This window comes from Cryobacterium sp. GrIS_2_6 (assembly GCF_035984545.1).
In the GTDB taxonomy this organism is placed as follows: Bacteria; Actinomycetota; Actinomycetes; order Actinomycetales; family Microbacteriaceae; genus Cryobacterium.
Genome location: NZ_JAXCHP010000001.1, coordinates 1,639,313 through 1,695,982, shown reverse-complemented (window position 1 = coordinate 1,695,982; position 56,670 = coordinate 1,639,313). Strand labels below are relative to the sequence as shown.

The following is a 56,670-nucleotide window of genomic DNA, read 5'->3' as shown; positions in this document are numbered from 1 at the left end:
CCCGCGGTCGCCCCGCAGGCAACCCGCACGGGATTTCGAACGAATTCCCTGCGAGCTGCTTACCGGCCGGATTCACCGACCGATAGTCGCATTCGTGACGGTCCAGGAACACAAGAGCATTGGCGTGCCCGCAGCGCCCGAGCGCTCGGTCGAGGTGTACGACTTCCGGCGTCCGACGACCCTTGCGCGCGAGCACTCGCGTGTCCTCGAACTCGCCTTCGAGACCTTCGCCCGCCAGTGGGGCACCCAGTTGACCGCGAAGGTTCGAGTGATGTCCCAGGTCACCTGCGAGCACGTCCTGATGCGTAGCTACGACGAATACGCGAGCTCGCTGCCGTCGTCGACCGCGATGGTGCTCTGCCCGGTCGGCAGCCTCGCGGCCAAGGCCGTCATCCAGTTCCCGACCGCGGCCGCCCTGTCCTGGGTAAGTCACATGCTCGGTGGCAGCGAAGTCCCTCCGCTTCCCGAGCGAACCTTCACCCAGATCGAACTCGCCCTCGTGCGTCGCCTGATGGAGGACGCCCTCGAGGACCTGCGTTACTCCCTCGGGACGCTCCTCGTCCTGCCGATCTCGTTCGGCGGCATCCAGTACAACTCGCAGTTCGCCCAGGCCGCGGCGACGAGCGATCTCGTCATCGTCGCGACGTTCTCGATGCGTGTCGGCGAGACGACCTCGACCGCCACCCTCGCGTTGCCCGCCGAGACCCTGCTTCCCCAACTCGGGGAGTCGATCCCGGTCATCACCGCCGAGGAACAGCAGGAGAAGCTGCACGCCCAGCTCGCCTGGGTGCCCGTCGACCTGTCCCTGCAGCTCAGCCCGATCCGGGTGCTTCCGAGCGTCATCCTCGGCCTCGCCGTCGGTGACCTGCTGCCCGTCCCGCACTCCAGGCACCGCCCGCTCGACCTCGTCGTCGACGGGCACACCCTGGCCAGGGCCGCCGTCGGATCCAACGGCTCCCGCCTGGCCTGCATCGTCACCGACACCGAGGAACTGTCCCCATGAGCCCTGCCACGACCGCCATCCGCAATCTCGTCGAGGCCCTGCTCACGGTCCTGCCAACGCCCACCCGCCTGGAGGCGACCCCGTGCGCCGGCGAATCCCTCGCCGGCCGCCTCGGCGCAGGAGTCGTCGCCTCCTTCGTCGGCGTCACGAGCGCCGACCTCGCGATCGTCCTCACCGACCCGCACTCCCTCGACGCCGCAGCGGGCAACGGGGCCTTCTCGAGCCTCGACGTGCTCCGCCCCGCCCTCGACAGTGCCGCAACGGTCCTCGGCATCGGCGTACTCGGCGCCTCCCGCCTCGAAGACGTCACGTCCCTGTTCGCGGATGCCGACACGAGCGTCTTCGAGCTCGCGAGCGAGGGCGTCGTGAGCGCCTGGTTCGCGATCCGCCTCCGCGAGAACGGCGCCATTTCCGGGATCCCGCGCACCGGAAACCGGTCCGTCGTCGGAAAGCTCGGCCGGATCAACAGCGTCGAAATGGCTCTGACCGTCGAGATCGGTCGCACCCGGATGTCCGTGCGCGACGTGCTCGCCCTCGAACCCGGCGCCGTGATCGAGCTCGACCGCTCCGCGGGAGCCCCCGCAGACATCCTGCTGAACGGCCGCCTGATCGCTCATGGCGAGATCGTCGTCGTCGACCAGGACTACGCCGTGCGGATCACCCAGATCCTCGATGTCGCCGAGAGCCTGAGTTAGGTGGACACCCTCCTCGTCGCCCTCCGCGTCGCGCTGTCCCTCGCTGTCGTCGTCGGACTCCTCTGGGTTTTGCAGCGCCGCATGCAGAAGGGCACCCGCCGTGGACCCAAGGCCAGCCTCGTGTCGGTCGTCGGCCGGCAGGGCCTCGGTCAGAAGGCATCCCTCGTCGTCGTCGATGTCGAGGGCCGGCGCTTCGTGCTCGGCGTGACAGAACAGTCGGTCACCGTGCTGCACGACGCGCTGAGCCCGGCGGAGAGCTTCGCCACCACGCTGCGCGCGGGGGACGCGGACACGACGACGAGACTTTCCGCAGGGATCGCCGCGACGACCTCCACGGGCGTCGCGGCCGCTGACGAGGCGCTTCCCGCGCCACTCACCTTCCGGCCCCGCCACGACCGGGGCATCCGCACCGCGGAGTCAGCCCTGCGCGCCGAGTCCGGACCGGGCTCGAGCTCCCGGCCGAACCGCCTGGCCGGATCGATCCTCTCGCCGGCGACGTGGCAGCAGACTGCCGCGGCACTCCGGCAGGGACGGTGAACACCTGCGCCCTGCGCCCCGGCCTGCCCGGGCTCCGTGCCCCGCGCGCCGATGCACTCCGCCCCGCCGACCGGGTGCGTTTCACCAGACTCCTCGTGATGGCGGCGCTCGTACTCGTCATCGTCCTCGCCGTCGTGCTGCTCGCCGCGAGCGCAGGCCACGCCGCGACGATCGCCCCGGTCGCTCCCGTCGACCCGGTGGCGCCGAGCACCCCGACGCCCGCGTCAGGCGCAGGCCTGAGCGTCGACATCAACGGTCCGGACGGTTCGCCGTCCTCGGCGATCGTGACCCTGATCGGCATCACCCTGCTCTCGGTCGCCCCGGCGCTCCTGCTGATGATGACGAGCTTCACCAAGATCTTCGTGGTGCTCGCGATGACCCGGAACGCCCTCGCGCTCCCGTCGATCCCGCCGAACCAGGTGCTCGCGGGCCTCGCCCTGTTCCTGTCGCTGTTCATCATGGCGCCCGTGCTCACCGACATCAACAACCACGCGCTGCAGCCCTACCTGAACGGCACGCTCTCGTTCGACGACGCGGTCACGATCGGCTCTGCGCCGTTGCGCACCTTCATGCTCGCCCACACCCGCGAAGAAGACCTCGCCCTGATGACCCGGGCCGCCGACCAGGCCAACCCGGTCAGCCGCGACGCGGTGTCCCTTCTCACCCTGATCCCGGCGTTCATGATCTCCGAGCTGCGCGCAGCCTTCATCATCGGCTTCGTCATCTTCATCCCGTTCCTCGTCATCGACATCGTCGTCTCCGCCGCCCTGATGTCGATGGGCATGATGATGCTGCCGCCGGTGATGATCTCGCTCCCGTTCAAGATCCTGCTGTTCGTGCTCGTCGACGGCTGGGGACTGATCATCACGACCCTCATCACCAGTTACCGGGGTGGCTGATGGACACCAACGCCATCCTCGACATCGGCATGCAGGCGATCATCGTCGCGGGCAAGCTCTCCGCGCCGATCCTGATCACCGCCCTCGTCGTCGGTTTCGCGATCTCCCTGCTGCAGTCCATCACACAGATCCAGGAGGTGACGCTCTCCTTCGTGCCCAAGGCGATCGCCGTCTGCATCGCCCTGCTCATCTGCGGGCACTGGATGATCTCCGAGATCGTCTCCTTCACGACCGCGCTCTTCGACAAGATCCCGACCCTCATCGGCGGCGGCTGATGAACATCACCCTCGACTTCACCTGGATCGAGGCCGTCATGCTCGCCGGGGTGCGCCTCATCGCCTTCCTCGTGATCGCCCCGCCGTTCTCCTACAACGCGTTCCCGCTCCGGATCAAGGGCATGCTCTCCCTCGGGCTTGCCCTCGCCGTTTCGCCCGTCGTGACCCCCGGTTACGTGTCCCCGGACACGGGTGGCTTCATCCTCGCGCTCCTGCTCGAAATCGTCGTCGGCGGCATGCTCGGCTTTCTCGTGCTGATCGTGTTCTCCGCCGTGCAGTCGGCCGGCAACCTGATCGACCAGTTCGGCGGCTTCCAGCTCGCCCAGGGCTTCGACCCGCAGGCGATGGTCAACGGAGCCATGTTCACCCGGCTCTACCAGATGACCGCCCTCGCGCTCCTCTTCGCGTCCGGCGGCTACCAGCTCATCATCGGCGGCCTGACCCGGAGCTTCACGGCCATCCCTATCGGCGGAGGTATGGACCTCGCCGCACCGGTCCAGGCCGCCACGAACGCCGTCGGCCAGCTGCTGCTCTCCGCCGTTCAGATCGCCGGACCGCTCATCGTCGTGCTCTTCCTCGCGGATGCCGGCCTCGGCCTGCTCACCCGGGTCGCGCCCGCGCTCAACGCCTTCGCCCTCGGCTTCCCGCTCAAGATCCTGATCACCCTCACCCTCGGCGCGAGCGCCTTCGTCGCGCTTCCGCGCATCGTGTCCGCCCTCACCGACACCGCTGTGACGACCATGCTCGGGGTGAAATAGATGTCGGACTCCGGCGAAAAGACCGAGCAGGCCACCGATAAGCGGATGAAGGAGGTCCGCGCCAAGGGCCAGCTCTCCAAGTCGCAGGACCTCACCGCGTGGATCGGAATCGGCGCCGCCGCCGCCCTCGCCCCCGTCACGATCAGCCTCGGGTCCCAGGCCGGCGCCAGCCAGCTCGACGGACTGCACGCGATCGTCGCGAATCCGAGCCCCGAACTCGCCGAGCAGCTGATGGGCGACGCGTTCTCCTCTCTCGCCGGCACCCTGACCCCGATGCTCGCGACCGTGTTCGCCGTCGTGCTCATCGGTGCCGCCGCCCAGGGCGGCGTCCACCTCAAGAAACTCGAGGGCAAGTACGACCAGTTCAACCTCGTCACCGGGCTCGGCCGCACCTTCGGCGGCCAGGCGGTCTGGCAGGGCGTCAAGGCACTACTGAAGACCGCGGCGGTCGGCGTCGTGCTGACCCTGGTGATCCAGGGGCTCGCCCCGATCCTGATGACCGCGGGCGGCCTTCCGGTCGCCGCCCTGATCGACGCGGCAGGGGGAGGCGCCGCCTCGCTCGTGCAGGCGGCCGTCGTGTCCGGCCTCGTGCTCGCCGCCGCCGACGTCTTCGTGGTGATGCGCCGCAACCGCAAACGCACCCGGATGACCAAAAAAGAGGTCACCGACGAGAACAAGAGCTCGGAAGGCGACCCACGGATCAAGTCGCAACGCCGCTCCCGGCAGCTCGCCATGAGCCGGAACCGGATGATCGCATCCGTCTCGACCGCCGACGTCGTGCTCGTCAACCCGACCCACTTCGCCGTCGCCCTCCGCTACGAGCCGGGTAAGTCGGCACCGAGGGTCGTCGCGACGGGGGCAGGCGTCATCGCGCTGCGCATCCGCGAGCAGGCGGCGACCGACGGCGTGCCGATCGTGCGCGACATCCCGCTCGCCCGTGCCCTGCACAGCGCCTGCAAGCTCGGTGACGAGATCCCGGTCGAGCTCTACAACGCCGTCGCCCGCGTGCTCGCCTTCGTGCTCGCGCTCAAGACCCGCGGCTCGGCGCGCGGCTCCGGGTACACGACCGGCTACGGCGAGGACGCCGGCGTGCACACCCTCACCCAGGCCGTCCACGCCGCGTCGCCCGTGTTCTCCGGGGCATCCGCTCCCGGTTCACCCTCCCGCTCCGCCTCCCGCTCCGCCGCTCACTCCACCGGAGGTTCCCGATGAAGACCACCCTCGCCAGGCTCGCCGTCCCGATCGGCGTCGTCGGCATCATCCTGCTCCTCGTCGTCCCGGTCCCCGCCGTGCTCCTCGACATGCTCATCATCGTCAACATCCTGCTCGGCCTCGTGGTGCTGCTCACGACCATGTTCGTCAAGAAGCCGCTCGACTTCTCGGTGTTCCCGTCCCTCCTCCTCGTGGCGACCCTGTTCCGGCTGGGCCTCAACGTCGCATCCACCCGCCTGGTGCTCGGCGACGGCTACGCCGGCCAGGTGATCGCCTCGTTCGGCCAGGTCGCCGTCGGCGGGTCGATCATCATCGGCGCCGTGATCTTCCTGATCCTCGTCGTGATCCAGTTCGTCGTCGTCACCAAGGGCGCCGAGCGGGTCGCCGAGGTCGGAGCCCGGTTCACCCTCGATGCCATGCCCGGCAAGCAGATGGCGATCGACGCCGACCTCAACGCCGGCCTGATCACCGACACCCAGGCCAGGGAACGCCGGGCGGAGGTCTCCGCGGAGGCCGACTTCTACGGCGCGATGGACGGCGCGTCGAAGTTCGTCAAGGGTGACGCGATCGCCGGGATCATCATCATCATCATCAACCTCGTCGGTGGCATCGGCATCGGGATGATCCAGCGCGGCATGTCGATCACCGACGCGATGAGCACGTACTCGCTCCTGACCATCGGCGACGGGCTCGTCACCCAGATCCCAGCCCTCCTGATGGCCGTGTCCACCGGCATGATCGTGACCAGGTCCAACGCCGAGTCCGACATCGGGGCGACCGCATCCGCGCAGCTCACCCAGTCCCGCAACGCGCTCATGATCGCCGGCGGCGCGGCCCTGCTGATGGCACTCATTCCCGGGATGCCGATCCTCCCGTTCGTGGTCGCCGGGGCGAGCCTGCTGCTCGTCTCCCAGCGGATCAAGGCGAGCGAAGCCCGCGAGCAGGCCAGGAAGGCGGCCGCCGTCGTGGCCGAACGGGCGCCGGTGCGCTCGGACACCCCGGAGGATCTGATCGAGTCGATGCGGGTGCACGCCCTCGAGATCCTGCTCGCCTCCGATCTCGTCGACCTCGTCTCCGGAGCCCAGGACGACCTGCTCGCCCGGGTACGGGCCCTCCGCCGCAAGATTGCGATCGACCTCGGCGTCGTCGTTCCACCGGTCCGCACCCGCGACAGCGTCGAACTGCCCTCCGCGACCTACGTCATCCGCATCGCCGGCGTCGAGGCCGGCCGCGGGCTCGCGCCGTCCGGCAAGGTGCTCGCCCTCGGTGACAACCTCGAGGGCCTGCCGGGCACCGCGACCGTCGAGCCGGTCTTCGGCCTCGCCGGCAAGTGGGTGCCGAGCGAGATGCGGCACAGCGCGGAGATGGCCGGCGCGACCGTCATCGACCGGGTGTCCGTGCTCGTGACCCACCTCTCCTCGATCGTCACCGGAAATGCGGCACGGCTGCTCACCCGGGAGGATGTGCGGGTGCTGACCGACGGCGTCAAGCAGGTCAACCCGGCGGCCGTCGACGACCTGATCCCCGGCATGCTGTCCCTCGCCGAGGTGCAGCGGGTGCTCCAGGGCCTCCTTATGGAGAAGATCCCGATCAACGACCTCTCCCGGATCTACGAGGCGCTCTCGCTCCGGGCGAAGGCATCGACCGACCCTGAGGGCCTGATCGAGGCCGCGAGGCAGGGCCTCGGCCCGGCTCTCGCCGCCCAATACCTCGACGAGGGCCTGCTCCGCGTGATCATGATCGAGCCCGGTCTCGAGCAGTCCCTGCTCGAGGGCATGCGCGCCTCAGAGCAGGGCACCCAGATCATGCTTGAACCCGCGCGGATCGACGCGATCCTGGGCTCGCTCAAGGCCTCGCTCGCCACCGTCGAGGCGAGCGGGCTGACCGCCGTGCTCGTCTGCGCCCCGGCCCTCCGCCCGGCGATCCACCGGCTCGTCTCCGCGCAGACCGGCGGGCTCCCCGTGCTGTCCTACCTCGAGGTCACCTCCGCGAACGTCGCCATCGAGACCGTGGGGGTGGTCCGTGGAACCGAAACGATTTCAGCTTGACGGTCCGACGCTTCCGGAACTGAAGGCACGCATCCTCGCCGAACACGGGGCGGATGCCCGCATAATCTCCGCCGAACGCGTCACGGTCGGCGGCATCCGCGGCTTCTTCGCCAGCCGCCACTACGAGGTCACGGTCGAAGTGCCCGAGCGGCGCCGCCGAGCCGCGCACGCCCAGCCGGTGCGGATGATGCCGCTCGAGCGCGACGAGCACGGTGACGGTGACGGTGACGGTGCCGTTGCCGGCGCCGGAAACGGCGACGCCCATCCCGGACGCGCCGCCCGGCTCGGGATCCTCGCCCTGCTCGAGGACGCCGACGGGGCCGACGATGCGGGAACCCTCGGGAGGCCGCGAGCCTCGGTCCAGACCCCGCTCCTGTCGACCGGGTCCGCCGGCTTCGCCCAGCTGATGGACGAACTCACCTTCACCGTCGCCGAGCCGGTTCCTGAGCGGGTGTCCGGGGCGCTGCCCGGGCCCGTGCGCGAGCCGGAGCCGTCGGGTTCCGCGACCGGTGCCGGATCGCCGCGGAACGCGGGGACACACGAACGGCCCGCGACTCTTTCGACCCGGGCCGGGCATCCGTGGCCAGGACGCGCGGGCACGGCGGCCGTGCCGCGACCCTTCACGCACCCCGGAGACCTCGTCGTGCTCGTCGGCGCGCCCGCGGAGACCTTGCGTGTCGCCGGGATGATGGCCGCAATGGACGGGGCCGCCGAGGTGCTCGTGGCCGGCTCCGTGGTGTCGGAGGGGGCCCGTCGCGTCGACGACCGGCGCTCTGCCCTCGCTGCGCGCGCCGGGGGAGTCGCCCGCGGGCGCACGTGTTTCCTCGCCTTCGGCATCGGCGAGACCCCGGGGGACCGCGAGTACCTCGGCGGTGACCTGCTCATGGTCGGCGCGGACCAGACCTGGGCCGTGGTGGATGCCGGCCGGAAGCCCTCGGACACGGCCGACTGGGTCGGGCGGGTCGCGGCGATCATTCCGATCGACGCGGTCGCCGTGGTCGGGTCGACGACGACGTCCTCCCCGGAAACCGTCGACGACCTCGGGATTCCGGTCGGCTGGGTCGACGGTGCCCCAGCAGCGTCCGCGACGCTCGGACCGCGCGCAGGCCGCCTCCCTGACACGCCCGATGCCCGCGCTAGGCTGGCATGATGCTGGTTCTCACGCGCAAACCGGGGGAGAAAATCCTCATCGGCGATGACATCGTCATCACCGTCCTCGATGTGCGCGGCGACAGCATCCGCATCGGCGTCGATGCCCCGCGCGGTGTCAGGATCCAGCGCGACGAGGTGCTCCGAGCCGTCATTGAGGCGAACCTGTCCGCGAGCAGGGGGGGGAGCCTTTCCGAGGACGAGGACGCCGAGGCGCAGCTCAAGGCCGCGCTCGGCCTGGTACGCCCGTCGGCCGCGCCCGCTGCCGCGCCCACCGCCCCGCCCGACGCCCTTCCTGACTGCTAAAGTACGAATCAGGTGATTCATCGGGCGAATTCGTCCGATCTGTCAGTTGCAGAAGGCACACCCGTCGAGAGGCGGGGTCGCAAAGGCACGGGACCCTCGGGTGAGCCGGTCTACCGAATGGACAGGACCGGCACCACGTGAGCACGCCAGAGTTGAAGACCATGCCTGCAACCGTCTCTCCCCGCCCGATTTCCGAGCGTCGAGCCGGCGGAGCCGAGGCTCCCGTGCACCCGGCGTTCTTGCGACGCCTCCGCCGTCTACCCCGTCGATTCGGTGTTCAGCTGGTCGCAGCGAGCCTGCTCGTCTCGGTGCCGCTGATGGTCTTACTGGCCGTGCTGCTCACCCAACAGTCCGCAACGAGCCTCGCCGCCGCCGCCCAGGATAAGGGCGTCACCGTTGCGCGCGCGATCACCCTGCAGCTGGAGAACTGGCTTGGAGAGCGCCGGACTGACCTGGCGGTGGTGGCGACGAGGGTCGCAGAGCCGTTCGACTCTCCCGAAACGGCCACCCAACTGGCCGGACTCGATAAGGCGTACGGTAGCTATACACTGCTCGAGATTGCCGATGTCTCCGGCAAGGTCCTGGCGACGAGCCGCCCCAATATCCAGATAGCACCCTCTGGACTCGTCTGGTTCCAGGCTGCGACGTCCGGCAAGACGGTGGTCACCTCGCTGGTCCGCGAGGGAAAGCAGATCGACTGGATCATGGCCCAGCCGATCACGGATGCCGACGGTCACGTCCGCGCCGTACTGATCGCGGATCTCGACCCGGCAGTGCTCGCCACACTTCTCAATCCCGAACTCAACGCCGGCGACGAAATCGTGGTGTCCGACTCGCAGGACAAGCTGATCTACGACACCGCGTCGCCGATGAAGGTCAGCGACGGGGTGTCCCTCCTCGAAGGTGGAGCGCTGTCGACGGTCGTCGACACGGCGGCGACTCGGGAAGCCTTGGACACCCACGTAGCCGGCACCGCCCGGTTCATCGACTATCGGGGCCATGACGTCTTCGGCGGTTTCGACGTGGTCAAGGACCTGAACTGGGTCCTCGTCGTAAAGGAGCAGGCCGGCACAGTGCTCGCCCCTGTGACTGACCAGACGCAACGCGCGACCCTCCTCGTCGTCCTCGGCGCCGTGCTCGCGGTGGTGGTCTCGACCGCGCTGGCGTGGAGCACGATTCGCTCGGTCCGGCAGCTCAGTGCGGTGGCGCACAAGGCGGCCGGCGGAGACCTCGCTGCGCGAGCCAGGCCCAGCGGTGCCGCCGAGCTCGTGACCCTCGCCGAATCCCTCAATGCCATGCTGGCCACCTCGCAGACGCTGATCTCCCAGCTGGGCTCTGCAGGGATCGAAGTGAATTCCGCGGCGACAGAGCTGTCGGCGTCGTCCGACGAACTGGCCGCGATCACGACCCAGCAGAGCGCTGCGGTCACCGAGGCGACAGCGACCACGGAGGAACTCGCGCGGTCGTCCGTCGCGATCGCGGACACCGTCGACGCGGTCGCCCGTCAGGCCGCCGAGACCAGGCACAACCTGGTGCAGGCCGAAACCGATATCAACCGTTCGAGCGAGCGCACGCTCGCCCTCGCCGAGCGGGTCAATGACATCGACGTGTTGCTCGTGCTCATCAACGACATCGCCGACCAGACCAACCTGCTCGCCCTCAACGCCGCGATAGAAGCGGCACGTGCGGGAGAGCACGGGCGCGGTTTTGCGGTCGTCGCCGACGAGGTCCGCCGGCTCGCGGAACGGTCCAAGGCGTCCGCAGGCGACATCGCGGCGATCGTGAAGGGCGTGCAGCGGGAGACGAACGCCACGGTCATGGCGATGGAGAAGGGCGCAAAGCAGATGCAGCTGGGCCTCGTGCAGCTCGAGGCTGTGACCGACGCCAACGAACAGGTCAGCCTCACCACCCAGCAGCAGCGCAGTGCGACAGCGCAGGTCGTCGAGACCATGGAGCAGCTCACCGACGCCAGCCGCCAGATCTCGATCACGGCACAGCAGATCGCCGGTTCTGCCGGAGACCTTGCCGATCTCGCACACAATCTCGAGACCGCGGGTGCCGGCACCGGCCGACCATGACCCGGATGCTCGCATGAACCAAATCCAGGCGTTGCTGCTCGCGGTCGGCTCCGATCTCTTTGCGGTGCCGATCGTCCGGGTCAGTCAGGTCGTCACCCCGCCGGACCTCACCAGACTGGTCACGGCGCCGCCTCACGTGCTCGGCCTCTTCAACCTGCGGGGGCAGATCGTCCCACTCCTCGACACCGCGAGGCTGCTGCAACTACCCGACGCGGGACCGCTGGCGTTCGCGGTCATCCTGCAGACCGGGCACGGCCCCGTCGGGCTTTCGGTGACGGCCCTCCCGCAGCGGGTCGCCCTCGGTACCGCCATCGGGCCGTCGGACCTTCCCGGCACTGCCGGCGTCTATCGTGTGGACAAGCGGGTGGCCGTGCTGCTCGATCCCGACGTGCTGCTGTCGGCCGCGAGAACCGGACGCGGCACCGAGATCGCCATCGCCGGCAGAATCGGCGGCTGAACGTGCTCGGCATCGAAGAGGTGCGGGAACTGTTCAATCAGGAGGCCGAGGTGCGGCTCGCGCATCTCGACCAGCTGCTGCTCCAGCTGGAACAGCACGGCGAAGACGAGACCCTGATCCGGTCCATCTTCCGCGAACTGCACACCCTCAAGGGATCCTCTGCCGTCGCGGGGCTCGACGCCGTGAGCCACCAGGCCCACGAGCTCGAGGACATCGTGGCGGGCCTGCGGGCCGGCACTCAGGCCGTCACCGCGGACATCATCGACGTGCTCCTTGTCGGAGTAGACCGTCTCGGCCGCGTCATCGCCGGAACCAGGGACGGTGATCACCCGGAACCGGGCGCAGGGGACCACGGCGAAACGGAGCCGCGTGAAACCGGGCCCGGCGATTCCCTTGTCGCGGTGGAGTCGGGCGTGGTCGTACCGGCGTCGGAACCCCCCGAGATCCCCGTACTGGAGACCGCGTGGGCCAGGGACTCCGGGGGCGCCGTCCTGGTGCCGATGGAACGTCTGGACGAACTGGTGCGGCTGATCGGGGAATCGGCCTCGGCGCACCTCCGGGTCGGCCGGATGCTGACCGAGAAATTCGGCGTCGACCCGACGCTGGCCACCGAATTCACCGACCTCTCACGTACCCTCAACGAACTGCAGAACCGTGCCATGCGCACCAGGATGATCGCCCTGGCCACCATCACCGACCGACTCCAGCGCGCCGTGCGCGACCTGGCGCGCGCGGCGGGCAAGACGATCAACTGGGAGGTGCGGGGCGCCGACACCGAACTCGACCGGAGCATGCTTGTGCAACTGTCCGACGTGCTGCTGCACCTCGTGAGGAACGCCGTCGACCATGGTATCGAGGACACCACGCAGCGGCTCGCCACGGGGAAGCCGGCGGACGGCAGCATCCGTTTGCACGCCATGCAACTCGGCTCCGAGGTCATCATCGCCGTCACCGACGACGGCGGCGGCATCGACACTGCACGGGTCCGGGAACAGGCGGAACGCGAGGGCATCGACACCCGGGGAATGAGCGAGGACGACGTCCTGCACCTGGTCTTCCACGCCGGACTGTCGACGACCAGGATCGTGACCGACCTCTCCGGGCGCGGCGTCGGCCTCGATGTCGTGCGCGCCAACGTCGAAGCGGCACACGGGCGCGTCGAGGTACGCTCGAGGCCCGGCCTCGGCACGGAATTCCGGGTCATCGTGCCGATCACGCTTGCGGTACTGCGGTGCCTTCTTGTCGAGTCCGGCGGCCAGCGGTTCGCCCTGCCGTTCCACCGGGTCGTGCTGTCCCAGGGTTTCGACCCGTCCGATGCCTCGAGTGTCGAGGGCCGGCCGGTGATCATGGTCGATGACCAGCCCGTCGCCGTGGCGACGCTCGCCGCGACTCTTGACCTGGCCGCCGTCGGGCCGGGCACCGGGCCGATCGTGGTCCTCGCCGACACGGCCCGCCGCTTCGGTTTCCAGGTCGACCGCCTCGTCGGACAGCGCGATGTCGTCGTCACGGGTCTGAGCGGTGCGGTGGCGCACCTTCCGGCGGTCGCGGGTGCGAGCGTCGAACCGGACGGTTCCGTGCTCATCGTGCTCGACCCGCCCGGCCTCATCCACCGTGCCCGCCAGAATGACAGGGGCCGGTCGCCGGAGCAGGGTGCCGACGCTGTCGCACCGTCTCGTCAGCGCATCCTCGTCGTGGACGACGCGCTCACCATCCGGGAGTTGCAGCGGAGCATCCTGGAACGGGCGGGGTTCGACGTCCGCGTCGCCGTCGACGGCACGGATGCCCTGGCCCGGCTCGCCGAGGAGGCCGCCGAGCTGATCCTCACCGACATCGAGATGCCCAACATGGACGGATTCGAACTGACGGAAGCGGTCCGCGCGGACCCCGCATTCACGAACATCCCCGTGCTCATCCTCAGCTCACGGTCGAGCGAGGCGGACAGGCAGCGGGGTCTCGATGCGGGCGCCGACGGGTTCATCCTGAAGAGCGGCTTTGACGAGGGCAGCCTGCTCACGGCCGTGAAGCGCCTGATCGGAGCCCGGATATGACGGTCGTGCGCGTACTCATCGTCGAGGATGCCCCGACCAACGGCGGTCCGCTGACCCGCGTGTTGCAACGTGACGGCGACATCGTCGTCTTCGGCCAGACCAGGACAGGGGCCGCGTCGATCGCACTCGTCACGCGGGACGCCCCAGACGTCATCATCCTCGGCCTGCACACCGATGACGGCACCGGACAGGAGTTCATCGAACAGGTCATGGCCCGTGTTCCGACGCCGATCCTGGTGCTCTCGTCCCGGCTCACGGACCGGCGCTCCCCGTCGGCGATTGAAGCCCTCGTCGCCGGAGCCCTCGAAACCCTGTCGGTCCCCACGGTCTGGACGACCGAGATCGAAGCCCGGCTTCGCCACACAGTCCGCCAGCTCAGCAAGGTCCAGACGATCAGGCACCCGCGCGGAGGACTGAATCGACGTCTGGGCGTCAAACCGGCCGGCCAGGGCGGGTCGACGCGGGTGGCGCACGGCCGGAACACGGTCGTCGCTCTCGCCGCGTCGACCGGGGGTCCTACGGCGCTGGCCACGGTGCTGGCCGGCCTCGGCGGTTTGGCTGCGCCGGTGCTGGTCGTGCAGCACCTGCATCCCGACTTCACGGGCGGCTTCGTCGATTGGATGGCCCGCGTGTCGGCGCTTCCGGTCGAGCTCGCGGTGAGTGGTCAGGTCGTCCGGCCCGGCCACGTCTATTTCGCGCCCGGCGGTGTGCACTTGCGGCTAACGGCCGGACTGCGGATGGAACTCGCGACGACCCCGGTGACGATCCACCAACCGTCCGCGGACGTCCTGTTCCGGTCCGTCGCCGAGCAGGCCGCATCAGCCGCGATCGGGGTCATCCTGACCGGTATGGGTGATGACGGTGCCAGGGGACTGCTTGAGATCCACCGCCAGAACGGCCACACCTTCGGGCAGGACCAGGAGAGTTGTGCTGTCTTCGGGATGCCGCAGGCAGCGTGGGACCTCGGGGCGTTGAGCGGTCTCGTGCCCCTCGGGCAGCTCGCGGCGACAATCGTGCGCACGGCGTCGGCGGTGACGGCGTGACCGAACGGGACCCGTCGGAGGACGTCATCAACCGCGTGGCCGAGCTGCTCAGGACAGCGGTGGGACTCCGACCGGAATCAACCCTGCGCGCCCGGTTGCGCCGCTCCATCCGCGACGAGATCGTCCTGCTCGAACTGGATTCGGACGGGTATCCCGAGGCCCTGGCCCACGACTCAGAACTCCGGCAGAGGCTTCTGAACCGCGTCACGGTTCAGGAAACGGGCTTCTTCCGCCATCCCGAGCAGTTCGACATGCTCGCCCGTGCGATTCTCCCGTCAGTGCCGTCGCCGGTGACGCTCTGGAGCGCAGGCTGCGCGAACGGGCAGGAGGCGTTCAGCCTCGCCATGGTCCTCGAAGAGAACGGCATCGAAGGATCGGTCGTCGCGACCGACGTCTCCACATCGGCCCTGCAGCGCACCCGGGCCGCTTCGTACAGCACCCGCGAAATCGCCGGGCTGAGCCCGGAACGCGTCGCGCGCCATCTCAGGCCCGTCGGCGCGGCCTGGGAAGTCGTCCCCGCGCTGCGTGCCCGGGTCAGCACCTTGCATCACAACCTCATCGAGCCACTGCCCGCCCGGATCCAGCCGGCCCGGATCGTGTTCTGTCGCAACGTGCTCATCTACTTCTCCCGCCAACACGCCCGAGACTTTTTGGACACCGTGGCCGAAGCGCTGCCCCTGGCCTGGCTCATCCTCGGCGCGACCGAGACGGTCCGGGGTGTCGGCGAACGCTACGAGACTCTTCGGATCGGGGACAGCTATGCCTACCGGTCGTTCCGTGTTCCCGATGCGACTCCAGCGGGAGCAGCGAAACGGATGCCGATGCGCACCCCGGCCTCCTCGGCCCCCCGTGCGCAACCGATCCCGGATCTCCTTCCCATACCTGTCCCCGTCGCCGCCGAAGACGGAGCGGACCTGGCTCCCATCATCGCCGGGCTCGTTCTCACCGGCCAGCGGGCCCTCGCGGAACATGACCAGGGCGGCGCCGTCGTCATCTTCCGCAAGTGGGCGTACCTCGCCCCCGACGACCCGATCGCGCACCTCCACCTCGGACTCGCATTCGAAGCGGCCGGCGACCGTACATCGGCACGGCGTGCCTTCGGCGCGGCCCGACGTGCCCTGCCGGACTCCTCGTCCGGCATGATCCCGCAGGGGCTGGAGGGGTACGCTCCGGCGGAACTCCGTAAGTTACTAGACAGCAGGCTGAGCGGCGCAACCCGGCGCGACGGCACCGAACATGATCGGACACGACGATGACGACCATGGTCTGCTTCCACACCGCAGGCACCGAATACTGCCTCCCGGTCGAGTCCACCCGCGGCGTGCGCACCGCCGCCGACCTGCGGGCAATCCCGGGCACGGCGAGCGACATCGCCGGGATCCTACCCGGCCAGCCGCCGCTCACCGTCATTTCCGTGCTCGGTGGCGCAGGCGACACCGGCGGTTACGTCCTCGTCGTCGAATCCGGTGACACCACGTTCGGGCTGCTCGTCGACGCCGTCGACGGGTTGCGACGGATCGCGGCCACCGACATCCGCCCGGCCTCCACCGGGCGAGGGCGTTCGTACGTCTCGGGAACGATCGACATGGACGGCCGGCTGATGCTGGTGGCCGACCCCGATGCATTGGCGGCGCGACTGTGATCGATCCCGGCGCCGAGCCACCGACCGTGCTGATCACCGACGACTCGCTCGTGATCCGCGCCGTGGTCCGTTCTTACCTCGAAGCGGAGGGCTACCGCGTCGTCGAGGCTGTCGACGGGTCCGCGGCGCTCGAATACTGCCAACAATCGCCGCCGGACGTGATTCTCCTCGACATCGAAATGCCCGGTCTCGACGGCTACGAGGTTCTCGCCGAACTCAAGGCCGACCCGCTGCTGCGCGACCTGCCGGTCGTCTTCCTGACCACACTCACGGACATGCAGGATGTGCTGCGCGGACTGCGCGGCGGGGCGCACGACTACCTCAAGAAACCGTTCGAGCCCGCCGAGCTCGTCGCCCGCGTGGCCGCGGCGGCACACGTCAAGAAGCTGCAGGACCAGCTCCGCCAGCGCAACGCTGAACTCGACCTGCTCAGCCGCACCGACGCGCTGACCGGACTGCACAATCGCAGGCACCTCGAAGAGGAACTTGCGCGGCTCCAGTCCGACGCCGTGCGACACGATGATCCTCTGTGCGTGCTCCTGCTCGACATCGACCATTTCAAGCGGGTCAACGATGGCCACGGGCACCCGGCCGGCGACGCCGTACTCTCCGGGTTCGCCGAACGTCTCCGCGGCGAGCTCCGCGAGGAAGACGTGGCGGGCCGGTGGGGCGGCGAGGAATTCCTCGTCGTCCTGCCGCGCACCGACCTGGACGGTGCCCTGATCGTCGCCAACCGGATCCGCATGGCCGTGGAAATCCGCCCGTTCCTGGTGGCGGGGGTCGAAATTCCCGTGACGGTCAGCGGAGGATGTGCCCTCGGACCGGTAGGCAACGTTGACGGCCTGATCCGCCTCGCCGACGAGGGCCTCTACGCCGCCAAGGAGGACGGCCGAAACCGGATCCAGGTCGCCGCGCTCAGCCGCCCTTGAATTACGGAAAAAACACCCTCGTCGCGACGACGAAGGTGCTTTCTCCGCAACTGGGCGGATGTTCCGAACGGGGGGTTTCGGAACTATCCGTCAGTCGGGTCCAGGGTGGTGCGGTCCAGGCGGGCGACACCGATCTTCGAATCGGCCATCCCGTAGAAGACGTACTGGCGGCCCTCGACCTCCTCGATCGCGGTCGGGAAGACCACGTTCGGCACGATGCCGCTGAGCTCGTCGGGCGTCTCCGCCTTCAGGAGCGGTTCGCTCGTGCGCTGCAGGACGATCGTCGGGTCGTCCGCGTCGAGGATCATGGCCCCCGCCGCATAGTTCACCTTCTGCTGCTGCGAGAATGCGCCGTCGATCACGCCGGTGACGCCGTGGTGCAGCAGCAGCCAGCCCTCCGGCACCCGCAACGGGGCGGGTCCGCCGCCGATCTTGAGTTCTTCGAACGCGAACTCCGGCCCGGCGAGGAAGCGGTGGCCGCTCCAGAACGAGAGCTTCGTCACGTCGGCGAGCACATCCGCGACCGGCACGTAACTGATCCAGATGCTCTGCCTGGTGTCGGTAACCCCGGCCGGCACCCGGATGCCTTCACCCGGCTTGACCTCGCCGAGGTCCCACATCGGCCGGTGCAGCACCGCGAAGGATTCCACGCCGTTCGGCCCCGTGACGGGCTCCGGGAAGAAGACGGTGTCCTTGTTGTGGAACAGGTTCAGGTCCATGTCCAGTGCTTCGTCGAAGGCGAAGAGCACCGGGCCGAGCCTGCGCCAGCTGCGGAGGTCGGCTGAGACCGCGAGTGCCGTGCGTGGACCGAGCGGGCCGTACGCGACATAGGTCATCACGTGCAGGCCGAGCCGCGGGACGAAGGTGACCCGCGGGTCTTCGACGCCGGCGTTGTGGGCGCCGCGTTCCCAGCCCTGGTCGGGCTCGAGGACGACGCCCTCGCGCTCGACGCCCGTCGGCACGCCGTCGGTGATGATCACGCGTGCGAGTCCGACTCGGGAGACGTTCCCGGTCGCGACGAGACGGGGCAGCAGGCACAGGGTGCCGTCTGGCGTGTGCCCTGAGCCGGGGTTGAGCACGCCCTCCGCCTCGAGGGTGTTGCCCGGTTCCGGCGTCATGACGACGCCCATCCGGGTGAGGCGGTAGGGGAATGCCGCGCCGGGCATCCGTTTCGGGGCGGAGGCGTGCGGCACGTTCGCCGGGGAGGGGGCGGACGAAGGGACGGGGGATGCTGCGGTGGATTCGCGCATGACTAGCCTTTCACGCCTGAACCGATGTCGGTCGAGACGAAGTGTCGTTGGAAGAGGATGAAGAGGATGACGGCGGGTCCGGCCAGCACGCAGGCGCCGGCGAGGACCGCTCCGAAGGGGTTCGCCGCGGAGGCCGCGACGGTGCTGATGTAGTTGGCGAGCGCGACCGCGAGCGGCTGCATCGAGGCCTGCTTGGTGACCAGGAACGGCCAGAGGAATTCGTTCCACGGGCCGATGAAGGTCAGTAGCACGACGGTGAGCAGGGCGGGGCGCACGAGCGGGAGGGCGATCCGCCAGAGCAGCACGACCTCGCCGGCACCGTCGATCCTGGCCGCGTCGAAGAGCTCGCGGGGGACCTGCAGGAAGTACTGCCGGAAGATGATCACGGCCGTCGAGTTGATCGCGAACGGCAGGATCATGCCGAGGTAGTTGTCGGCAAGGCCGTAGTCCCTCGCGATCATCACGTAGAGCGGGATCATCAGCAGCTGGAACGGAACGACCTGGACGAGCAGAACGAGCGCGAAGGTGATCCCGCGGCCGCGCCACTGCAGCTGGGCGAGCGCGTAGCCGACGAGGACTCCGAACACGAGGGTGCCGAGGATCACGCCGCCGGTGAAGATGCCGGAGTTGAGCAGGGTCTGCATCAGGTTGACGCGGCTGTTGATGTCCGCGTAGTTCTCGAGGGTGAGGTTGGCCGGGTTCGGGAATGCTCCCGCGATGGAGGTGTCCGGCGACTTCTGCAGTGAGCCGACGATCATGTAGTAGAACGGGAACAGGAACGCCACGGCTCCGATGGTGAGCACGACGCCGCGAAGGATATTCTGTCCGCGGCTCATGCCGCTGGTCGTGCGCGTTCCCGGTGCGCGCGTGCTGAGTGTGCCTGTACCCGTGTCTGGTGTGCGCTTGCTCATGATTCGTCACCTCCGGCGACCTTGCGCTGGATGAAGGCGATGATGAGCACGCCGATCACCAGGATGATGCCGATCGCGGACGCGGTGTCCGGGTTCCCCTGCTCGATGCCCTTCTGGTACATCAGCAGCACGGGAGAGGTCGATGCCCCGTTCGGGCCGCCGCCGCCGGTGAGGAGGTACGGCTCGGTGAAGAGGTTCGCTCCCGTCACGGTGGAGAGCAGCAGCACGAGCACCGTCGCCGGGCGCACGCCGGGGATCGTGACGGAGAAGAACTTGCGGATCGCACCGGCACCGTCTGTCGAGGCGGCCTCGTAGAGCTCGGTCGACACGCTCTGCAGCGCGGCGAGGTACAGCAGAATATAGAAGCCGAGCTGCTTCCAGGTCACGAACAGGGCGATCGTGGGCATCGCCCAGGTCGGGCTGATCAGCCAGGACGGGTCGGGGGCGAGCGGGCCGAGGACCTGGTTGACGAGGCCGCCACCGCTGAAGAGGAAAAGCCATACGCCGACGACCGCGACGCTCGCGGTGACGTAGGGCACGTAGTACGCGACCCGCAGGAAGGTGCGGCCGCGCACGGCCTTGTTGAGTGCCGTTGCGAGGACGAGCGAGAGTACGACGGTCAGCGGCACGTTGATCAGCAGGAAGATGCCGACGTTACCGAACGAGCGGATCACCGCGGGGTCGGAGAGCACCTCCTGGAAGTTGTCGAGGCCCACGAACGGCCGATCGACCTGGGCGCCGGGGGCGGCGAAGAAGTAGTCGTGGAAGGCCATGTACACCGCGAAGATGAGCGGGTACGCGAAGACGGCGATCACGAAGACGAGGTAGGGGGCGCTGAGCAGGAGCCCGATCGGATTCCGGCCCAGCCACGGGCGGCGCCGGGTGGCCCGCCCGCCGGGAGCCCGGGTGGGGCTCCCGGCGGACGAGGTCCGCGATGCGGTGACGGTCACGAGGTGCTACTTGCTCGAGACCAGGGTGTTGATCTTGTCTGCCGCGCCGCCCAGGGTGGACGAAATGTCGCCCTGGCCGAAGATGACCGACTTGGAGTACGCGTCCCGGAACGTCTGCCATACCTCGACCGAGTTCGACACGTTCGGAACCTCGACGGTGCGCGCGGCCTGGTCGCCGAAGGCGACGTAGGCCGGGTTCGCGGCGAAGTAGTCCGGGTACGTGGTGGTCAGGTCGGAGCGGATCGGCATCTGGCCGGTCAGGCTGAGGAGCTGGCCGTCCTGCGCCTCGCTCGTGGAGAACTTCAGCACGTCCCAGGCTGTGCCTTGGTTCTTGCACGCTGTGTACATGCCGACGTTCTTGGCGTCGCTGAACGTGTATGTCTTGTCAGCGGATGTGCCCGCGCTCGTCGGCACCGGAACGGCGCCCCAGTTCACCTTGTCCTTGTACACCGGAACAGCCCACGGTCCCACGATCGACATTGCGGCCTTGCCGTCGGCGAACGAGTCGCCCTGGTAGAGCTCCTTGTTCGCGAGTCCCTCGGTGTACATGGTCTTCCAGAACTCGGCGACCTTGGCGCCCTCGTCGCCGGTGAACGTGGCCTTGCCGTCTTCGACGAGCTGCTTGCCCCCGGTCTCGGCGGCGTACAGCGGGTAGAAGTCGAACCAGCTCTGGTAGAACTCACTCGTCGGGGACGGGTAGATCGCGTTCGCCGCGGCCCCACTGGAGACCAGGGCGCGGGAGGCGGTCAGGAACTCGTCGTAGGTGGCGAGCTTCGGGTGCTCCGGGTCGAGCCCGGCCTTGGCGAACATGTCCTTGTTGTAGAAGATCATCACAGGATTGGACTTCCACGGCATCTGGTAGAACTTGCCGTCTGTTGACTCGTACTGGGCCGCGGTATCGCCCGAACGGGCCTTGATGTAGGAGTCGCCGTCGGAGAAGCTGCTCAGGTTGACGAGGCCGCCCTGCTTCTGGAACTGGGGAACAGCGACCGGGGCTGTGTTGTACACGAGGCACGGTGCGTTTCCCGCAGTGATGGCGGCGCCGATCACTTCCTCGCTGCTCTTTCCGGCCGGGATCTCCTGCGCGGTGACGGTTTCATTCGGGTGGTCGGCGTTCCAGGCGGTCACCATCTGCTTGCCCCAGGCGATCTCGGTCGCGTTGTTCGAGTACCAGATCGTGATGGGGCCGTGGGCCGTCGTCGCCGCTCCCGCCGCGCCGCCGCCCGATGAGCAGGCGCCGAGGGCGAGGATGACGGCGGCCGATGCCGCGGTCGCGGCGAGGACTCGCCGGGTTCGTGCTGTGCTGTGCATGGTTTCTCCATTCATTCCCCGCGGCAGCTCTGCCTCGGGTGTGATTCGGGTGGTGCGGCACGCGGGGAAGGGCGTGCTGGAGGACCGCGGCCGACGCGGGGTCGGTGCGGTGGCGGAGGGTTCGGTGGCGGATCGGAGGTGAGGAGTGGGGGACAGTGCGGCAGCTAGGGCCGCAGTGGGGTACCGGCGGAGCCGCGGATGACGAGACGGCCTGCCGGAAGATCGACGTCGGGTGCCGTGCCGAGCGCCATGAGGTCGAGCAGGGTCCGGCCGGCGGCCCGGCCCCAGTCGCTCGGGGCAGTGCGCACGGTGGTGAGCGCAGGGTAGACGTACCGGGTGAAGTCGATGTCGTCGAAGCCCGTGATTGAGACGTCGTCCGGTACGCGCAGGCCGAGTTCGTGCGCGACGCCGAGGCCGGCGATGGCCATCGGGTCGTTGGCGAAAACGATTGCCGTGGGCGGCGAGTCCTGGGTCAGGAGCCTGCGGGCGGCATCCGCCCCCGCTGCGACGGAGAAGTCGGTCTCGATGGACTGGCCGGCCGGGAGCCCAGCCTCGAGGAGGGCCGTGTCGAAGGCGGCCCGGCGGCGGCTACCGTGCAGGAGCGCCGGGCTGCCGGCGACGTGGGCGATGCGCCGGTGGCCGAGGGAGACGAGGTAGCGCACGGTTTCGGCGACGCCAGGGGTGTCGTCGACCGAGATGCACGGGAAGGGGCTCTCGGTGTCCGGCCGGCCGAGCGTGACGGCGGGAAGGCCGAGTTCCTGCAGAAGCGGGATGCGGGGGTCGTTGTGCCGGAGGTCGCTCAGGAAGACCCCGTCGACGCGGCCGTCGGAGACGAGCGATCGGTAGGTGCGCATTTCGGTCTTCTCGTCGGGGACGACGCTCAGCACGAGGGCGAGGCCCTGAGGGGCGAGTACGGTCTCGACGCCGGCGATGAACGACGGGAAGAACGGGTCGGAGCCGAGGACCTCCGGGTCGCGGGCGATCACGAGGCCGAGCGCGAACGAACGCCGGGTGGATAGCGACCTGGCTCGCAGAGAGGGGGTCCAGCCGAGCCGCTCGGCGATCTCGAGGATGCGGACGCGACTCACGGCGGAGACACCGGGCCGGTCGTTGAGGGCGAAGGAGACGAGGCCTTTGCTGACTCCGGCCTCGCGGGCCACATCAGCGATGGTCACCTTGGGCTCACTCATCGCGCCTCCTCATCGATAGCACCCGCTCGTGTCTTCTGAACCGGTTTAGGCAAACCTATACCGGTTTAGTCCCCCACGTCAACCACTCGCCGAGCACATTCCCGCCGCCCAGGGACGGGGAAGACGCATAATGGGACGGGCGCCGGATATCCCGGCACGCATCAGCCAGAATGGTCGCTCACGCCTTCCTTCCTCGACTTCCTCGGCACCGCCCGGTTCGATCCGGTCGCGGGTTCGGGCATCCTTGTCGCCGCCGCGCTGTATCTCCTGGGTATCCGGGCCGCCGGCCGCAGGGGGACCGCCTGGCCGCTCCTCCCGACCCTCGGCTTCTTCCTGCTCGGACTCGGGTCCTGGGCGTGGGTGTCGTTCGGGTTCCTCGGAGCCTGGAGCCTCGACCTGCGCTGGGCGTTCACGACCCGGATCGCCCTCCTGCTCTTCGTGGTCCCGGCGCTGCTGAGCCTCGGTCGCCCCGTCGAGCTGGCGCGGGCCGCGCTCGACGGTCGGGCCCTGCGCGGGTTCAACGCCGTCCTCGGGTCCTGGTTCGTGCGTCTGGTCGGCAACGCCGTCTTCGCCCCGCTCTTCGCGATCGCCGCGTTCCTGGTCTTCCTGACCCCCCTCGCCTTCGTGCTGCGGAGCAATCCCGCTGCGGAGGCGAGCCTGACGCTGCTCGTGCCGCTGGTCGGACTGCTCATGGTGCTGCCCATCACCGACCACGCCCTCGTCCGCACGAGTCTCTTCATCACGGCCGAGTTCATGCTCGCCTTCGTCGAACTCGTGATGGATGCCATCCCCGGCATCCTGCTGCGACTCAACGAGACCGTGCTCGACGGGGCCCCGGCCCTGGTCGGGTCGTTCCCGGCCTGGTTCCCTTCGCCGCTCTGGGACCAGCACCTGTCCGGTGACTTCCTCTGGTTCATCGCGGAGGTCGCGGATATCCCGGTGCTGATCATCCTGTTCCTGCGCTGGAACCGCACCGACCGGCACGAGGCGAAGCAGCTCGACGAGCTCTCCGACGAGGAGATGGCCGCCCTCACCGCCGAGCACCTGCGCCGAGCACCGTGACCCTGCCCTGCCGGACCCTGCCCTGCCGGACCCTGCCCTGCCGGACCCTGCCCTGCTGGGCCAGGCGGGGCTAGGGTGACTGCACGATGGATCTCCTCGGTGCCCTCTTCGAGGCCGACGACTACTCGATAGCGCGGCAGGTCCTGCAGCGCGGAGTAGCAGCGATCTTCCTCGTGGCGTTCCTGTCCACCGCCAACCAGTTCCCGGCGCTGCTCGGGGATCATGGCCTGCTGCCGGTGCGCGACTGGGTGTCCCGCCTGCGGTTCCGCGATGCGCCGAGCCTCTTCCACTGGCGTTACTCCGACCGGATGCTGCGGGTGCTGGCCTGGGGCGGCGTCCTGGTGGCCGCAACCCTCGTCGCCGGCCTGCCGCAACTCGGCCCGCCCTGGCTCCCGATGCTCGCTTTCCTGCTGCTCTGGGCCGGGTACCTGTCGGTCGTCAACGTGGGGCAGACCTTCTACTCCTTCGGCTGGGAGAGCCTGCTGCTCGAGGCCGGGTTCGTCGTCGCCTTCCTCGGGTCGAACGAGGTGGCCCCGCCGCTCACGATCATTGTCTTCGTGCGCTGGCTGGTCTTCCGGCTGGAGTTCGGCGCCGGAATGATCAAGATGCGCGGCGGCCCGGAATGGCGGGACCTGACCGCGATGTTCTACCATCACGAGACACAGCCGATGCCGAACCCCGTGAGCTCCTTCGTGCACCGACTGCCGGCCTGGTTCCACCGCGGCGAGGTGCTCGGCAATCATGTCGCGCAACTCGTGGTGCCGTTCTTCCTCTTCGCGCCGCAGCCCGTCGCATCCGTCGCCGCCGCCGTGCTCGCCCTGACCCAGCTGTGGCTCGTGGCCACCGGCAACTTCGCCTGGCTGAACTGGATCACGATCGTGCTCGTCTTCGCCGCCGTCGACGACCGCGCCTTCCGGACGGTCTTCCCGTTCCTCCCCGGCGGCGCGGGCGAGCCCTCGGCAGTCCTCCCCGCCATCTCCCCGTCGTGGTTCGTCGTGCTCGTGCTCGCGGTCACCCTCCTGCTCGTGGTGCTGAGTTTCTGGCCGGCGCGCAACCTGGTCGCGCGCAGGCAGCTGATGAACGCGAGCTTCAACCGGTACCACCTCGTGAACGCCTACGGGGCCTTCGGCACCGTGACGAAGGAGCGCTATGAGATCGTCGTCGAGGGCAGCTCCGCCGAAGATCCCGGCGACGAGACGGCCTGGCGCGCCTACGAATTCCACGGCAAACCGGGGGACCCCGCCCGCCCGCCCCGCCAGTTCGCCCCGTATCACCTGCGGCTGGACTGGCTGATGTGGTTCCTCGCCCTCGGCGTGCGCGACACCCGGTGGTTCGAGATGTTCCTGGTGCGTTTGCTCGAGGGCGACCGGCCGACCCTCCGGATGCTGCGGGTCAACCCGTTCCCCGACGCTCCGCCCCGCTTCGTGCGTGCGCGGCTGTTCCGCTACCGGTTTGCGACCCGCGCCGAGCGGAGCGCCACCGGGGACTGGTGGGTGCGCACCCCGGCCGGGTTCTACGTACGTCCGGTCGCGCTCCCGGGTGGCCCCCGTGCCTGACGTGAACGTGGTCGGGGCCGGGCCGAACGGCCTCGCCGCCGCGGTCGTCTGCGCGAGGGCCGGCTTGTCCGTGACCGTCACCGAGCGTGCCGCCACGGCCGGCGGCGGCCTCCGCACCGGCGAGCTCACCCTGCCAGGCTTCCGGCACGACCTCGGCTCCGCGGTGCACCCCGCAGCCCTCGCCTCCCCGTTCTTCCGCGCCTTCGGGCTCAGCGAGCGGGTGCCGTTCGTGATCCCTGAGGTGTCATACGCGCATCCGCTCGATGTGCACCGCGCCGCCGTCGCCTACCGCGACCTCGACCGCACCGCCGCGGGCCTCGGCCGTGACGGCCCGGCCTGGACCCGGCTGCTCGGGCCCCTCGTCGACCGTATCGAGGGCGTCGTCTCATTCACCGGCCACCCGCTGCTGCGCTGGCCGGACGACCCGCGCGCCGCCCTCGAGTACGGCCTCCGCGTGCTGGCCCTCGGCACCCCCGCCGGGCGGATGCTGTTCCACGGTCCCGGCGCACCGGCCCTCCTCTCCGGCGTCGCCGCGCACGCTCCCGGCCGCCAGCCGGCACTCGCGCAGGCGGGGGCCGGGCTGCTCCTCGCGGCGGAGGCGCACGCGGACGGCTGGGGCTACCCGGTCGGCGGAGCGCAGGCGATCGCCGACGCGCTCGTCGCCGACCTGCTCGCCCACGGCGGCACGCTGCGGCTGAACACCGAGGTGCGCGGGCCCGGCGACCTCGATCCGGCCAGGGTCACCCTGCTCGACACCTCGACGGTCTTCCTCGACCGTTTCGCGGGGCCCGCGCTTCCGGACGGCTACCGGCGTGCGCTCCGCCGCTACCGCTACGGCACCGGCGTCGCCAAGGTCGACTTCGCGCTGTCCGGCCCGGTGCCCTGGACGAATCCGCGGCTCGCCCTCGCGCCGACCGTGCATCTCGGCGGCAGCCGGGTTGAGGTCGAGCGTGCCGAACGGCTGGTGTCCGGGGGACGCTCGCCGCGGCAGCCGTTCGTGCTGCTCGCCCAACCGAGTGTGCTCGACGCGAGCCGGGCGCCGACCGGGAAGGCCGTGCTCTGGGCCTACACCCACGTTCCGGCCGGCTGGAACGGCGACCCGGCCCTCGCGATCGTGCGAGCGATCGAACGCTATGCGCCCGGATTCCGCGATACGATCCTCGCCGCCGCGAGCCACACGCCCGCAGAGCTCGCCGCAGGGAATCCGAACCTCATCGGCGGCGACATCCTCGGCGGGGCGGTCTCCCTGCGCCAGCTCGTCAAGCGACCGGTCGTGTCGACCCACCCCTGGCGCACGCCCGTTCCCGGGGTCTACCTCTGCTCGGCGTCGACGCCGCCCGGTCCCGCCGTGCACGGCATGAACGGATGCTTCGCCGCCGCGCTCGCCCTGCAGGAGCACTTCGGAATCCGCACCCTTCCCGCCCTCGCCCCCGACTGATTCGACGGGGCGAACGGATGCCGGGGGAGGCTCAGTCGTTCTCCGGCCAGTCCTCGGGGCCCTGCCGCTCCGTGGCGCGCAACTTGTCGATGTCGCGGCGTTCCCGCTTGGTCGGACGCCCGGCGCCGCGGTCGCGCATCGGCACGAGCGCGACCTCCTCTCGCGGCGGCGGCGGCGGGGTCTTGTCCACGAAGCACTCGGCGGCGACGAGCGCGCCGACGCGCTTGTTCACGATCTTCGAAACCACGAGCACCCGGTCGAACCCGCTCGACCGCACCCGGACCTCGTCGCCGATGTGCACCGGCTGCGCCGACTTCGCCCGTTCGCCGTTCACCTTGACGTGACCGGCCCGGCACGCGGCCGTCGCGAGCGACCGGGTCTTGAACACCCGCACGGCCCACGTCCAGCTGTCCACGCGTGCCGTCGTCAGGGGGTCCATCCTTCGACTCTACGACCAGGCGCACGTTGGCGGGTGCGCGGCCTCGGGTTCTCGTCAGCGTGCGAGCGAAACGCAGGATGAGGCCGCGCGTGAGGCCAGGGGAGCCTCAGCGGCGCTCTGGTCCTGCGTTTCGAGGGCGCGCGGTCGTGCGGATGCTGGCGTCGCGGCATCCGCTCGGCGCGCGTCAGCACCCGCCTCAGAGCAGCGACGACACGATCAGCAGCATGGTCACGCAGAACCCGGACACGAAGTTGAGCCAGAGAAAGCGCTTCCAGCCGGCATTGGCCGTCTCGGCGCGAGCATCGCTCACCGACCGGAAGGGCCACGCGGCCACAATGTACGGAACCGCGAGCACGGCGGCGAGCAGGCCGGGCCACCCGGTCGCGAGCATCAGCAGCCCGGCCGCAGCCCAGCAGCCGATTGCGAGCCGTACCGTCCGGGCGGCGCCGAGCGCGGTCGCGATCGAGGCGATCCCGCCCTCCCGGTCCGGCACGACGTCCTGCACGGCCCCGAAGGCGTGGCTGGCCATACCCCAGAGGAAGAACGCGGCGAGCAGGGCGACCAGGCCGGGTGTCCACTGCGCCCCGGCGACCGCGAGCCCGTAGACCGCCGGGCTCACGAAGTGCGTGCTCGACGTCACGGAGTCGACGACCGGGCGCTCCTTGAACCGCAGCCCAGGCACCGAGTACGCGGCGACGGCAAAGAGGCTCACCGCGAGCACGACCCACGACAACGGATGCCCGGTGCCGGCCAGCACGAGCATCGCGCCGAGCACGGGCACCGCCGTCAGGATTCCGGACACCAGCACCGTGCGGTGCAGGGCAGGGTCGAGCATCGCGCCCTCGACGCCGCCCTTCCGCGGGTTGCGCAGGTCGGACTCGTAGTCGAACACGTCATTGATGCCGTACATCAGCAGGTTGTACGGGATCAGGAAGAACAGTGTGCCGACCACAAGGAGCGCGTCGACGCGCCCCGTCGTCACGATGTAGGCGGCCGCGAACGGGTAGGCCGTGTTGATCCAGCTGAGGGGCCGCGAGGACAGCAGCACCTGCCGCGTCTTCCAGAGTGTCGTCGTACGGATGCTGCTCATCGGTTCCCCCCGCGCGTCGCCGTTTGGCTACTGGCGCTGTTGTCGTGATCCTGCCCGGGACCGTGATCCCGCCCCTGGTCCGTTGCCGGACTGGATTCTCCCACGGTTCCGGTCCCGTCGACCGACCCGGGGCGGACCGGGGCGACCCGTCCGGCCGGAGCCCGGCGCCCCGGCAGGAGCGTCCAGAGCGCGGGCAGCAGGAGGGCGGTGGCGACCGGGTAGGCGAAATCCTCGACCGGGGCCAGGCCGAGGCGGAGGCCAGAGGTGTGGGCGGGGTCGTATGCGACGAGCCCGACGCCGATCATCAGGTTGTCGAAGATCGCGCTCAGCACGAGCACCGCGAGCAATGCGCACGCGATCGCCGCGACCCTGCTCCGGGAAGGACGTCGCCGCAGCCCGGCAACGACCGCTGCGAGTGCGGCCGCGACGACGAAGACGAGGTCGAGCAGCAGGTAGGTCATGTGCGCCGCTTTCGACGCGCACCGCGTTCGAGAAGCAGCTCCGCCCCGCGCAGGGCGTTCATGGTCAGGTAGCAGAGGAAGGCCAGGAAGAACAACTCCTCGAGCGGGAGCTCCGGCGCGAGCTGGATGCCGGTCATCAGGTCCGTCTCGCCCCGGTAGAAGATCCCCGCAGTGATGCCGCCCGCGTCCCAGGCCAGCAGGAAGGCCACGCCGATGGCGAGCACGGCGGCGGCCTTGCGGCCGTCGCGCCAGAAGAACAGCCGGAACCTGCGGTCGAGGAGCACCATGGCGCCGAGCGAGACGAGCAGGCCCAGCAGATAGGCGACGCTCACGGCGTGCCGGGCGCGTCCGGCCCGTCCGCGGTGCGGACCCCGGTTGCGGCGGCTTCCGCGGCGGCCGCGCCGGTCCCGCCCGCTGCGCCGGGCTCTGGGCGCAACGGCACCGAGACCCGGACCGCCGCCGAAACCGGCGTGCGCCGAGGCATCGGTTCCGGCAGCGGTCCCGTGCTCGTGTCCGAGCGCATCCTCTTGAGCAGGATTTCGGCGCTGATCAGGCACATCGGAAGCCCGATCCCCGGGATCGTCGTGCCGCCCGCGTAGTAGAGGCCGTCGATCTTCGCGGAGGCGTTCGACCCGCGGAAGAACGCGCTCTGCTTGAGCGTGTGTGCGGGGCCGAGTGCCCCGCCGCGCCAGGAGTTGAGGTCGTCGGCGAAGTCGCCCGGCCCGATCGTGCGGCGTACGACGATCCGGTCGGCGAGGTCGGGGATGCCCGCCCAGTCGGCGAGCTGCCCGATGGCGTCGTCGGCGATCGCTTCGATGGCGGGGGAGCCCGCGCCGTCGATTCCGCCGTGGCCGAGGCCGGGGTCTGCCGGGATCGGCACGAGCAGGAACAGGTTCGATGAGCCGTCCGGTGCGACGCCTGGGTCTGTCGCGCTCGGCATGCAGACGTAGAACGAAGCCGGTGAGGCGATGCTCGGCGTCTTCCCGAAGATGCGGCCGAAGTTCTCGCCCCAGTCCCGGGTGAACAGGAGGGTGTGATGCTGCAGTTTCGGCAGTTGGCCGCTCACGCCGAGCAGTACGAGCACGGCACCGGGCCCTGATACCCGGCGCTGCCACCAGGACTCCGGGTAGCTTTGCAACGGCTCGGGAAGAAGCTCGGTCTCGGTGTGGTGCAGGTCGGCGGCCGAGACCACCCGGTCGGCGGCGAGCCGTACGGTGGTCCCTGCCCTGTCGACGTAGCTGACCCCGGTGACGGATGCACGAAGTCGCTTCGACACGCCAGCCCGCGTTCCCGGTGTGGTGGTTATTCCCGTGACCCTCGCGCCCGTGATCACTTCGACGCCCTCGGCCCTGGCGAGTTCGGCGATGCTGTCGATCAGGCGGGTGAAGCCGCCCTGCGGGTAGAGCACGCCGTCCGCAAGGTCGAGATGACTCATCAGGTGGTACATCGACGGGGTCTGGTCGGGGGAGGAGCCGAGGAAAACGGCCGGATAGCCGAGGACCTGGCGCAGTCGCGGGTCGCGGACGTAGCCGGCGACGAACTTGTCGAGCGGCTGCAGGAGCAGCCGGGCGAGCCGGGGGAGGCGGGTCAGGACGTCCCTGACGAGCAGCGGCCGGAACGACTGGAAGCTCGTGTAGAGGAACCGGGACACGGCCATCCGGTAGGTGTCCTCCGCGGAGTCCAGATAACGGTCGAGCGCGGCACCCGCTCCTGGCTCGAGGCTTTCGAACAGGGCGACGTTGTCGGCGCGTTCGGCGCGGATGTCGATCGGATCCGGGTCGTCCTCGAAGAAGACCCGGTAGCCGGGGTCGAGGCGGCGCAGCTCGAGTTGCTCTGCCGAGCTCGTGCCGAACAGGCGGAAGAAGTGGTCGAAGACGCCGGGCATCAGGTACCAGGACGGTCCGGTTTCGAACCGGAACCCCTGTTCGGTCCAGGATCCTGCGCGGCCACCGAGGGTGTCGTTGGTTTCGAGCAGGGTCACCAGGTGCCCGTCACGGGCGAGCAGGGCCGCACTGGCGAGGCCGGCGATCCCGCCGCCGATCACGATCGTGCGGTTTCCATTCGAAGGGGTCATTTCTTCCACGCTCCAGGGCCGAGGGCTGCGCCGAGGGCGATCGTCAGTTTTTCCGGGTCGGGTACCCGCACCCGGGCGTTCAGCAGGCCGCGGGCCGGCGTTCCGCGGAGTTTGACCGCGAGGCTCGCGAAGAGGCCGTGCGCGGCGGCAACCGCACGCCGGTTCCCGCGGGGGAGCAGGGGCAGCGCGCGCGCCGCGGCGTTGAGGTCCGCGTCCATGTCGTCGAGGAGGAAGTCCTTCTCCTCGTCGGTCATGGTGAGCAAGTTCACTCCCGGGAAGTAGTTGCGTCCGAGATCGTCCCGGTCGGCGGCGATGTCCCGCAGGAAGTTGACCTTCTGGAAGGCCGCTCCGAGACTGCGGGCGCCGGCCGTGAGCGTCGCCAGTTCGGTCTCTGTGCGTTCGGACTCTTGCAGGAACGAGCGCAGGCACATCAGCCCGACGACCTCCGCAGAGCCGTAGATGTAGTCGGCGATGCCGGCGGCGTCGAAGGGGGCCGGGTCGAGGTCGCGTCGCATCGAGGCGAAGAACGGCGTCGTGAGCCGGGCATCGATGCCGGTCGCCCGCGCGGTGTCTGCGAAGGCGTGCACGATGAGGTTTGTGCTGAAGCCGGTCTCGATCGCCCGCAGGGTCTCGTCCTCGAGTCCGTCGAGAGCCGCACGCTGCGCCGCATCCGGGAGCCCCGCCTGGCTCGCCGCGCCGTCGACGATTTCGTCCGCGATCCGTACGAGCGCGTAGATCGAGCCGACCTGGCGGCGTTCCCGTGCGGCGAGGAGGCGGCAGGCCAGACCGAACGATGTCGAGTAGACGCCGATGACCTGGGCGGAGCTCGCATGGGCCGCCCGGGTGTACGTCGCGATCTGGGTGGCCGTGCCGGTCGTGGGCGTCGGGCGTCGGGTGTCGGTCATCGGCTGCGATTCACTGAGGTGTCGGCGAGCTGGGTGAGGGTTGTGCGGAGGACAACGGGGATCGCGGCGATGTCGAGCGCGGCGACCGCCCTGCGGGCGTGGTCGATCGCGAGCTCGTCCGTGGACTGCAGGGCCCCGCAGGTGCGCAGGAGCCGCTTGGCCTCCTCTGCCTCATCCTGGGTGAGGTCAGCCTTGCCGACGAACGGTGCGATCGCCGGCCAGTCGTCCGTCCTGCCGGCGTAGGCCACGAGCGCGGTCTGCTTGCCCTCGCGCAGGTCGGTCAGTGCGCTCTTCCCCGTGCGCGCGGGGTCTCCGAAGACACCGAGGATATCGTCGGTGAGCTGGAAGGCGACGCCGACGAGCCTGCCGAACCGCCCGAGGGCGACGATCGCCTCCTCGCTCGCTCCCGCGAGCACTGCCCCGGCCATCAGGGGAGCCTCGAAGGAGTAGACGGCGGTCTTCTGCTCGAGGGTCACGGTCACTTCCTCGACAGAGAGGGGAGTCTTCGAGGCGGTGTTCGTGACGTCCGCGAGTTCGCCGGCCGCCGACACGAAGACGGCCCGGTCCAGAAGGTCGAGGAGCCGGCCGCGCTGCTCAGCGCCGATCGGCAGCAGGGCGAGTGCGCGGTGCGCCTCGCTCAGGGCGAGGTCGCCGGCGAGGATCGCCGCCGTGGTCGCCCAGGCTCCGGTCTGCGTCCCGACGGCTCCATGGGCGAGGGCTCGCTCCGTGAACCGGCCGGCGACGTTCGCGACGCCCCGACGGTGCAGGTCGCGGTCGATCACGTCGTCGTGGATCACGAACGCGGTGTGCAGGAGCTCGAAGCTCACGGCGACCGGGATCGCCAGGCTCATCTCTGTTCCGCCGAGTCCGGCATATGCGGCGAGAACGAGCGCCGGGCGCACTCGCTTGCCGCCACTGCTGGCCTGCTCGAGCGAGTCCCAGAGAGCGACGTAGTGCGTTCCGTAGTCGCTCGCTCGCAGCCTGGCCGCCGCGAAGTATCGCTGGAGTTCGGTCTCTACTTCGATGTGGGCGATCTCAGGCATCGAATCTCAACTCCTTAAGTTGGAGCACCATCCATGGGCTGAAGGCCCACGGGCTGGAAAGCGCGCTCGCGCGCAGGGTTTCGGGGTCGGTCCACACGTATTCGGAAACCTCGTCGGGATTCGGCACGGGTTCGGTGTACACCGTCGCGCGGTACACCGGGCAGATCTCGTTTTCCACGATGCCGCTCGCATCCGTCGCCCGGTAGCGGAAAAGGGGAAGCGCCACGGTCAGTTCGTCGAGGTCGAGGCCGAGCTCAAACCGGCCGCGCCTGGCGATGGCCCGCCGCTGCGACTCGTCTGGCAGGGGATGCCCGCAGAAGGAGTTCGTCCAGACTCCCGGCCAGGTCCGCTTGCCGAGGGCGCGCCGGGTGACGAGAACGTCCCCGCGTTCGTTGAAGACGTAGACGGAGAAGGCGAGATGAAGGGCGGTGTCGGCGTCGTGCATCGTGCTCTTGGGCGCCGAGCCGATCGAGCGCCCGGAGTCGTCAAGGAGTACGACGAGTTCGACCGTCTGGTCCACAGCCTGCATTTGATTCCTCCCGCTACCCGCCACCATACCCGTAGATATTGCTAGCCAAGTTAGCTAATTGTGAGGGTAGCATGGTGGAATGTCCGAACGAGCCACTTTCCCGCCCCGGTCTCCGTCGCCGGAGCCGAGCTTCTGGATTGGCCAGGGGAACACCGCTGCACCCGGTGCGACCGGTGCGCGTGACGTTCTCGCCGCGCTCCGGGCCTTCCGGGCCGCGGATGCCGCGATGCGCGAGCGCGCCAGGGCCGAGCTCGCGGTCAACGAGACCGACCTCGTCGCGATCAGGCACCTGATCCAGCGCGAGGCCCGCCGGACACCGGTCAGCCCGAAGGATCTCACCGCTCACCTCGGGATCTCCTCGGCCGCGACCTCGAAGCTGCTCGCGCGCCTGACCCGCACCGGGCACATCCGCCGCGAGGCGCACGCCGTGGACGGACGGGTCCAGCTCATCTTCGCGACGCCGGCGGCGCATCAGGAGGTGCGCCGGGCGCTCGGGGGCGTGCACGAGCGGATGTTTGCGGCCGCTGAGGACCTCGAACCGTCCGAACGCCACGCCGTTGTCCGCTTCCTCACGGCCGTCGCCGACGCCATGTCCGCAACGAAGACGGACTCCGCGTCGCATCACGGCGGCAGTCCGACCGGAGTCGCAGCCCCGAGCGGGGGGACCGAAGCGGTTCCGGGGCACTCGACCACCTAGGCTTGACCGGTGCCAACACCAGCAGCAGACCATGTGACAGCCCTCCTCGCGTCCTACCAGGACTTCCCGGAGACGGGCATCCTCTTCCGGGACCTCAACCCCGTGTTCGCGGACGCCCTGGCCTTCCGGGCACTCATCGATGAACTCGCCGGGCGATTCGCCGGGCAGTTCGACGCGGTCGCAGGAATCGAAGCGCGCGGTTTCCTGCTCGCGGCGGCCGTTGGATACGCGGCGGGGGCAGCCGTGCTCGCCGTGCGCAAGGGCGGCAAGCTGCCCGGCTCCGTGTTGTCGGAGAACTACGACCTCGAATACGGTTCCGCGTGCCTCGAACTCGAGATCGGTCAGCTGCCGGAGGGATCCCGGGTACTCGTCCTCGACGATGTGCTCGCGACGGGCGGAACGATCGCGGCAACGTCCCGGCTCGTCCGGCGTGCCGGCTATCGGCTGACCGGCGTCGGCGTCGTGCTCGAGCTCACCGAACTCCTCGGCCGCGACCGCCTCGGCACCACCCCGCTGCACACCATCGTCGCCCTCTAGAACGACCCCACGGCGGGCCGGAACCGACCGCACTGTGCGAAAACCGTACGCCGTGGGTCGATTGGCGGCCCGATGCCGCATGCTTGGTTCATGAGGGGAAACGGCGACGAGTGGGTCTTCGCGCCGGACGGCCGCAGGTTCTGGGGACGGTTCGGCGCTGCCGGGCTGCTCGTGCACCACGCCGACCTCGGGGTGCTGATGCAGCATCGCGCCGAGTGGAGCCACAACGGCGACACCTGGGGGCTTCCCGGCGGCGCCCGGCATGAACACGAGACCGCCCTCGAGGCCGCCCTCCGCGAGGCGAACGAGGAGGCCGGCGTGCCCGCTGAACTCGTCAGCGTGCAGTTCAGCTCGGTACTCGACCTCGGCTTCTGGTCGTATACGACGGTCGTCGTGCGCGCCCTCGAACCCTTCGAGCCCGTGATCAGCGACCGTGAGAGCATCGCACTGCGCTGGGTGGCCGCCGAGCTCGTCGACGCACTGCCGTTGCACCCCGGCTTCGCCCTGAGCTGGCCTGCCCTGCGCGCCCGCCTGGACGGGGCGGATGCCGGCGGCCCGGCCACCGACGTCCGCACGCCGAAGTCGCGCGCCTGACCCGCTGCAGTCAGACGGCGGTCAGCACCCGGAAGACGGGATGGTCCGCGGCGATCGCCTCGAACGCCGAAACGGGTTCGTGCCGGTCCACGGGAATGTGCGGGCGCCCGCCCGGGGCCTTCTCGACGAAGCGTTTCAGGACCGGCGCGCGGTCCTCCGCCGGCACCTCGACGAGCCAGACCGGGCGCGCCGAGCGCCTGCGGAGCGTCGCTCTGCCGCCCGCCGCGCGCACGTTCCGCACCCAGTTGCATTCGCCGAGCATCGAGACGAGGTACCACTGGCCGTCAACGTCGGCCATCCCGATCGGGAACCGCGTCACCTGTCCGCTGCGTCGCCCGACGACCTCGAGGGAGACCCAGCGTCTCGGCAGTACTCCGAGGCGCAGCGCCCGGTTCCACAACCGCGCATAGCGCTTCGCCGTGGCGTTCCCCTGCCCGCCGGAGTACATCGCGCGAAGCCGGTCTGCCTGTGCGCCCATTACCGCGCCCTCCTCACCGGACGGGACGCCGGCCGGGGGACGGCCAGCGGGTCGCCCCGGGGAAACCACGGCACGATCGGGCTCGTCACGCGCTGGTATGCGGGGTAGCCCGTGTGCCGGGACACCACTGGCCGAGCTCGCAGAAATAGTTCGGGTGCCGCGAGTAGCGGAACAACCCGGTGCGGAGGACGTCCGGACCTGCGGACGCACTCGACTCCCGAGCACTCGACTCCCGAGCACTCCACTCCACAGCGCTGCCCACGGATGCCGCGAGCGGCTGCCCGGCCCGGTGGGAGTCCCACTGTTCCTGGTCCGCCACCCCTTCACCGATGAGCAGCAGCACGAAGACGCAGGCCAGCACCAGGTCGGGAGGGCCGAACGGGTTCGCAGCGTGCACGGCAGCGGTCCCGGCGGGCGACACGATCAGGAGCAGGATGGTGTTCTGGCAGATCGTGATGAAGAACAGGTTGAAGAGTCCGAACCGTGCCGGCGACATCCGCCCGCGGAGCACCGCCCACCGGTAGTCCTCTCCGCCGGGCGCGTAGCCGCCCTTGCGGGCGAAGTCGAACGTCAGCCGCGCACCCCACAGGGTCACGAGAACTGCGATCGTCACGAGGCGAACGTCGTCGAAACCGGACCCCGCCGCGAACACCCAGGCGTAGACCGGCGGCAGCACGGACCAGGATCGGTCGACCCAGGAGTATTCCCGGGTGATGAGGGAGAGCGTCCAGGCGGCCATGCAGGCGATGAGCATGATCCAGAGGCAGACGACGAACGTGTCCATGTCCGAAGCGTACGCCGGGTGCTGCCGTCCGGCACCGTGCGCCCGGCACGCTGTACCCGATCCGTGACACCGGCCCCGTGCAACCCGCTACCGTTGACACCCGGAGGAATCATGAAACTGGAACCGTTGTTCCTCAGGCTCGATCGGGTCGCCGGTGGTCGTTCCGTCGAATACACCATCGCGCCCGAGATGCGCCGGCACCCCAGGACCAGGCGCACTTTCGTCGCGATCCTGTGGCTCCTCGCCGCGGAACTGGTCCTCGGCTCGGCCGCGGTCGTCGTCGCGGTCGTCCTCTTCCTCGGCGGCACCGAGATCCCGTCCTCGGTCTGGATGCGCACCTTCGTCGTGCTCGCGATGACGCTGACCCTGCTCTACTTCGCCTGGCGGGCGCAGAAGGGCTTCTACTGGGCCTACCTCCGGCTGCGCCTGTTCAGCAAGATCTTTCCGGTGATCACGCTCGTCCTCGCCGCGATCCCGGGCCTGTATCCGTTGTGGATGGTCAGCGAGCAGATCCTGTTCAGCCTCATCATGATCGGCGTCGGCGACTACCTCTCCTCCGACCACATGCGCGGGGCGTTCCCCAGGCCGCCGCGCACACCGAAGCCGCCGCGCACCGCACCGCCGCGCTAGCCTGGCGCGCTACGGACCCCACCCGAACGTCGCCCCGCGCTCCGGAGTCGCCTCAGGCCTCCCGCACGACCTCCTCCGCGGACTTGTCCGGGCGCCAGCCCCGCCACGACGGATGCCGCAACCGGCCATCCGAGGTCCACTCGAGATAGTCGACCTCCCCGACCAGGACAGGCCGCACCCAGTGCGCGTCCCGTACGTCGGCCGCCGGCACCGCGGCGAACGGGCTCTCCGCCTGCGCGAGCCGGTCGAGCCGGCCGCGCAGCACGACCAGGTCCCGGTCTCGGAACCCGGTGCCGACCCTCCCGACGTACTCGAGGCCCGTCTCGGACGGAATCCCGAGCAGCAGCGAACCGAGCGACCGCGACCGGTTGCCGTTCCCGGTGCGCCAGCCGCCGATAACGACCTCCTGAGCCCGGTGGTGCTTGATCTTGATCCACGATCGCGACCGCCGCCCGCCCTCGTATCCGCCGTCGGTGTCCTTCGCGACGATGCCTTCGAGACCGAGCTCGCGGCTCACCCGCACGGCATCCTGCGCGTCGCCGGGGAGGTCCGGCGACAGCTGCACCGCCCCGTCGCCCGTGACGAGCGACTCGAGGATCGCCCGCCGCTCCGAGTACGGCGTGCGGCTGAGGTCGACCCCGTCGCGTTCGAGCACGTCGAACACGAGGTACTGCACCGGGGTCGCGGCGGCGGCTGCGGCCACCGTGCGGCGGGTCAGGTGCATCCGGCTCTGCAGCAGGCCGAAGTTGGGCCTGCCGGAGCGGTCGAGCGCGACGATCTCCCCGTCGAGCACCGCGCTGGCCGCGTCGACAGCGGTCGGAACCGCCGCGAGAAGCTCGGGGTAGGCATCCGTCACCTCGTTGCCCGCCCGGGTGAAGAGCTGCACCGGCCGCTCGGTGCCCATCGTCGACAGGTAGGCGAGTGCGCGAATGCCGTCCCACTTCGGTTCGAAGGCCCACCGGATGTCCGTGACCAGGTCCGTGGCCGATCCGAGCGTCGCGAGCATGGGCGTGTACCGCCCGCGCGGGCTCGCATCCGGCCGCCCGCCCGGCGCGACTCCGCCGGTCTCGGTGCCGGGGGCCATGCCGGGATTCGGTCCGAAGTCCGCACCGGTCTCCGGGACCGGCTGTCCCGAGTCCGGCGCGGCGGCCGATACGGCCGCGGCTGATCCAGTAGCGGATACGGCGGCCGGTGCCACCGTCCGCCGGACCCTGGCGCCGGCCTTCGGCTTCATCAGATGGATGAGCCAGTTCTGGGCCGAGCGGTCGTGAGAACCCTGGCCCTGCGCGTTCGTGCGGATGAGCGCGAACCGCCGCGTGCCCCCGAGGCCCCCACCCGGCTCTCCGTGAAGGGTCGCGATGACCTCGTCTTCCCGCCATTTCTCGAGGTCGTAGCGGCCGCGATCCCAGATCGACACCGTGCCCGCCCCGTATTCCCCTGCCGGAATCTCACCCTCGAACCCGCCGTACTCGAGGGGATGGTCTTCGGTGCGCACGGCGAGGTGATTCTTCGCCGGATCCGTCGGCACCCCGCGCGGGAGCGCCCAGGACGCGAGGACACCCTCGTGCTCGAGACGGAAGTCGTAGTGCAGGTTCCTGGCGTGGTGTTCCTGGATGACGAAGCTCTGCCGGTCGTGGCTCCCATTCACGGCGGCGGTGCCTGCTTCCGGCACCGGCTCCGGGGTGCGCGCCGACGAGCGTTTGCTGCGATACACGGCCAGCCGGTCCCCGGGGTCTGGTGCGGCGGCATCCGCCCCCGCATCGCGCGCGCCGTCCCGTTCCGGTTCGCGCGCCCCAGAACCGTGCGCTCCGAGCAGCTCGGCGAGCGGATCGCCGCCGTGCTCGACCCGGCTCAGCGCCTGCTTGTAGTCGAGCTGGGTGAGTCCGGGCTCGGCGAGCTCCCGCCAGGTGCGCGGCATCGCGACCATCGGCCGGAACGTGCCGCGCAGGGAATACGGCGTGATCGTGGTCTTCGCAGCGTTGTTCTGGCTCCAGTCCACGAGCACCTTGCCGCCCCTGATCGACTTCTTCATGTCGCTCACCACGAGGTCGGGGTGGTCGGCTTCGAGCGCTCGGGCGAGTTCGTGCGCAACCTGCGAGATCTCGTCGGAGGTATGGGTCAGGTCCAGCGCGGCATAGAGGTGGATGCCCTTGCTCCCGCTCGTGACCGGGAGCGGGTCGAGTCCCATATCGCGCAGGATGGCGCGGGCGAGCCTGGCCACCTCTGCGCACTCCGGAAGCGTGACGCCCTCGCCGGGGTCGAGGTCGAGCACGAGCCGGTCGGGGTTGCGCCTGCTGCCGTCCCGCCCGAACTGCCACTGCGGAACGTGGAGCTCGAGCGCCGACATCTGCCCGAGCCAGGTCAGGGTCGCGACGTCGTTCACGAGCGGGTACACGTTCGTGTGGTCGGTGTGCTCGATCGAGTGGCGCTGCACCCAGCTCGGCGCTGAGTCCTCGAGGTTCTTCTGGAAGAACATCTTCTCCGGCTTCTCCGCCGTGCCGACCCCGTGCACCCAGCGCTTGCGGGTCGCCGCACGGTTCGCGGCATGCGGCACGAGCACCTCGGCGATCGCGGCGTAGTACCCGAGGACATCCGCTTTTGTGGTGCCGGTCTCGGGGTAGAGCACCTTGTCGAGGTGCGTGAGAGTGATCCGGTGACCGTCGACGGACACGACCTGGCTCGTCGCCTCGTTCATCCGGCCTCCGTTCCGATCGATTCGCCCGGGTTCTCCCGATGCCGTTCCACCAGCATGCCCGCGCACTCCCCGTCCGGCTAGTACGGGGGGCGGATGCGGTGTCTACTGGTTCGCATGAGATCGATCTGGAAAGGCTCCATCACCTTCGGCCTCGTCAACGTGCCCGTCAAGGTCTACAGCGCGACAGAAGACCACGACACCCCGTTGCACCAGGTCCACGATGCCGACGGCGGGCGCATCCGCTACCAGCGGCGATGCTCCCGCTGCGGCCGGATCGTCGACTATGCCCACATCGACAAGGCGTACGACGACGGCGAGAACACGGTCGTGCTCACCGAGGAGGAGCTCCGCAGGCTCCCGGCGGAGAAGAGCAGGGAGATCGACGTCGTCGAGTTCGTGCCGAGCGAGCAGCTCGACCCGATGCTGTTCGAGAAGAGCTACTTCCTGGAACCGGACGGCGCATCGCCGAAGGCATACGTCCTGCTGCGGCGGGCGCTCGAGGCGAGCGACCGCACTGCGATCGTGCGTTTTGCACTCCGCCAGAAGACCCGGCTGGGCGCGCTCCGGGTGCGCGGTGACGTGCTGCTCCTGCAGGCGCTGCTCTGGAGCGACGAGGTGCGGGAGGCCGACTTTCCCGCCCTGGCCGAATCGACGAAGATCTCGCGGCAGGAGCTCGAACTCTCGGCGGCGCTCGTCGAGTCTTTCGCCTCCGACTTCACCCCCCAGAACTACCGCGACGACTACCAGGACCAGCTCAGGGAGCTGATCGAAGCCAGGCTCGCGGCCGGAGAGACCGTCGAGGCTGCCGAGGCAGGGGAGGCGGGGGAAGCCGCAGGAGAGGAGTCCGCCGGCGGCGAGGTCCTCGACCTGATGGAGGCGCTCCGGCGCAGCGTCGAGCGCAGCCGCGGCGGAGGGAAGGGCGGCACGGAGGCAGAGGGCGACGACACGGCGCGGCCCGCGAAACGGCGCATTCCGTAGAGCACCGGCGCATCGGTAGACTCGCACAATGGCAGGGGCGGAAGTACCCATCATCAGTTCCAGGGTTCTGACCCTGCCCAACCTGCTGAGTGCCCTCCGGCTCGCCCTCGTTCCGATCTTCCTCGTCCTGCTCGTCCGCGGCGCGGATGCCTGGGCGCTCCTCGTGCTCCTCGTCGCGAGCCTCACCGACTACCTCGACGGCGTGATCGCGCGGCGCTTCAACCAGATCACCCGGCTCGGCCAGCTGCTCGACCCCGCGGCCGACCGGCTCTACATCTTCGCGGCGCTCCTCGGCCTGGCCTGGCGCGACCTCGTGCCCTGGTGGATCGTCCTCGTCGTGATCGGCAGGGACGTCTTTCTGCTCGGCCTCGGGATCGTCCTTGCGAACCACGGCTACGGACCGCTCCCGGTCAACCTGCTCGGCAAGGCCGCGACGTTCTGCCTCTTCTATGCGCTGCCGCTGATCATGCTCGGCCAGGCTTTCCCGATGCTCGGCTGGTGGTCTCTTCCGATCGGCTGGGCCTTCGGAATCTGGGGAGCATTCCTGTATTGGTGGGCCGGAATCATCTACGCTTTCGAGACGGCCAGGGTGATTCGGATTCCGCGGGCCATACCGTCCATTCGATCGGATACGATTGGGGGGTAGGAGGTGTACCGGTGATTGATTCCAAAAAGCCAGATGAGAGCCAGCGTAAGACCGCGCCCGAAGAATATTCCGGCACCGACACGACGATGACGTTCAGCCAGGGCTTCGCAGCCCAGCTCGCGGCCGTCGACAACGACGTGACGGCAGAAGAACAAGAAGCGATCTCCGCCCTTCCCTCCGGATCGGCTCTCCTCGTCGTTCGCCGCGGTCCGAACTCGGGCGCCCGGTTCCTGCTCGATGCCGATGTGACGACCGTCGGGCGGCACCCGCACGCGGACATCTTCCTCGACGACGTGACCGTGTCCCGCCGGCACGCCGAGTTCCTCCGCCACGGAACCTCGTTCGAGGTCAAGGACCTCGTCTCCCTCAACGGCACCTATTTCGAGGGAGTGCGCATCGAAACCGCAGCGCTCCACGACCGGGATGAAGTCCAGGTCGGCAAGTTCCGGCTCACGTTCTACGCCTCGCGACTCGATCTGGCGCCACAGGCGAGCGAGTAGTGGCAGCGTCCTCCGCCCAGGCCAGGCAACCGGGTGCGACGTCGCTGTTGAGCATCGGACAGGTGCTCGCTCGCCTGACCCCGGATTTTCCAGACCTCACCCCGTCGAAGCTGCGCTTCCTCGAGGAGCAGCGCCTCGTCTCTCCCGCGCGCACCGAATCCGGCTACCGCAAGTTCTGCGCGAGTGACCTCGACCGGCTCCGACTGATCCTGTCGATGCAGCGCGACCTGTACCTTCCGCTCAAGGTCATCCGGGGCTACCTCGACGACCTCGACGCCGGCAACTCGCCGTCCCTGCCCGGGGGAGTGACTCCGGGTCCGTCGATGCTGTCGACCGAACGGCGCCTCAGCAGGGACGAGCTCATCCGCGAGGCCGGGGCATCCGCCGCCCTGCTGCACGACGCCGTGTCCGCCTCGATCATCCTTCCGGCGGAAGTGTACGGTGACGATGCGCTCGGAGTCCTGCGTGCCCTTGTCGAGCTCCAGCACAGCGGGATCGAACCGAGGCACCTGCGCGGCTTCCGCGGCGCGGCAGAGCGGGAACTGGGGCTGATCGAGAGCGCACTGGTGCCACTGTCCCGACGCAGGGATGCATCGAGCCGGGCGAAGGCCGCGGAAATGGCCGTCGAAATCGCCGGCAATTTCGAAGTCATCCGCGGTAGCCTGATCCGTTCGGCGCTCGGTCGCCTCACCGGTTAAGCTGGGCCGGATCGCCAGGAAGTCGTAGACTGCTGGAAGCGCCGCCGGACCGAATCCGATCCGGACGAATCCCACCGACAGCAGTCCTACGACACGCCGACGCGTTCGGGCGGATGTCCGGGCCTGGGTCAAGTACCTCGGTAGCGTTGCATCTGCGGCCGCGCCGCACCCCATTCCGAGAGGCCATCGTATGAGCGAGCTCAGCAAGCGTGACGACGCCTCCCGCTACGGTGACGGACTCCTGTTCACGGACGGCATGCCGGACCTCGATGAGAATTCCGGGTACCGGGGCGCCGTCGCGGCCCGTGCCGCCGGCATCACCTACCGCCAGCTGGACTACTGGGCCCGTACCGAACTCGTCGAACCGACGGTGCGTGGTGCAACCGGATCCGGCACGCAGCGGCTCTACGGCTTCCGCGACATCCTCGTGCTCAAGCTCGTCAAGCGCCTTCTCGACACCGGCATCTCGCTCCAGCAGATCCGCACGGCCGTCAACCAGCTCCGCGAGTCCGGGGTCAGCGACCTCGCCCAGACGACGCTGATGAGCGATGGCGCCAGCGTCTATCTCTGCACGTCCAACGACGAGGTCATCGACCTCGTCAGCCGCGGCCAGGGCGTCTTCGGAATCGCCGTCGGCAAGGTCCTGCGCGAAGTCGAGACGACCCTCGTTGAGCTCGACTCGCAGCCGTCCGACCCTTCCGACGAACTCGCCGTCCGCCGCCTCGCCCGCAAGGTCTCCTAGCCCGCCGGCAGGACGAGCTCACCGGCAGGACATCCGCTTTCTCGCGTCGCCCGCGATCGAGTTGCGGAAAAGACACCTTCGTGATGCCTGGGAAGGTGTTTCGTCCGCAACTCAGCGTCAGAATATGACTCGGTTTGGGGGCGAATCCGCCTAGCGCTGCTCCGCGTATTCGCCGATGCGTGCGGTGCGGAGGATGCGGTCGAGCAGCTGGTCGAAGTAGCGGGCCATTTCCTGCGCGCTGTCGCCGGGCCAGGTGTGCAGCGGCTTCGCGGCGCCCTGCGCCTGCTGCAGCGACGTGCGCTCAGGCAGCTGGGGGCTGAGCACGAGCGGGCCGAACATGTCCCGCAGTTCCTTGATCCGGAACTGGTGCTCGAGGGACGCGATCCTGGCACGGTTCACGATGATGCCGAGCGGCTGCAGCCGTGGGCTGAGTCCGCGGCGGATCTCCTCGATCGCGCGCAGTGCGCGGTCGGCGGCGGCGACGGAGAACAGCCCGGGCTCTGTGACGACGGCGACACGGTCGCTCGCCGCCCACGCGGTCCGGGTCAGGGCGTTGAGGGAGGGTGCGCAGTCGATCAGCACCAGGTCGTAGTCCTTCTCGACCGTGGACAGGGCTTCTTCGAGCTTCCAGATGTCGCGGATGCTCGGGTGCGGCCCGTCGAAGTTGATGGCGGACGGGCTGCCGATCATGACGTCGATCGTGCCCTGCTGGCCGCGGGTCCAGCCGCTCGGCACGATGGCGGCGCGGACGATCTTTTCCTTGGGGGAGGCGAGGACGTCGGCAATGTTCAGGTGGCCGGCCACCTCGATGTCCATGCCGGTCGACACATCCGATTGCGGGTCGATGTCGACGACCAGGGTCCGTACGCCGCGGGCGAAGGCAGCAGACGCCAGACCCAGGGTCACTGTGGTCTTGCCTACTCCTCCCTTGAGGGAGCTAACGCTTAGTACGTGCACAAGTAGATACGTTACCTTCACTAGTCTTAGAGAACCTAACCGCCAGCTGTGTGCCCGTCGCCTCCTGAAAGGTCTGCATGTTCACGAAGATTCTTGTTGCCAACCGCGGAGAAATCGCGATTCGCGCGTTTCGTGCAGCGTATGAACTCGGCGCGAAAACCGTCGCCGTTTATCCGTTCGAAGACCGGAATTCCCTCCATCGCCTGAAGGCGGACGAGGCGTACCAGATCGGCGAACCCGGGCACCCGGTCCGGGCGTACCTGACCGTGAGCGAGATCATCCGGGTGGCCGTCGAGAGCGGCGCCGACGCCATTTACCCCGGCTACGGTTTCCTTTCGGAGAACCCCGAGCTCGCACTCGCCGCCCGCGAGGCCGGCATCACCTTCATCGGCCCCGGCGAGCACGTGCTCGAAATGGCCGGCAACAAGGTGACAGCCAAGGAGCACGCGATCGCTGCTGGCGTTCCCGTGCTCAAGTCGAGCGCGCCGTCGAAGGACCTCGACGAGCTCATCGCCGCAGCTGCCGACATCGGCTTCCCGATCTTCGCCAAGGCCGTCGCCGGCGGAGGCGGCCGCGGCATGCGCCGCGTCGCGAGCATGGAGGACCTGCGCGGCTCCCTCGAGGAGGCGATGCGCGAGGCCAACAGCGCCTTCGGCGATTCGACCATGTTCCTCGAGCAGGCCGTGCTCCGCCCCCGGCACATCGAAGTGCAGATCCTCGCGGACTCGACCGGCGAAACCGTGCACCTCTTCGAGCGCGACTGCTCCGTGCAGCGCCGCCACCAGAAGGTCATCGAGATCGCGCCGGCCCCGAACCTCAGCGACGAGATCCGTACCCGTCTCTACGCGGATGCCGTGGCTTTCGCCCGCTCCATCGGTTACGTCAACGCGGGCACCGTCGAGTTCCTGCTCGACACCGTCGGGGAGCGCGCAGGCCAGCACGTCTTCATCGAGATGAACCCGCGGATCCAGGTCGAGCACACCGTGACGGAAGAGGTCACCGACGTCGACCTCGTCGTCGCCCAGATCCGCATCGCCGCGGGGGAGACCCTCGCCGAACTCGGGCTGCTCCAGGACCAGATCCACCTGCGCGGCGCCGCGCTCCAGTGCCGGATCACCACCGAAGACCCCACGATGGGGTTCCGACCGGACACCGGGAAGATCACGACGTATCGCTCACCCGGTGGGGCAGGCATCCGACTCGACGGTGGAACCATCAACCCGGGCGCGCAGATCAGCCCGCACTTCGACTCCATGCTCGCGAAGCTCACCTGCCGCGGTCGCGACTTCACCGCAGCCGTCACGCGCTCCAAGCGGGCGCTTGCCGAGTTCCGCATCCGCGGTGTCTCCACGAACGTCGCCTTCCTCCAGGCCGTCCTGGAAGACCCGGGCTTCGCGGCCGGCGACCTCAGCACCTCCTTCATCGACGAACGGCCAGACCTGCTCCGCGCCCGCGTCTCGAAGGACCGTGGAACGAAGATCCTGAACTGGCTCGCCGACGTCACCGTCAACAAGCCCAACGGGGTCCCGATCACCCTGCTGAACCCGGCAGAGAAGCTTCCGAAGCTCGACCTCAGCGTCCCGGCCCCCGCAGGCTCCCGCCAGCGGCTCCAGTTGCTCGGCCCGGCCGGCTTCGCCGCGGAACTCCGCGCCCAGACCGCACTCGCCGTGACGGACACCACGTTCCGCGACGCCCACCAGTCGCTCCTGGCGACCCGGGTGCGCACGAGGGACCTCGTCGCCGTCGCGCCGTACGTCGCCCGGATGACGCCGGAGCTCCTCTCGATCGAGGCCTGGGGCGGCGCGACCTACGACGTCGCGCTCCGCTTCCTCGGCGAGGACCCGTGGGAACGACTCGCCGCCCTGCGGGCCGCGCTCCCCAACATCAACGTGCAGATGCTGCTCCGCGGCCGGAACACGGTCGGATACACGCCGTACCCGACCGAGGTCACCCACGCCTTCGTGCGGGAAGCGTCGGACACGGGCGTCGATATTTTCCGGATCTTCGACGCCCTCAACGACGTCTCGCAGATGCGCCCGGCGATCGACGCCGTCCTCGGCACCGGAACGAGCATCGCCGAGGTCGCACTCTGCTACACGGGCGACCTGCTCGACCCCGCGGAGGACCTCTACACGCTCGACTACTACCTGCGCCTTGCGGAGCAGATCGTCGACACCGGCGCGCACATCATCGCGATCAAGGACATGGCCGGGCTGCTTCGCCCGGCGGCCGCAGAGAAGCTCGTCGGAGCGCTCCGCGAACGCTTCGCGCTCCCGGTGCACGTGCACACCCACGACACTCCCGGCGGCCAGCTCGCGACCCTGCTCGCCGCCGCGCGCGCGGGCGCCGACGCTGTCGACGTCGCGAGCGCACCGATGGCCGGCACCACGAGCCAGCCCTCTGCGTCCTCGCTCGTCGCCGCGCTCGCGCACACCGAACGCGACACCGGCATATCGCTCAAGGCCGTCTGCGACCTCGAACCGTACTGGGAAGATGTGCGCCGCGTCTACCACCCCTTCGAATCGGGGCTCCGGGCCCCGACCGGGCGGGTCTACAGCCACGAGATCCCCGGAGGCCAGCTCTCCAACCTCCGTACCCAGGCCGTCGCACTCGGCCTCGCCGACGACTTCGAGCTGATCGAGGACATGTACGCCGCCGCGAACCAGATCCTCGGCCGCGTTCCCAAGGTCACGCCCTCGTCCAAGGTCGTCGGCGACCTCGCCCTCTACCTCGCCGCCGTCCGCGCCGACCCGGCGGACTTCGCCGCGAACCCGGGCAACTACGACGTGCCGGACTCGGTGATCGGCTTCATGGCCGGCGAACTGGGCGACCTGCCCGGCGGCTGGCCGGAGCCCTTCCGCAGCAAGGTGCTCGCCGGTCGCAGCATCCACATCGGCGTCACCGAGCTGACGGCGCCGGAGCGCGAGGCGCTCGACGGCGACAGCCTGACCCGTCGCTCGATGCTCAACCAGCTGCTCTTCCCCGGCCCGACCCGCCAGTTCGAGCAGATCCGCGAGCTGTTCGGCGACCTCTCCGTCGTCGACACCGTCGACTACCTCAACGGGCTGCAGCAGGGCATCGAACACTCGGTTGAGATCGACAAGGGCGTTCGCCTCTACGTCGGACTCGAGGCGATCGGCGAGGCGGACGACAAGGGCATGCGCACCGTCATGACCACGCTCAACGGCCAGCTGCGCCCCGTGTTCGTGCGCGACCGTGGCATCACCGTGAGCACACAGGCCGCCGAGAAAGCGGATGCGAACCGGCCGGGCCAGGTCGCGGCTCCCTTCTCCGGGGTGGTCACGCTGCAGGTCGAGGAAGGCGCGATGGTCGAGGCCGGCCAGACCGTCGCCTCCATCGAAGCCATGAAAATGGAGGCGGCCATCACCTCCCCGATCGCCGGTGTCGTCGAGCGGGTGGCGATCCCGAAGACGCAGCAGGTGGACGCCGGCGACCTCCTCGTGGTGGTGCGCCCGCGCTAGGCTGAAGGTCGATCGGCCGTCGCCCACTGTGGCGCCGGCCGGCCGGGGGCCCAGGCCGGGCCGATTTTTTCACGACGAAGGGACGGACTGTGGTGCCGGAAAAGCGCACGGACACCGGAATCTCTTCGACGGGCGGCGGAGACACGCAGCCCGGTGACGAGTACAACAGCGAGCTGCCGCCGCACACGATCGACAACCTTGCCGCGGCCCTCCCGGCAGGGCTCGCGGCCACACCCCTCGCGTCGCCGACGCTCGGGAGTACCGGCCCCGCCGGCGGGGGCGATGCCGGCCGCCCCGCGACGCACACCATTGAGATCAACACCGGGCCGGGCATCCGGGTCCCGGCCGGCGACCGCGCGACCCGGAACGACCGCGCCGACCGGGGTGAGCGCCTCGGCGCCGCCGCAGCAGGGGCCGTGCAGTCCCTCTCCGGCCCTGCGCAGACGGGTCCGGCGGATGCCGTGGCGCAGTCCCGCAGGGAGCGCCTGCGCCCCGATGGCGGCACCGTCCCGGAATCGGCGGCCATGCTCACGTCGGAACGCCTGCTCGCGGTCAATCGCCGTACCCAGCCGCCGCCGCACGGAGGCTGGAACGCCTTCGTCTACGCCGCGACGCTTCACCTCGTCAACCTCGGCGACTCGGCGAAGGTCCGCGCCCACAAGGACATGGACGCCCGGATTCGCAAGGAGTTCGACGGCGGCACTCGGTTCGTGCCGATCCTCACCCGCAAGGGCGGTGTCGGCAAGACCACGGTCACGGCCCTGCTCGGCATGGCCCTCGCCGATGCGCGTGAAGACCGGATCATCGCCGTCGACGCCAACCCCGACCGTGGCACCCTCTCCGAACGGGTCAGCAAGCAGACCAGGTCGACCGTGCGCGACGTCGTCACGAAGGCCGCGTCCATCGGTGGCTTCACGGACTTCTCCACCCTCGTCTCCCGCGATGCGACCCGGCTCGACATCCTCGCCTCCGACACAGACCCGCTCCTGTCCGAAGCGTTCGACGAGGACGACTACAACGTCGTCGCCGACCTCGCGGCCCGGTACTACTCGATCATGCTCACGGATTGCGGCACCGGGATCGTGCACTCCGTGATGCGGGCGACCCTGCAGCGTGCGGACTCTATCGTGGTCGTCTCCGGCGGCAGCGTCGACGAAGCCCGGCTCGCCTCTGAGACCCTGACCTGGCTCGACGCCAACGGCTACGGCGACCTCGTCCGCAACTCGATCGTCGCGCTCAACACCGCGACCCAGGGCACCAACCTCGTGAAACTCGAGGAGATCGAGTCGCACTTCCGGTCGAGGGTCCGCGAGATCGTGCGCATCCCCTACGACCCGCAACTGGCGGCGGGGAGCGTGATCTCGTGGGAGGACCTGAAACCGATCACCCGGCTTGCCGCCCGCACCCTCGCCGCTCTCGTGGTCGAGGGCCTTCCCGCGCACCGCGGCGCGTGAAGCGCGCCCGGTCAACCGACGTGCCCGTACCAACTGACTTGGAGTATTCCTGTGCCTGAGCGCCAGATCCGTCTCTTCGGAGATCCCGTGTTGAAGACCGTGTCCGCGCCGATCGAGACCATCGACGACCGGGTCACCCGGCTCGTCGTCGATCTCCTCGACAGCGTGCGTCTGCCCGGACGCGCCGGCGTCGCTGCGGCCCAGATCGGCGTCAACCTGCGCGCGTTCAGTTACAACGTCGATGGCGTGATCGGGTACATCCTGAACCCCGTCGTCGTCGAGGTATCGGGCGAGCCCGCCCTCGTCGAAGAGGGCTGCCTGTCCGTTCCCGGCCTGTGGTACCCCACGAAGCGGTACCCGTTCGCGAGGGTCACCGGAGTCGACCTCGCCGGCGAGCCCGTCGAACTCGCCGGCGACGGGCTGATGGCCCAGGCCCTGCAGCACGAGACGGACCACCTCGACGGCTTCCTCTACATCGACAAGCTCGAGAAGGAGAACCGCCGGGCGGCCATGAAGGAGATCCGCGAGTCGGACTGGTTCTGACCGACCGTCAGCGCACGACCGGGTTCTGCTCGGTGACGACGGGCACGCCCTGGTACATCCCCTCGATGGTCGCGGCGAAGTCCCGCATGATCACGTCGCGCTTGATGCTGAGCTTCGGCGTGAGGTAGCCGTTGTCCTCGGTGAGCTCGACGGTGAGGATCACGAACTTGCGGATCGACTCCGCCCGCGACACGTGGGAGTTGGCGTGGTCGATGGCACGCTGCACCTCGGCGAGCACCGCGGGGTTGACGGCCGCCTCCGCGAGTGACATCGAGGCATCTTCGCCGTTGTTGTGCAACCAGACCGCGAGCATGTCGGGGTCGAGCGTGACGAGCGCCGCGATGAACGGTTTGCGGTCGCCGACGACGATGACCTGGCCGACGAGGGGGTTGGAGCGGATCGGGTCCTCGAGCGCGGCAGGGGCGACGTTCTTGCCGCCCGCCGTGACGATGATCTCCTTCTTGCGGGCCGTGATGGTGACGAAGCCGTCCGCGTCGAAGTCGCCGATGTCGCCCGTGCGGAACCAGCCGTCGTCGAAGGCGGCCTGGGTCGCCTCCGGGTTGTGCCAGTACTCCTTGAAGACGTTGACGCCCTTCACCTCGATCTCGCCGTCGTCCATAATGCGGATCGAGACGCCGGGAAGGGGAGGTCCGACGGTGCCGACCTTGAATTGGTCTGTGCGGCCGACCGTCGCAGGGGCCGTGGTCTCGGTGAGCCCGTAGCCCTCGAGGATCTTGATGCCGAGGCTGTGGTAGAAGTGGCCGAGGAACTCGCCCAGGGGAGCAGAGCCGGAGACGGCGTAGCGCACCTTCCCGCCCATGGCCGTGCGGAGCTTGCTGTAGACGAGACGGTCGAAGATCGCGAACCGGATCTTCATCGAGAGGCTCACTGGGGTTCCCTCGGTGATGGCCTTGGAGTGCTTGACCGCGAGGTGCGCGGCTGCCTCGAAGATCTTGCCGCGACCGGCGGCCTCGGCCTTCTGCTCCGCGGAGTTGTAGACCTTCTCGAACACCCGCGGAACCGCGAGAAGGAACGTCGGCTTGAAGGTCGCGAGCGCAGGCAGCAACTGCCGGGTGTCCGGCTGGTGGCCGACCCGAACGTTCCCGTGCACGCACAACACGGCGATGAACCGGGCGAAGACGTGCGCGGTCGTGATGAACAGCAGGGTGGATGCGCCGTCCTCGTGGGTGAGGACGTCCGAGAGGGCGACGCCCGCGTTCCGGGAGGTCTCGACGAAGTTCGAGTGCGTGAGTACGCAACCCTTCGGCCGTCCGGTGGTTCCTGCGGTGTAGATCAGGGTCGCGATGTCGGCGCCGGTCGCGAGGTGGCGGCGGCGCTCGATCTCGGCATCCGGAACGTTGACACCTCCGGCGACGATCTTCGCGAGGTCGCCGAGGTCGATCTGCCAGACGGTTCCGATGTTCGGGAGGTCGGGGTGCACCTCGTCGAACTTGGCGAAGTGGTCGGCGGTCTCGAGGATCACGGCGGCGGCGCCGGAGTCGCCGAGGATCCACTGCATCTGGGTGGGAGAGCTGGTCTCGTAGACCGGGACCAGGACGGCGCCGGCGTACCAGGTCGCGAAGTCGATCAGGGTCCACTCGTAGCGGGTCTTGCACATCAGGCCGATTTTGTCGCCGGGTTCGATGCCTGCTGCGACGAGCCCCTTGGCGAGGCCAACGACCTGACGGTGGAATTCGGATGTCGTCACGGGAGCCCAGCCGGTACCGCGGGGAACCGAGAAAAGCACGGAATCCGGGGTTGCGGCGAGGCGATCTGCGAGGAGGTCGGTGATGTTCGCCCCTGGATCGGCAGGGACGACTGCGGGCATATCGAACTGTTTCACGGCAACTCCTCTGGTACCGGGCGGATGTGCACACTCTAGCCCGGTGGGATGCGGAGCAGTCGTTTCGACTCGCGGCGCCGCGGCTCAGTACACTCTAGAGGGACGCCTCAGCATAAGTGTGTGCTGAGCTGGGCGGATGCCCGAGACTATCTACGAAAGAGGCCGGCTGTGCACGCCATTGGAATCGACATCGGCGGCACGAAGATTGCTGGAGCCTTGGTCGACGAGTTCGGCACCATTCTCCGTTCCGAGCGCACGCCGACAACGGCGGGGGACCCGCGCGCCATCGAAGACGCCGTCGTCGAGATGATCCAGAAACTCGCCGTCGGAGAGGACGTCATCGCGGCCGGCGTGGCAGCTGCCGGCTTCATCGACTCCGCGCAGTCCACGGTGTACTACGCCCCCAACATCAACTGGCGCAACGAACCGCTCCGGGCGACCCTCGAAGAGCGGCTCAACCTCCCGATCCTGATCGAGAACGACGCGAACGCGGCCGGCTGGGCCGAATTCTGCTTCGGCGCAGGCCAGGTCTACAGCGACATGGTCACGCTGACCATCGGCACCGGTGTCGGAGGCGCGATCGTTTCCAACGACCGCCTGTTCCGCGGCGGCTTCGGCTGCGGCGCAGAGCTCGGCCACGTGCGCATCGTCCCCGACGGCCTGCCGTGCGGCTGCGGAGCCCAGGGCTGCATCGAGCAGTACGGCTCTGGCAGGGCCCTGCTCCGCATCGCCAACTCCCTGGCGGATGCCGGCGGTATCGGCCTCGGCCTCGCATCCGCCCGTTCCCGCAAGGGCAAGCTCAGTGGCAAGGACGTCGGCCGCCTGATCCAGGACGGCGACCCGGGGGCACTCGCAGCCCTCCGCCAGCTCGGCGACGCGCTCGGCCAGGCCTGCGCCTCGCTCGCGGCCGTGCTCGACCCGCAGATCTTCGTCTTCGGCGGGGGAGTCGCCGACGCCGGCGAGCTGCTCCTCGAACCGATTCGCACCGCGTACCTCGAAAACCTTCCGGCACGGGGCTACCACCCCGAAGCGGAATTCGCGATTGCCCAACTCGTCAACGATGCCGGAGTCGTCGGTGCTGCAGACCTGGCGCGGAAGCACGTCTTCCCGGTCTAGGCTGTGCCCGACCCAAGAAGAGAGCGACCGATGTTCTACTGGATCATGAAAAACATTGTCGTCGGACCCCTCCTACTGGGGCTCTTCCGGCCGTGGGTGGTGGGCCTCGAGAACATTCCCAAGACCGGCGGAGTGATCCTCGCGAGCAATCACCTCTCGTTCATCGACTCGGTGTTCCTGCCGCTTGTGGTGCCGCGCCGGGTGATCTTCCTCGCCAAGAGCGAATACTTCACCGGAACCGGGCTCAAGGGCTGGGCGACGAAGCAGTTTTTCAAGGCGACCGGCCAGCTCCCCATCGACCGCTCGGGCGGCAAGGCCTCCGAGGACTCGCTCAACACCGGCCTGCGGGTCCTCTCCGGCGGCGGCGTGCTCGGCATCTACCCGGAGGGCACCCGCAGCCCCGACGCGAAGATGTACCGCGGCCGCACCGGGGTCGCCCGGATGCTCCTCGAGGCAGGGGTGCCCGTCGTTCCCGTCGCGATGATCGACACCGAGAAGGCGATGCCGACCGGCACGAGGATCCCGAAGATCCGCCGGATCGGGATCGTGATCGGCAAACCCCTCGACTTCAGCCGCTTCGAGGGGCTGGAGGGGGACAGGTTCGTGCTCCGCAGCGTGACCGACGAGCTCATGTACGAGCTCCAGGCGCTCAGCAAGCAGGAGTACGTCGACGTCTACGCGACGAGCGTCAAAGAAAAGCGCGCCAGTCTTTCGCGATAAGATCGCGTATCCCTTCCCGGCTCTTCCAGCCAGTCCCCTGGCGCGCACTCCGCGCGCCAACCAAGAGAAAACAGAGATAGTCCTGTGGTAGACACTACCGAACCCGTCGTTGTAGCCGATGAAGCTGTGATCGCCGGTCTGGACTATTGGCGCACTCTTCCCATCAAGCAGCAGCCGACGTGGCCGGACGCAGAGGCCGTCGCCGCGGCATCAGCCGAACTGTCGACGCAGCCGCCCCTGGTCTTCGCCGGCGAGGTCGACATCCTGCGCGACCGGCTCGCCGAGGCGGCCGCAGGGCACGCCTTCCTGCTCCAGGGCGGCGACTGCGCGGAGACCTTCAATGGTGCGACTGCTGAGCAGATCCGCAACCGGGTCAAGACCGTGTTGCAGATGGCCGTCGTGCTCACCTACGGCGCCTCGATGCCCGTGATCAAGATGGGCCGGATGGCCGGCCAGTTCGCCAAGCCGCGCTCGAGCGACTTCGAGACCCGGGGCGGTGTCACCCTGCCCGCCTACCGCGGCGACATCGTCAACGGCTACGACTTCACCCCGGAATCCCGCGAGGCCGACCCGGCCCGCCTGGTCAAGGGGTACCACACGGCCGCGTCGACGCTCAACCTGATCCGTGCGTTCACCCAGGGCGGTTTCGCCGACCTGCGCCAGGTGCACAGCTGGAACCAGGGCTTCGCCGCGAACCCCGCGAACCAGCGCTACGAGAAGGTCGCCAAGGAGATCGACCGGGCCATCAAGTTCATGATCGCGTGCGGTGCGGACTTCGAGGCGATGCGTCGCACCGAGTTCTACACGAGCCACGAGGGCCTGCTGATGGACTACGAGCGCCCGATGACGCGGATCGACTCCCGCACCGGAACCCCGTACAACACTTCAGCGCACTTCATCTGGATCGGTGAGCGCACCCGCGACCTCGACGGTGCCCACGTCGACTTCCTGTCCCGGGTGCGGAACCCGATCGGGGTCAAGCTCGGCCCGAGCACCTCGGCAGACGACATGCTGCGCCTCGTCGACAAGCTCGACCCGAACCGCGAGCCCGGCCGTCTCACCTTCATCACCCGGATGGGAGCCGGCAAGGTGCGCGACGCGCTCCCGCCGCTCCTCGAGGCGATCAAGGCGAGCGAGGCCAAGCCGCTCTGGATCACGGACCCGATGCACGGCAACGGCGTGACCACGCCGACCGGGTACAAGACGCGTCGTTTCGACGACGTCGTCGACGAGGTTCGCGGCTTCTTCGAGGCCCACCGCGCGGTCGGAACCCACCCGGGCGGGGTGCACGTCGAGCTCACCGGCGACGACGTCACCGAGTGCCTCGGCGGCTCGGAGCACATCGACGAGGCCGACCTCGCGACCCGCTACGAATCGCTCTGCGACCCGCGGCTCAACCACATGCAGTCCCTCGAGCTCGCCTTCCTCGTCGCCGAGGAGCTCGCCGCCCGCTGACCGGCAGTCATCCCGCCAGAGTGCCGCCGTTCCCGCCGAGATCACCAGGCAGGACGGCGGCACTCGGCGCATCCGGCGACAGTCGCCGCGCGAGCGGATGCTGCGCTCCCGGAACAGGGACGCGCGCCAGCCGCGCCGCTGCGCGCCAGGCATGCCGGCAGCGCAGGGTGGCTGGAAGCTAGCCGAACGGGTTCGTCGGCTTGAGGGCGATCGTGCTGCCCTTGGGTGCGGCCGTTCCCGCGGCCGGGTCCGTAGAGAGGATATTGAGCAACGGTGCGATCGCATCCGCACCCAGGTTGTAGCTCAGTTTGAAGCCGAGGTCGGTAAGGATCTTCTTGCCTTCGTTCCACGGCTTACCGATGACATCCGGAATCGGGATCGGCGCGGGTCCCTTGGACGTCGTGAGCACGTAGGTGTCTCCTGCGCGGACGGGCCCGTCCTTCTGGGGAGCGGCGCTGACCACGTCACCCTCGTCGATCGTGTCGCTGTAGACGGAGTCGCCGGTGGTGGCGAGCAGGCCCTTGTCCTTCAACAGCGACGTCGCCGTGTTCACCGACTTGCCGGAGACGTTCGGCACCGAGCCGAGCGAGGCGACGAGGTTGACCTTCATGCCTTCGAAGTACGGGCCGCCCTGGGAGACCTCGGTGCCGTCGCTCTCCCGGTTCGCCGACATGACGATGCCGGCGGCGACCTCGCCGGAGAAGACCTGGTCCACCGTGCCGATCGCGGCGTTCAGCCCCGTGACAGCGGATGACGCGGCATCCCTGGTAAGGCCGGCGAGCGGGGGAAGCGTGATCGGCTGCGGCCCCTGCGAGACGTAGAGCGTGACCGCGTTCCCCTTCTTCACGTGGCCGCCCTTTCCGGGGTCGGTGCTCGCGACCAGTCCTGCCGCAATCGTGCCGCTGTATTGCTGCGCGAGAGCGGACTGGAGTCCGAGTTCGGCGAGCTGGGCTGCGGCGGCGTCAGGGGCGACCGAGACGAGAGAGGGCACCTCGACCTGCGACCCCGGGCCGCTGCCGAAGTACCAGCCGGTGCCGGTGCCGAGGCCGGCGAGCAGGAGAACGAGCGCGAAGAGCCAGTACCCGCGTACCTTGCGGCGTCGGGTCTTCGTGCTGAGGAGTTCTGCGTCGTCCGGCGGCTTCACGACGGGTGCGGGCAGCACGGTCGTCGCACCGGGGGCCTGCGCAGCGGCGCCGAAGATCATGGTGTCGGCATCGGCCTGGGCGGCTGCCGCACCGCTCGGCATCAGCAGGGTCTGCTGCACGCCGGTTTCGCCGTCGAAGGGGCGCATCTGCTTCTCGACGTCGAGGAGCTGGTCGAGCATGACCTTCGCATCCCGGGGGCGCTGCTCGGGGTCCCTGGCGGTCGCCCAGCTCACGAGCTCGTCGAGTTCGTGCGGAACGGTCGTGACGCGCAGGCTCGGCATCGGCACCGTGTCATTGGCGTGCTGGTATGCGATCTGCATCGGCGCCTCGCCGACGTACGGCTGTTCGCCGGTGAGCATCTCGTAGGTCATGATCCCGAGGGCGTAGATGTCGCTGCGGGCATCGGCGATACCGCGCGTGACGAGTTCGGGGGAGAGGTAGGCGATCGTGCCGAGCAGCGCCTGCCCGGTTGCGGTGTTGTTGTTGGCGGCGCGGGCGAGCCCGAAGTCGCCGATCTTGATCCGCCCGTCATCGGCGAGCAGCACGTTCTCGGGTTTCAGGTCGCGGTGCACGATGCCGGCCTTGTGCGCTGCGGCGAGGCCGGACAGCACCGCCTCGAGGATGTCGATGGTCTGTTCGCTCGTGAGGCGCCCGTAGTCCTTGAGCAGGTCCCGCAGCGTGATGCCCG

At 69.0% G+C, this 56,670-nt stretch carries 54 protein-coding genes and 1 riboswitch (1 of these 55 running past the window's edge); of the genes, 35 read left to right on the top strand and 19 right to left on the bottom strand.

Annotated elements, in window-relative coordinates:
* Positions 1-94: 94 nt before the first annotated feature.
* The 17 genes from RCH22_RS08455 to RCH22_RS08375 all read left to right on the top strand — a co-directional run bounded on the left by RCH22_RS08455 (position 95) and on the right by RCH22_RS08375 (position 17,079).
* On the top strand, positions 95-1,003 hold the full coding sequence (locus tag RCH22_RS08455; protein WP_327013580.1) for a flagellar motor switch protein FliM: 909 nt from the start codon (positions 95-97) through the stop codon (positions 1,001-1,003).
* Positions 1,000-1,698, top strand: coding sequence for a flagellar motor switch protein FliN (gene fliN, locus RCH22_RS08450; protein ID WP_134448964.1), 699 nt, complete (start codon positions 1,000-1,002; stop codon positions 1,696-1,698). Before RCH22_RS08455 ends, fliN begins: the two co-directional genes overlap by 4 nt.
* Positions 1,699-2,235: a flagellar biosynthetic protein FliO gene (gene fliO / locus RCH22_RS08445; RefSeq protein WP_327013579.1), complete on the top strand. Its 537-nt coding sequence runs from the start codon at positions 1,699-1,701 to the stop codon at positions 2,233-2,235. It abuts the gene before it with no gap.
* A gap of 98 nt (positions 2,236-2,333) precedes the next feature.
* Positions 2,334-3,134 carry a flagellar type III secretion system pore protein FliP gene (fliP, locus tag RCH22_RS08440; RefSeq protein ID WP_327015482.1) on the top strand — a complete coding sequence of 267 codons (801 nt, stop codon included), beginning with the start codon at positions 2,334-2,336 and terminating at the stop codon, positions 3,132-3,134.
* On the top strand, positions 3,134-3,409 hold the full coding sequence (gene fliQ, locus RCH22_RS08435; protein ID WP_134536511.1) for a flagellar biosynthesis protein FliQ: 276 nt from the start codon (positions 3,134-3,136) through the stop codon (positions 3,407-3,409). The genes fliP and fliQ overlap by 1 nt, the downstream gene beginning before the upstream one ends.
* On the top strand, positions 3,409-4,167 hold the full coding sequence (locus tag RCH22_RS08430; protein ID WP_327013578.1) for a flagellar biosynthetic protein FliR: 759 nt from the start codon (positions 3,409-3,411) through the stop codon (positions 4,165-4,167). Before fliQ ends, RCH22_RS08430 begins: the two co-directional genes overlap by 1 nt.
* Positions 4,168-5,379: an EscU/YscU/HrcU family type III secretion system export apparatus switch protein gene (locus RCH22_RS08425; RefSeq protein WP_327013577.1), complete on the top strand. Its 1,212-nt coding sequence runs from the start codon at positions 4,168-4,170 to the stop codon at positions 5,377-5,379. It abuts the gene before it with no gap.
* The gene (locus RCH22_RS08420; RefSeq protein WP_327013576.1) at positions 5,376-7,427 is read left to right on the top strand and encodes a flagellar biosynthesis protein FlhA; all 2,052 of its coding nucleotides are present in this window, start codon (positions 5,376-5,378) and stop codon (positions 7,425-7,427) included. Before RCH22_RS08425 ends, RCH22_RS08420 begins: the two co-directional genes overlap by 4 nt.
* A complete protein-coding gene (locus tag RCH22_RS08415) occupies positions 7,402-8,577 on the top strand; it encodes a hypothetical protein (protein ID WP_327013575.1) in 1,176 nt (391 codons plus the stop codon). The genes RCH22_RS08420 and RCH22_RS08415 overlap by 26 nt, the downstream gene beginning before the upstream one ends.
* A complete protein-coding gene (gene csrA / locus RCH22_RS08410; RefSeq protein WP_327013574.1) occupies positions 8,574-8,882 on the top strand; it encodes a carbon storage regulator CsrA in 309 nt (102 codons plus the stop codon). The genes RCH22_RS08415 and csrA overlap by 4 nt, the downstream gene beginning before the upstream one ends.
* 44 nt (positions 8,883-8,926) lie before the next feature.
* Positions 8,927-9,000, top strand: a riboswitch (cyclic di-GMP riboswitch).
* 43 nt (positions 9,001-9,043) lie between these two features.
* Entirely contained in the window at positions 9,044-10,960 is a 1,917-nt protein-coding gene (locus RCH22_RS08405) for a methyl-accepting chemotaxis protein (protein WP_327013573.1), read from the top strand.
* A 13-nt stretch (positions 10,961-10,973) separates the two neighbouring features.
* Positions 10,974-11,417, top strand: coding sequence for a chemotaxis protein CheW (locus tag RCH22_RS08400; protein WP_327013572.1), 444 nt, complete (start codon positions 10,974-10,976; stop codon positions 11,415-11,417).
* Positions 11,418-11,419: 2 nt separating this feature from the next.
* A complete protein-coding gene (locus RCH22_RS08395; protein ID WP_327013571.1) occupies positions 11,420-13,465 on the top strand; it encodes a response regulator in 2,046 nt (681 codons plus the stop codon).
* Positions 13,462-14,508, top strand: a complete 1,047-nt coding sequence (locus tag RCH22_RS08390) for a chemotaxis protein CheB (RefSeq protein ID WP_327013570.1) — start codon at positions 13,462-13,464, stop codon at positions 14,506-14,508. Before RCH22_RS08395 ends, RCH22_RS08390 begins: the two co-directional genes overlap by 4 nt.
* Positions 14,505-15,764, top strand: coding sequence for a protein-glutamate O-methyltransferase CheR (locus tag RCH22_RS08385; protein ID WP_327013569.1), 1,260 nt, complete (start codon positions 14,505-14,507; stop codon positions 15,762-15,764). The genes RCH22_RS08390 and RCH22_RS08385 overlap by 4 nt, the downstream gene beginning before the upstream one ends.
* Positions 15,761-16,150 carry a chemotaxis protein CheW gene (locus RCH22_RS08380; protein WP_327013568.1) on the top strand — a complete coding sequence of 130 codons (390 nt, stop codon included), beginning with the start codon at positions 15,761-15,763 and terminating at the stop codon, positions 16,148-16,150. The genes RCH22_RS08385 and RCH22_RS08380 overlap by 4 nt, the downstream gene beginning before the upstream one ends.
* A complete protein-coding gene (locus RCH22_RS08375) occupies positions 16,147-17,079 on the top strand; it encodes a diguanylate cyclase (protein ID WP_327013567.1) in 933 nt (310 codons plus the stop codon). Before RCH22_RS08380 ends, RCH22_RS08375 begins: the two co-directional genes overlap by 4 nt.
* A gap of 83 nt (positions 17,080-17,162) precedes the next feature.
* On the opposite strand, the gene RCH22_RS08370 is transcribed toward RCH22_RS08375, so the two are convergent.
* From RCH22_RS08370 to RCH22_RS08350, 5 genes are all read right to left on the bottom strand, one after another.
* A complete protein-coding gene (locus RCH22_RS08370; RefSeq protein WP_327015481.1) occupies positions 17,163-18,245 on the bottom strand; it encodes a glycosidase in 1,083 nt (360 codons plus the stop codon).
* Positions 18,246-18,331: 86 nt separating this feature from the next.
* Entirely contained in the window at positions 18,332-19,165 is an 834-nt protein-coding gene (locus RCH22_RS08365; RefSeq protein WP_327015480.1) for a carbohydrate ABC transporter permease, read from the bottom strand.
* A 71-nt stretch (positions 19,166-19,236) separates the two neighbouring features.
* Entirely contained in the window at positions 19,237-20,106 is an 870-nt protein-coding gene (locus RCH22_RS08360) for a sugar ABC transporter permease (RefSeq protein ID WP_327015479.1), read from the bottom strand.
* Positions 20,107-20,196: 90 nt separating this feature from the next.
* Entirely contained in the window at positions 20,197-21,501 is a 1,305-nt protein-coding gene (locus tag RCH22_RS08355; RefSeq protein ID WP_327013566.1) for an extracellular solute-binding protein, read from the bottom strand.
* Between the two features lie 164 nt (positions 21,502-21,665).
* The gene (locus RCH22_RS08350; protein WP_327013565.1) at positions 21,666-22,691 is read right to left on the bottom strand and encodes a LacI family DNA-binding transcriptional regulator; all 1,026 of its coding nucleotides are present in this window, start codon (positions 22,689-22,691) and stop codon (positions 21,666-21,668) included.
* A gap of 240 nt (positions 22,692-22,931) precedes the next feature.
* Between RCH22_RS08350 and RCH22_RS08345 the strand changes: the two genes are divergently transcribed.
* From RCH22_RS08345 to RCH22_RS08335, 3 genes are all read left to right on the top strand, one after another.
* Entirely contained in the window at positions 22,932-23,753 is an 822-nt protein-coding gene (locus RCH22_RS08345) for a cytochrome c oxidase assembly protein (RefSeq protein ID WP_327015478.1), read from the top strand.
* An 86-nt stretch (positions 23,754-23,839) separates the two neighbouring features.
* The gene (locus RCH22_RS08340; protein WP_327013564.1) at positions 23,840-25,309 is read left to right on the top strand and encodes a lipase maturation factor family protein; all 1,470 of its coding nucleotides are present in this window, start codon (positions 23,840-23,842) and stop codon (positions 25,307-25,309) included.
* Positions 25,302-26,747 carry an NAD(P)/FAD-dependent oxidoreductase gene (locus RCH22_RS08335; RefSeq protein WP_327013563.1) on the top strand — a complete coding sequence of 482 codons (1,446 nt, stop codon included), beginning with the start codon at positions 25,302-25,304 and terminating at the stop codon, positions 26,745-26,747. The genes RCH22_RS08340 and RCH22_RS08335 overlap by 8 nt, the downstream gene beginning before the upstream one ends.
* 31 nt (positions 26,748-26,778) lie before the next feature.
* Here RCH22_RS08335 and RCH22_RS08330 read toward each other — a convergent pair whose 3' ends face one another.
* The 8 genes from RCH22_RS08330 to idi form a co-directional block, all read right to left on the bottom strand.
* Positions 26,779-27,186: an RNA-binding S4 domain-containing protein gene (locus RCH22_RS08330; protein WP_327013562.1), complete on the bottom strand. Its 408-nt coding sequence runs from the start codon at positions 27,184-27,186 to the stop codon at positions 26,779-26,781.
* A 196-nt stretch (positions 27,187-27,382) separates the two neighbouring features.
* Positions 27,383-28,276, bottom strand: a complete 894-nt coding sequence (locus tag RCH22_RS08325) for a prenyltransferase (protein WP_327013561.1) — start codon at positions 28,274-28,276, stop codon at positions 27,383-27,385.
* Positions 28,273-28,737, bottom strand: coding sequence for a lycopene cyclase domain-containing protein (locus RCH22_RS08320; protein ID WP_327013560.1), 465 nt, complete (start codon positions 28,735-28,737; stop codon positions 28,273-28,275). Before RCH22_RS08320 ends, RCH22_RS08325 begins: the two co-directional genes overlap by 4 nt.
* Complete coding sequence (locus RCH22_RS08315) at positions 28,734-29,069, bottom strand: lycopene cyclase domain-containing protein (RefSeq protein WP_327013559.1); 336 nt, start codon at positions 29,067-29,069, stop codon at positions 28,734-28,736. The genes RCH22_RS08320 and RCH22_RS08315 overlap by 4 nt, the downstream gene beginning before the upstream one ends.
* The gene (gene crtI, locus RCH22_RS08310) at positions 29,066-30,811 is read right to left on the bottom strand and encodes a phytoene desaturase family protein (protein WP_327013558.1); all 1,746 of its coding nucleotides are present in this window, start codon (positions 30,809-30,811) and stop codon (positions 29,066-29,068) included. Before crtI ends, RCH22_RS08315 begins: the two co-directional genes overlap by 4 nt.
* Positions 30,808-31,716, bottom strand: a complete 909-nt coding sequence (locus RCH22_RS08305) for a squalene/phytoene synthase family protein (RefSeq protein WP_327013557.1) — start codon at positions 31,714-31,716, stop codon at positions 30,808-30,810. Before RCH22_RS08305 ends, crtI begins: the two co-directional genes overlap by 4 nt.
* Entirely contained in the window at positions 31,713-32,759 is a 1,047-nt protein-coding gene (locus tag RCH22_RS08300) for a polyprenyl synthetase family protein (RefSeq protein WP_327013556.1), read from the bottom strand. Before RCH22_RS08300 ends, RCH22_RS08305 begins: the two co-directional genes overlap by 4 nt.
* Positions 32,752-33,279, bottom strand: coding sequence for an isopentenyl-diphosphate Delta-isomerase (gene idi, locus RCH22_RS08295; protein ID WP_327013555.1), 528 nt, complete (start codon positions 33,277-33,279; stop codon positions 32,752-32,754). The genes RCH22_RS08300 and idi overlap by 8 nt, the downstream gene beginning before the upstream one ends.
* An 88-nt stretch (positions 33,280-33,367) precedes the next feature.
* Between idi and RCH22_RS08290 the strand changes: the two genes are divergently transcribed.
* The 3 genes from RCH22_RS08290 to RCH22_RS08280 all read left to right on the top strand — a co-directional run bounded on the left by RCH22_RS08290 (position 33,368) and on the right by RCH22_RS08280 (position 35,116).
* The gene (locus RCH22_RS08290; protein ID WP_327013554.1) at positions 33,368-33,985 is read left to right on the top strand and encodes a MarR family winged helix-turn-helix transcriptional regulator; all 618 of its coding nucleotides are present in this window, start codon (positions 33,368-33,370) and stop codon (positions 33,983-33,985) included.
* 9 nt (positions 33,986-33,994) lie between these two features.
* Entirely contained in the window at positions 33,995-34,522 is a 528-nt protein-coding gene (locus tag RCH22_RS08285) for an adenine phosphoribosyltransferase (RefSeq protein WP_327013553.1), read from the top strand.
* Between the two features lie 90 nt (positions 34,523-34,612).
* Positions 34,613-35,116, top strand: a complete 504-nt coding sequence (locus RCH22_RS08280) for an NUDIX domain-containing protein (RefSeq protein WP_327013552.1) — start codon at positions 34,613-34,615, stop codon at positions 35,114-35,116.
* A gap of 10 nt (positions 35,117-35,126) precedes the next feature.
* Here RCH22_RS08280 and RCH22_RS08275 read toward each other — a convergent pair whose 3' ends face one another.
* Together RCH22_RS08275 and RCH22_RS08270 are read right to left on the bottom strand one after the other, a co-directional pair.
* A complete protein-coding gene (locus RCH22_RS08275) occupies positions 35,127-35,594 on the bottom strand; it encodes a nitroreductase/quinone reductase family protein (protein WP_327013551.1) in 468 nt (155 codons plus the stop codon).
* An 85-nt stretch (positions 35,595-35,679) separates the two neighbouring features.
* A complete protein-coding gene (locus RCH22_RS08270; RefSeq protein ID WP_327013550.1) occupies positions 35,680-36,378 on the bottom strand; it encodes a DUF1295 domain-containing protein in 699 nt (232 codons plus the stop codon).
* A gap of 111 nt (positions 36,379-36,489) precedes the next feature.
* Here RCH22_RS08270 and RCH22_RS08265 point away from each other — a divergent pair, with 111 nt between their 5' ends.
* Positions 36,490-37,008: a hypothetical protein gene (locus RCH22_RS08265; protein WP_327013549.1), complete on the top strand. Its 519-nt coding sequence runs from the start codon at positions 36,490-36,492 to the stop codon at positions 37,006-37,008.
* A 52-nt stretch (positions 37,009-37,060) separates the two neighbouring features.
* On the opposite strand, the gene RCH22_RS08260 is transcribed toward RCH22_RS08265, so the two are convergent.
* The gene (locus RCH22_RS08260) at positions 37,061-39,703 is read right to left on the bottom strand and encodes an ATP-dependent DNA ligase (RefSeq protein WP_327013548.1); all 2,643 of its coding nucleotides are present in this window, start codon (positions 39,701-39,703) and stop codon (positions 37,061-37,063) included.
* Positions 39,704-39,817: 114 nt separating this feature from the next.
* On the opposite strand from RCH22_RS08260, the gene RCH22_RS08255 reads away from it, so the two are divergent.
* From RCH22_RS08255 to RCH22_RS08235, 5 genes are all read left to right on the top strand, one after another.
* A complete protein-coding gene (locus RCH22_RS08255; RefSeq protein WP_327013547.1) occupies positions 39,818-40,681 on the top strand; it encodes a Ku protein in 864 nt (287 codons plus the stop codon).
* 28 nt (positions 40,682-40,709) lie between these two features.
* The gene (locus RCH22_RS08250) at positions 40,710-41,327 is read left to right on the top strand and encodes a CDP-alcohol phosphatidyltransferase family protein (protein ID WP_327013546.1); all 618 of its coding nucleotides are present in this window, start codon (positions 40,710-40,712) and stop codon (positions 41,325-41,327) included.
* 86 nt (positions 41,328-41,413) lie between these two features.
* Positions 41,414-41,827: an FHA domain-containing protein gene (locus RCH22_RS08245; RefSeq protein ID WP_134446136.1), complete on the top strand. Its 414-nt coding sequence runs from the start codon at positions 41,414-41,416 to the stop codon at positions 41,825-41,827.
* On the top strand, positions 41,827-42,525 hold the full coding sequence (locus RCH22_RS08240; RefSeq protein WP_327013545.1) for a MerR family transcriptional regulator: 699 nt from the start codon (positions 41,827-41,829) through the stop codon (positions 42,523-42,525). Before RCH22_RS08245 ends, RCH22_RS08240 begins: the two co-directional genes overlap by 1 nt.
* 190 nt (positions 42,526-42,715) lie before the next feature.
* Positions 42,716-43,267, top strand: coding sequence for a MerR family transcriptional regulator (locus tag RCH22_RS08235; protein ID WP_134446113.1), 552 nt, complete (start codon positions 42,716-42,718; stop codon positions 43,265-43,267).
* Positions 43,268-43,417: 150 nt separating this feature from the next.
* On the opposite strand, the gene RCH22_RS08230 is transcribed toward RCH22_RS08235, so the two are convergent.
* Positions 43,418-44,224, bottom strand: coding sequence for a ParA family protein (locus RCH22_RS08230; RefSeq protein ID WP_134446112.1), 807 nt, complete (start codon positions 44,222-44,224; stop codon positions 43,418-43,420).
* A 77-nt stretch (positions 44,225-44,301) separates the two neighbouring features.
* Between RCH22_RS08230 and RCH22_RS08225 the strand changes: the two genes are divergently transcribed.
* The 3 genes from RCH22_RS08225 (at position 44,302) to def (ending at position 49,703) form a co-directional block, all read left to right on the top strand.
* Complete coding sequence (locus RCH22_RS08225; RefSeq protein WP_327013544.1) at positions 44,302-47,706, top strand: pyruvate carboxylase; 3,405 nt, start codon at positions 44,302-44,304, stop codon at positions 47,704-47,706.
* Positions 47,707-47,795: 89 nt separating this feature from the next.
* A complete protein-coding gene (locus tag RCH22_RS08220; RefSeq protein ID WP_327013543.1) occupies positions 47,796-49,160 on the top strand; it encodes a MinD/ParA family protein in 1,365 nt (454 codons plus the stop codon).
* Between the two features lie 51 nt (positions 49,161-49,211).
* A complete protein-coding gene (def, locus tag RCH22_RS08215) occupies positions 49,212-49,703 on the top strand; it encodes a peptide deformylase (RefSeq protein WP_327013542.1) in 492 nt (163 codons plus the stop codon).
* Between the two features lie 7 nt (positions 49,704-49,710).
* On the opposite strand, the gene RCH22_RS08210 is transcribed toward def, so the two are convergent.
* Entirely contained in the window at positions 49,711-51,546 is a 1,836-nt protein-coding gene (locus RCH22_RS08210; RefSeq protein ID WP_327013541.1) for an AMP-dependent synthetase/ligase, read from the bottom strand.
* A gap of 168 nt (positions 51,547-51,714) precedes the next feature.
* On the opposite strand from RCH22_RS08210, the gene RCH22_RS08205 reads away from it, so the two are divergent.
* The 3 genes from RCH22_RS08205 (at position 51,715) to RCH22_RS08195 (ending at position 54,837) form a co-directional block, all read left to right on the top strand.
* Entirely contained in the window at positions 51,715-52,662 is a 948-nt protein-coding gene (locus RCH22_RS08205) for an ROK family glucokinase (RefSeq protein WP_327013540.1), read from the top strand.
* 30 nt (positions 52,663-52,692) lie between these two features.
* Positions 52,693-53,382 (top strand): 1-acyl-sn-glycerol-3-phosphate acyltransferase, encoded by a 690-nt coding sequence (locus RCH22_RS08200; protein ID WP_134446107.1) that lies wholly within the window; start codon positions 52,693-52,695, stop codon positions 53,380-53,382.
* Positions 53,383-53,508: 126 nt separating this feature from the next.
* On the top strand, positions 53,509-54,837 hold the full coding sequence (locus RCH22_RS08195) for a class II 3-deoxy-7-phosphoheptulonate synthase (RefSeq protein ID WP_327015477.1): 1,329 nt from the start codon (positions 53,509-53,511) through the stop codon (positions 54,835-54,837).
* Positions 54,838-55,015: 178 nt separating this feature from the next.
* Here the strand turns inward: RCH22_RS08195 and pknB are convergent, their stop codons facing one another.
* Positions 55,016-56,670 carry the 3' portion of a Stk1 family PASTA domain-containing Ser/Thr kinase gene (gene pknB, locus RCH22_RS08190; RefSeq protein WP_327013539.1) on the bottom strand. 295 nt of this gene lie beyond the right edge of the window, so 1,655 of the gene's 1,950 nt are visible here — the last part of the coding sequence; the start codon falls outside the window, past its right edge; it ends in the stop codon at positions 55,016-55,018.

Excerpts from the sequence above, each read along its gene's own strand:
- fliN (WP_134448964.1), top strand. The coding sequence starts at position 1,000 with ATGAGCCCTGCCACGACCGCCATCCGCAATCTCGTCGAGGCCCTGCTC.
- fliP (WP_327015482.1), top strand. The coding sequence starts at position 2,334 with ATGGCGGCGCTCGTACTCGTCATCGTCCTCGCCGTCGTGCTGCTCGCC.
- fliQ (WP_134536511.1), top strand. The coding sequence starts at position 3,134 with ATGGACACCAACGCCATCCTCGACATCGGCATGCAGGCGATCATCGTC.
- RCH22_RS08430 (WP_327013578.1), top strand. The coding sequence starts at position 3,409 with ATGAACATCACCCTCGACTTCACCTGGATCGAGGCCGTCATGCTCGCC.
- RCH22_RS08425 (WP_327013577.1), top strand. The coding sequence starts at position 4,168 with ATGTCGGACTCCGGCGAAAAGACCGAGCAGGCCACCGATAAGCGGATG.
- RCH22_RS08420 (WP_327013576.1), top strand. The coding sequence starts at position 5,376 with ATGAAGACCACCCTCGCCAGGCTCGCCGTCCCGATCGGCGTCGTCGGC.
- csrA (WP_327013574.1), top strand. The coding sequence starts at position 8,574 with ATGATGCTGGTTCTCACGCGCAAACCGGGGGAGAAAATCCTCATCGGC.
- RCH22_RS08405 (WP_327013573.1), top strand. The coding sequence starts at position 9,044 with ATGCCTGCAACCGTCTCTCCCCGCCCGATTTCCGAGCGTCGAGCCGGC.
- RCH22_RS08400 (WP_327013572.1), top strand. The coding sequence starts at position 10,974 with ATGAACCAAATCCAGGCGTTGCTGCTCGCGGTCGGCTCCGATCTCTTT.
- RCH22_RS08390 (WP_327013570.1), top strand. The coding sequence starts at position 13,462 with ATGACGGTCGTGCGCGTACTCATCGTCGAGGATGCCCCGACCAACGGC.
- RCH22_RS08380 (WP_327013568.1), top strand. The coding sequence starts at position 15,761 with ATGACGACCATGGTCTGCTTCCACACCGCAGGCACCGAATACTGCCTC.
- RCH22_RS08370 (WP_327015481.1), bottom strand. The coding sequence starts at position 18,245 with ATGCCCGGCGCGGCATTCCCCTACCGCCTCACCCGGATGGGCGTCGTC.
- RCH22_RS08365 (WP_327015480.1), bottom strand. The coding sequence starts at position 19,165 with ATGAGCCGCGGACAGAATATCCTTCGCGGCGTCGTGCTCACCATCGGA.
- RCH22_RS08355 (WP_327013566.1), bottom strand. The coding sequence starts at position 21,501 with ATGCACAGCACAGCACGAACCCGGCGAGTCCTCGCCGCGACCGCGGCA.
- RCH22_RS08350 (WP_327013565.1), bottom strand. The coding sequence starts at position 22,691 with ATGAGTGAGCCCAAGGTGACCATCGCTGATGTGGCCCGCGAGGCCGGA.
- RCH22_RS08340 (WP_327013564.1), top strand. The coding sequence starts at position 23,840 with ATGGATCTCCTCGGTGCCCTCTTCGAGGCCGACGACTACTCGATAGCG.
- RCH22_RS08330 (WP_327013562.1), bottom strand. The coding sequence starts at position 27,186 with ATGGACCCCCTGACGACGGCACGCGTGGACAGCTGGACGTGGGCCGTG.
- RCH22_RS08325 (WP_327013561.1), bottom strand. The coding sequence starts at position 28,276 with ATGAGCAGCATCCGTACGACGACACTCTGGAAGACGCGGCAGGTGCTG.
- RCH22_RS08320 (WP_327013560.1), bottom strand. The coding sequence starts at position 28,737 with ATGACCTACCTGCTGCTCGACCTCGTCTTCGTCGTCGCGGCCGCACTC.
- crtI (WP_327013558.1), bottom strand. The coding sequence starts at position 30,811 with ATGACCCCTTCGAATGGAAACCGCACGATCGTGATCGGCGGCGGGATC.
- RCH22_RS08305 (WP_327013557.1), bottom strand. The coding sequence starts at position 31,716 with ATGACCGACACCCGACGCCCGACGCCCACGACCGGCACGGCCACCCAG.
- RCH22_RS08300 (WP_327013556.1), bottom strand. The coding sequence starts at position 32,759 with ATGCCTGAGATCGCCCACATCGAAGTAGAGACCGAACTCCAGCGATAC.
- RCH22_RS08290 (WP_327013554.1), top strand. The coding sequence starts at position 33,368 with ATGTCCGAACGAGCCACTTTCCCGCCCCGGTCTCCGTCGCCGGAGCCG.
- RCH22_RS08280 (WP_327013552.1), top strand. The coding sequence starts at position 34,613 with ATGAGGGGAAACGGCGACGAGTGGGTCTTCGCGCCGGACGGCCGCAGG.
- RCH22_RS08275 (WP_327013551.1), bottom strand. The coding sequence starts at position 35,594 with ATGGGCGCACAGGCAGACCGGCTTCGCGCGATGTACTCCGGCGGGCAG.
- RCH22_RS08270 (WP_327013550.1), bottom strand. The coding sequence starts at position 36,378 with ATGGACACGTTCGTCGTCTGCCTCTGGATCATGCTCATCGCCTGCATG.
- RCH22_RS08265 (WP_327013549.1), top strand. The coding sequence starts at position 36,490 with ATGAAACTGGAACCGTTGTTCCTCAGGCTCGATCGGGTCGCCGGTGGT.
- RCH22_RS08260 (WP_327013548.1), bottom strand. The coding sequence starts at position 39,703 with ATGAACGAGGCGACGAGCCAGGTCGTGTCCGTCGACGGTCACCGGATC.
- RCH22_RS08255 (WP_327013547.1), top strand. The coding sequence starts at position 39,818 with ATGAGATCGATCTGGAAAGGCTCCATCACCTTCGGCCTCGTCAACGTG.
- RCH22_RS08250 (WP_327013546.1), top strand. The coding sequence starts at position 40,710 with ATGGCAGGGGCGGAAGTACCCATCATCAGTTCCAGGGTTCTGACCCTG.
- RCH22_RS08245 (WP_134446136.1), top strand. The coding sequence starts at position 41,414 with ATGACGTTCAGCCAGGGCTTCGCAGCCCAGCTCGCGGCCGTCGACAAC.
- RCH22_RS08235 (WP_134446113.1), top strand. The coding sequence starts at position 42,716 with ATGAGCGAGCTCAGCAAGCGTGACGACGCCTCCCGCTACGGTGACGGA.
- RCH22_RS08225 (WP_327013544.1), top strand. The coding sequence starts at position 44,302 with ATGTTCACGAAGATTCTTGTTGCCAACCGCGGAGAAATCGCGATTCGC.
- RCH22_RS08200 (WP_134446107.1), top strand. The coding sequence starts at position 52,693 with ATGTTCTACTGGATCATGAAAAACATTGTCGTCGGACCCCTCCTACTG.